The 57671-nt window shown below is 34.8% G+C and carries 55 protein-coding genes and 1 tRNA gene (2 of these 56 only partly in view); 34 read left to right on the forward strand and 22 right to left on the reverse strand.

Annotated features, from left to right (window positions below; translation table 11 throughout):
* The 4 genes from FGF67_RS03645 to FGF67_RS03660 all read right to left on the reverse strand — a co-directional run.
* Positions 1-268 carry the 5' portion of a DUF6876 family protein gene (locus tag FGF67_RS03645; protein ID WP_233243996.1) on the reverse strand. 158 nt of this gene lie to the left of the window's left edge, so the window shows 268 of its 426 coding nt (coding positions 1-268); it begins with the start codon at positions 266-268; the stop codon falls past the left edge of the window.
* 43 nt (positions 269-311) lie between these two features.
* Positions 312-650 (reverse strand): single-stranded DNA-binding protein, encoded by a 339-nt coding sequence (locus FGF67_RS03650; RefSeq protein WP_139695112.1) that lies wholly within the window; start codon positions 648-650, stop codon positions 312-314.
* Positions 651-1405: 755 nt separating this feature from the next.
* A complete protein-coding gene (locus tag FGF67_RS03655) occupies positions 1406-1969 on the reverse strand; it encodes a hypothetical protein (RefSeq protein WP_139695113.1) in 564 nt (187 codons plus the stop codon).
* A 95-nt stretch (positions 1970-2064) separates the two neighbouring features.
* Entirely contained in the window at positions 2065-3843 is a 1779-nt protein-coding gene (locus FGF67_RS03660; RefSeq protein ID WP_139695114.1) for a ParB/RepB/Spo0J family partition protein, read from the reverse strand.
* A 534-nt stretch (positions 3844-4377) separates the two neighbouring features.
* On the opposite strand from FGF67_RS03660, the gene FGF67_RS03665 reads away from it, so the two are divergent.
* Complete coding sequence (locus FGF67_RS03665; RefSeq protein ID WP_139695115.1) at positions 4378-5109, forward strand: SOS response-associated peptidase; 732 nt, start codon at positions 4378-4380, stop codon at positions 5107-5109.
* 97 nt (positions 5110-5206) lie between these two features.
* Here FGF67_RS03665 and FGF67_RS03670 read toward each other — a convergent pair whose 3' ends face one another.
* Together FGF67_RS03670 and FGF67_RS03675 are read right to left on the reverse strand one after the other, a co-directional pair.
* Positions 5207-6490 carry a site-specific integrase gene (locus tag FGF67_RS03670; RefSeq protein ID WP_139695116.1) on the reverse strand — a complete coding sequence of 428 codons (1284 nt, stop codon included), beginning with the start codon at positions 6488-6490 and terminating at the stop codon, positions 5207-5209.
* 226 nt (positions 6491-6716) lie between these two features.
* A tRNA-Pro gene (locus FGF67_RS03675) sits at positions 6717-6791 on the reverse strand.
* A gap of 239 nt (positions 6792-7030) precedes the next feature.
* Between FGF67_RS03675 and FGF67_RS03680 the strand changes: the two genes are divergently transcribed.
* The 7 genes from FGF67_RS03680 to scpA all read left to right on the forward strand — a co-directional run bounded on the left by FGF67_RS03680 (position 7031) and on the right by scpA (position 13691).
* On the forward strand, positions 7031-8158 hold the full coding sequence (locus FGF67_RS03680; protein ID WP_139695117.1) for a PQQ-dependent sugar dehydrogenase: 1128 nt from the start codon (positions 7031-7033) through the stop codon (positions 8156-8158).
* A 4-nt stretch (positions 8159-8162) separates the two neighbouring features.
* A complete protein-coding gene (locus FGF67_RS03685) occupies positions 8163-8561 on the forward strand; it encodes a c-type cytochrome (RefSeq protein WP_199240650.1) in 399 nt (132 codons plus the stop codon).
* A 69-nt stretch (positions 8562-8630) separates the two neighbouring features.
* Positions 8631-9236 (forward strand): uridine kinase, encoded by a 606-nt coding sequence (gene udk / locus FGF67_RS03690; protein ID WP_139695118.1) that lies wholly within the window; start codon positions 8631-8633, stop codon positions 9234-9236.
* A 1-nt stretch (position 9237) separates the two neighbouring features.
* On the forward strand, positions 9238-9561 hold the full coding sequence (locus FGF67_RS03695; RefSeq protein ID WP_139695119.1) for an FtsB family cell division protein: 324 nt from the start codon (positions 9238-9240) through the stop codon (positions 9559-9561).
* Entirely contained in the window at positions 9554-10909 is a 1356-nt protein-coding gene (locus FGF67_RS03700) for a methylmalonyl-CoA mutase subunit beta (protein WP_139695120.1), read from the forward strand. The genes FGF67_RS03695 and FGF67_RS03700 overlap by 8 nt, the downstream gene beginning before the upstream one ends.
* Positions 10899-11555, forward strand: coding sequence for a hypothetical protein (locus FGF67_RS03705; RefSeq protein WP_139695121.1), 657 nt, complete (start codon positions 10899-10901; stop codon positions 11553-11555). The genes FGF67_RS03700 and FGF67_RS03705 overlap by 11 nt, the downstream gene beginning before the upstream one ends.
* A gap of 18 nt (positions 11556-11573) precedes the next feature.
* Positions 11574-13691 carry a methylmalonyl-CoA mutase gene (gene scpA, locus FGF67_RS03710; RefSeq protein ID WP_139695122.1) on the forward strand — a complete coding sequence of 706 codons (2118 nt, stop codon included), beginning with the start codon at positions 11574-11576 and terminating at the stop codon, positions 13689-13691.
* Between the two features lie 67 nt (positions 13692-13758).
* On the opposite strand, the gene FGF67_RS03715 is transcribed toward scpA, so the two are convergent.
* Positions 13759-16527 carry a M16 family metallopeptidase gene (locus FGF67_RS03715; RefSeq protein WP_139695123.1) on the reverse strand — a complete coding sequence of 923 codons (2769 nt, stop codon included), beginning with the start codon at positions 16525-16527 and terminating at the stop codon, positions 13759-13761.
* 175 nt (positions 16528-16702) lie between these two features.
* On the opposite strand from FGF67_RS03715, the gene FGF67_RS03720 reads away from it, so the two are divergent.
* The 7 genes from FGF67_RS03720 (at position 16703) to FGF67_RS03750 (ending at position 22421) form a co-directional block, all read left to right on the forward strand.
* Positions 16703-17467, forward strand: coding sequence for a ParA family protein (locus tag FGF67_RS03720; protein ID WP_139695124.1), 765 nt, complete (start codon positions 16703-16705; stop codon positions 17465-17467).
* A gap of 3 nt (positions 17468-17470) precedes the next feature.
* The gene (locus FGF67_RS03725; protein ID WP_139695125.1) at positions 17471-18385 is read left to right on the forward strand and encodes a ParB/RepB/Spo0J family partition protein; all 915 of its coding nucleotides are present in this window, start codon (positions 17471-17473) and stop codon (positions 18383-18385) included.
* A complete protein-coding gene (locus tag FGF67_RS03730; RefSeq protein ID WP_139695265.1) occupies positions 18375-19013 on the forward strand; it encodes a DUF5683 domain-containing protein in 639 nt (212 codons plus the stop codon). The genes FGF67_RS03725 and FGF67_RS03730 overlap by 11 nt, the downstream gene beginning before the upstream one ends.
* Before the next feature lie 70 nt (positions 19014-19083).
* Positions 19084-19788: a 4-hydroxy-tetrahydrodipicolinate reductase gene (gene dapB, locus FGF67_RS03735; protein WP_139695126.1), complete on the forward strand. Its 705-nt coding sequence runs from the start codon at positions 19084-19086 to the stop codon at positions 19786-19788.
* A 67-nt stretch (positions 19789-19855) separates the two neighbouring features.
* Complete coding sequence (lepB, locus tag FGF67_RS03740) at positions 19856-21439, forward strand: signal peptidase I (protein ID WP_139695127.1); 1584 nt, start codon at positions 19856-19858, stop codon at positions 21437-21439.
* A gap of 50 nt (positions 21440-21489) precedes the next feature.
* Complete coding sequence (locus FGF67_RS03745; protein WP_139695128.1) at positions 21490-22113, forward strand: WbqC family protein; 624 nt, start codon at positions 21490-21492, stop codon at positions 22111-22113.
* The gene (locus FGF67_RS03750) at positions 22113-22421 is read left to right on the forward strand and encodes a DUF6122 family protein (protein WP_139695129.1); all 309 of its coding nucleotides are present in this window, start codon (positions 22113-22115) and stop codon (positions 22419-22421) included. Before FGF67_RS03745 ends, FGF67_RS03750 begins: the two co-directional genes overlap by 1 nt.
* Before the next feature lie 37 nt (positions 22422-22458).
* On the opposite strand, the gene FGF67_RS03755 is transcribed toward FGF67_RS03750, so the two are convergent.
* The 8 genes from FGF67_RS03755 to FGF67_RS03790 form a co-directional block, all read right to left on the reverse strand.
* Positions 22459-23484 (reverse strand): endonuclease/exonuclease/phosphatase family protein, encoded by a 1026-nt coding sequence (locus FGF67_RS03755; RefSeq protein ID WP_139695130.1) that lies wholly within the window; start codon positions 23482-23484, stop codon positions 22459-22461.
* 4 nt (positions 23485-23488) lie between these two features.
* Complete coding sequence (locus FGF67_RS03760; protein ID WP_139695131.1) at positions 23489-24337, reverse strand: rhomboid family intramembrane serine protease; 849 nt, start codon at positions 24335-24337, stop codon at positions 23489-23491.
* Entirely contained in the window at positions 24337-25158 is an 822-nt protein-coding gene (locus FGF67_RS03765) for a rhomboid family intramembrane serine protease (RefSeq protein WP_139695132.1), read from the reverse strand. Before FGF67_RS03765 ends, FGF67_RS03760 begins: the two co-directional genes overlap by 1 nt.
* Before the next feature lie 3 nt (positions 25159-25161).
* Entirely contained in the window at positions 25162-27012 is a 1851-nt protein-coding gene (mutL, locus tag FGF67_RS03770; RefSeq protein WP_139695133.1) for a DNA mismatch repair endonuclease MutL, read from the reverse strand.
* Between the two features lie 7 nt (positions 27013-27019).
* Entirely contained in the window at positions 27020-27307 is a 288-nt protein-coding gene (locus FGF67_RS03775; RefSeq protein ID WP_139695134.1) for a riboflavin synthase subunit beta, read from the reverse strand.
* A gap of 22 nt (positions 27308-27329) precedes the next feature.
* On the reverse strand, positions 27330-27587 hold the full coding sequence (locus FGF67_RS03780; protein ID WP_139695135.1) for a hypothetical protein: 258 nt from the start codon (positions 27585-27587) through the stop codon (positions 27330-27332).
* Positions 27588-27713: 126 nt separating this feature from the next.
* The gene (gene ribH / locus FGF67_RS03785) at positions 27714-28199 is read right to left on the reverse strand and encodes a 6,7-dimethyl-8-ribityllumazine synthase (protein WP_139695136.1); all 486 of its coding nucleotides are present in this window, start codon (positions 28197-28199) and stop codon (positions 27714-27716) included.
* A gap of 13 nt (positions 28200-28212) precedes the next feature.
* Positions 28213-28989 carry a tetratricopeptide repeat protein gene (locus FGF67_RS03790; RefSeq protein WP_139695137.1) on the reverse strand — a complete coding sequence of 259 codons (777 nt, stop codon included), beginning with the start codon at positions 28987-28989 and terminating at the stop codon, positions 28213-28215.
* 137 nt (positions 28990-29126) lie between these two features.
* Between FGF67_RS03790 and recF the strand changes: the two genes are divergently transcribed.
* The 4 genes from recF to FGF67_RS03810 all read left to right on the forward strand — a co-directional run bounded on the left by recF (position 29127) and on the right by FGF67_RS03810 (position 32119).
* Positions 29127-30206, forward strand: coding sequence for a DNA replication/repair protein RecF (recF, locus tag FGF67_RS03795; protein WP_139695138.1), 1080 nt, complete (start codon positions 29127-29129; stop codon positions 30204-30206).
* Between the two features lie 196 nt (positions 30207-30402).
* Positions 30403-31194, forward strand: a complete 792-nt coding sequence (locus tag FGF67_RS03800) for an alpha/beta hydrolase (RefSeq protein ID WP_139695139.1) — start codon at positions 30403-30405, stop codon at positions 31192-31194.
* Between the two features lie 340 nt (positions 31195-31534).
* Complete coding sequence (locus tag FGF67_RS03805) at positions 31535-31831, forward strand: DUF721 domain-containing protein (protein WP_139695140.1); 297 nt, start codon at positions 31535-31537, stop codon at positions 31829-31831.
* Between the two features lie 96 nt (positions 31832-31927).
* Positions 31928-32119 (forward strand): cold-shock protein, encoded by a 192-nt coding sequence (locus FGF67_RS03810; protein WP_139695141.1) that lies wholly within the window; start codon positions 31928-31930, stop codon positions 32117-32119.
* A 128-nt stretch (positions 32120-32247) separates the two neighbouring features.
* Here FGF67_RS03810 and FGF67_RS03815 read toward each other — a convergent pair whose 3' ends face one another.
* Positions 32248-32667 carry a nucleoside-diphosphate kinase gene (locus FGF67_RS03815; RefSeq protein ID WP_139695142.1) on the reverse strand — a complete coding sequence of 140 codons (420 nt, stop codon included), beginning with the start codon at positions 32665-32667 and terminating at the stop codon, positions 32248-32250.
* A gap of 165 nt (positions 32668-32832) precedes the next feature.
* On the opposite strand from FGF67_RS03815, the gene FGF67_RS03820 reads away from it, so the two are divergent.
* Genes FGF67_RS03820 through FGF67_RS03840 form a run of 5 tightly spaced genes read left to right on the forward strand, consistent with a single transcriptional unit; the run spans position 32833 to position 36947 of the window.
* Positions 32833-33852 (forward strand): DHH family phosphoesterase, encoded by a 1020-nt coding sequence (locus FGF67_RS03820; RefSeq protein WP_139695143.1) that lies wholly within the window; start codon positions 32833-32835, stop codon positions 33850-33852.
* Positions 33845-34387, forward strand: a complete 543-nt coding sequence (gene gldI / locus FGF67_RS03825; protein WP_139695144.1) for a gliding motility-associated peptidyl-prolyl isomerase GldI — start codon at positions 33845-33847, stop codon at positions 34385-34387. Before FGF67_RS03820 ends, gldI begins: the two co-directional genes overlap by 8 nt.
* Positions 34388-34389: 2 nt before the next feature.
* Complete coding sequence (locus FGF67_RS03830) at positions 34390-35517, forward strand: peptidylprolyl isomerase (protein ID WP_139695145.1); 1128 nt, start codon at positions 34390-34392, stop codon at positions 35515-35517.
* Positions 35518-35529: 12 nt separating this feature from the next.
* Complete coding sequence (lgt, locus tag FGF67_RS03835; protein WP_139695146.1) at positions 35530-36468, forward strand: prolipoprotein diacylglyceryl transferase; 939 nt, start codon at positions 35530-35532, stop codon at positions 36466-36468.
* A complete protein-coding gene (locus FGF67_RS03840; RefSeq protein WP_139695147.1) occupies positions 36465-36947 on the forward strand; it encodes a DUF192 domain-containing protein in 483 nt (160 codons plus the stop codon). The genes lgt and FGF67_RS03840 overlap by 4 nt, the downstream gene beginning before the upstream one ends.
* A gap of 183 nt (positions 36948-37130) precedes the next feature.
* Here the strand turns inward: FGF67_RS03840 and FGF67_RS03845 are convergent, their stop codons facing one another.
* A complete protein-coding gene (locus FGF67_RS03845; protein ID WP_139695148.1) occupies positions 37131-37493 on the reverse strand; it encodes a PKD domain-containing protein in 363 nt (120 codons plus the stop codon).
* A gap of 212 nt (positions 37494-37705) precedes the next feature.
* Here FGF67_RS03845 and FGF67_RS03850 point away from each other — a divergent pair, with 212 nt between their 5' ends.
* The 6 genes from FGF67_RS03850 (at position 37706) to FGF67_RS03875 (ending at position 45379) form a co-directional block, all read left to right on the forward strand.
* Positions 37706-38434, forward strand: a complete 729-nt coding sequence (locus tag FGF67_RS03850; protein WP_139695149.1) for a DUF2092 domain-containing protein — start codon at positions 37706-37708, stop codon at positions 38432-38434.
* A gap of 107 nt (positions 38435-38541) precedes the next feature.
* Positions 38542-39486, forward strand: coding sequence for a DUF6515 family protein (locus FGF67_RS03855; protein ID WP_233243998.1), 945 nt, complete (start codon positions 38542-38544; stop codon positions 39484-39486).
* 78 nt (positions 39487-39564) lie between these two features.
* Positions 39565-41715 carry a DUF748 domain-containing protein gene (locus FGF67_RS03860; RefSeq protein WP_139695151.1) on the forward strand — a complete coding sequence of 717 codons (2151 nt, stop codon included), beginning with the start codon at positions 39565-39567 and terminating at the stop codon, positions 41713-41715.
* Positions 41716-41846: 131 nt separating this feature from the next.
* Positions 41847-43388 carry an arylsulfatase gene (locus FGF67_RS03865; protein ID WP_139695152.1) on the forward strand — a complete coding sequence of 514 codons (1542 nt, stop codon included), beginning with the start codon at positions 41847-41849 and terminating at the stop codon, positions 43386-43388.
* Between the two features lie 52 nt (positions 43389-43440).
* The gene (locus tag FGF67_RS03870) at positions 43441-43818 is read left to right on the forward strand and encodes a hypothetical protein (RefSeq protein ID WP_139695153.1); all 378 of its coding nucleotides are present in this window, start codon (positions 43441-43443) and stop codon (positions 43816-43818) included.
* A 151-nt stretch (positions 43819-43969) separates the two neighbouring features.
* On the forward strand, positions 43970-45379 hold the full coding sequence (locus FGF67_RS03875) for a hypothetical protein (RefSeq protein ID WP_139695154.1): 1410 nt from the start codon (positions 43970-43972) through the stop codon (positions 45377-45379).
* A gap of 63 nt (positions 45380-45442) precedes the next feature.
* Here FGF67_RS03875 and secDF read toward each other — a convergent pair whose 3' ends face one another.
* From secDF to FGF67_RS03895, 4 genes are all read right to left on the reverse strand, one after another.
* The gene (gene secDF, locus FGF67_RS03880; protein ID WP_139695155.1) at positions 45443-48439 is read right to left on the reverse strand and encodes a protein translocase subunit SecDF; all 2997 of its coding nucleotides are present in this window, start codon (positions 48437-48439) and stop codon (positions 45443-45445) included.
* Positions 48440-48620: 181 nt separating this feature from the next.
* Positions 48621-49238, reverse strand: a complete 618-nt coding sequence (locus FGF67_RS03885) for a hypothetical protein (RefSeq protein ID WP_139695156.1) — start codon at positions 49236-49238, stop codon at positions 48621-48623.
* A 72-nt stretch (positions 49239-49310) separates the two neighbouring features.
* Positions 49311-50237 carry a malate dehydrogenase gene (gene mdh / locus FGF67_RS03890; protein WP_139695157.1) on the reverse strand — a complete coding sequence of 309 codons (927 nt, stop codon included), beginning with the start codon at positions 50235-50237 and terminating at the stop codon, positions 49311-49313.
* Between the two features lie 262 nt (positions 50238-50499).
* Positions 50500-51525, reverse strand: a complete 1026-nt coding sequence (locus FGF67_RS03895) for a DUF6588 family protein (protein ID WP_139695158.1) — start codon at positions 51523-51525, stop codon at positions 50500-50502.
* 208 nt (positions 51526-51733) lie between these two features.
* On the opposite strand from FGF67_RS03895, the gene FGF67_RS03900 reads away from it, so the two are divergent.
* A complete protein-coding gene (locus FGF67_RS03900) occupies positions 51734-52501 on the forward strand; it encodes a membrane metalloprotease (protein ID WP_139695159.1) in 768 nt (255 codons plus the stop codon).
* A 64-nt stretch (positions 52502-52565) separates the two neighbouring features.
* Here FGF67_RS03900 and gyrB read toward each other — a convergent pair whose 3' ends face one another.
* Positions 52566-54506 (reverse strand): DNA topoisomerase (ATP-hydrolyzing) subunit B, encoded by a 1941-nt coding sequence (gyrB, locus tag FGF67_RS03905; RefSeq protein WP_139695160.1) that lies wholly within the window; start codon positions 54504-54506, stop codon positions 52566-52568.
* Between the two features lie 411 nt (positions 54507-54917).
* Between gyrB and FGF67_RS03910 the strand changes: the two genes are divergently transcribed.
* The 3 genes from FGF67_RS03910 to FGF67_RS03920 form a co-directional block, all read left to right on the forward strand.
* Entirely contained in the window at positions 54918-56195 is a 1278-nt protein-coding gene (locus FGF67_RS03910) for a porin (protein WP_139695161.1), read from the forward strand.
* A gap of 243 nt (positions 56196-56438) precedes the next feature.
* Positions 56439-56705: an Asp-tRNA(Asn)/Glu-tRNA(Gln) amidotransferase subunit GatC gene (locus tag FGF67_RS03915; RefSeq protein ID WP_199240651.1), complete on the forward strand. Its 267-nt coding sequence runs from the start codon at positions 56439-56441 to the stop codon at positions 56703-56705.
* Between the two features lie 3 nt (positions 56706-56708).
* Positions 56709-57671 carry the 5' portion of an amidase family protein gene (locus FGF67_RS03920; protein WP_139695162.1) on the forward strand. The gene runs 438 nt beyond the window's last position, so 963 of the gene's 1401 nt are visible here — the first part of the coding sequence; it begins with the start codon at positions 56709-56711; its stop codon lies off the right edge, out of view.

Here is a 57671-nt window from a genome sequence, read left to right on the forward strand (position 1 = left end):
CCTCGGGCAACCTTTTAAAATCTATCGTAATCCAACCGCTTTTGTATTTCAGGCTCTTGGCTATTACCGAAGCATCTGTAATCAACCAATAACAGTCGGCAACATCGGCAAGGTATTTCAGCCCATCCGTAAAACGGGTCTTTAATATAGGGATGTGGTAGTACATTTCAGTTCCTGTGAAATGCTGTAATTGCTTTTCTATTTTATTGACTTGTGTGTCCATTGTGGTGTGTTTTAAAAAGTTATGGTTAAAAGGAGGATGCTCCATATCCTTTGGAACACCCTCTTTCTTAATTGCTGTAAGGGTTGGATTAACTGTTATTTCCTAATAACAATATTTCAGATACGATGACCTCGGTCACATAACGTTTATTACCGTCTTTATCATCATAGGCTCTTGTACTCAATTTACCCTCTATGGCTATTTCTTTGCCCTTAGTAACATACCTTTCAATTATGTCAGCCGTCTTGCCCCATGAAATAATGGTATGCCAATTGGTATCGGTCTGTTTTTCGCCCTGCCCGTTTTTGTAATGTCCATTGGTTGCCAATGACAGTCGGGCTACTTTTTTGCCGTTTTCCAAATTCGTAATGCTAGGCTCTTGTCCTACGTTTCCAATTAACTGTACTTTGTTTTTTAGTGTACTCATAATAAAAGATTTTTAAATGCCTACCTTTTGGCAAGCGGGTTAATGATTTCCCTTTTTGATTTATGGTTCCCGTTTTCAAGAGAATGCAACTAAATTTTAAGGGGTGTTTTGTATGATTTCTTGCGTGCATAGCACTAATGGAGAAAGTGGGTTTTGTCAAGACTTTTAGAAAATAAATCAGGAGTGTCTGCAACGTCGTTTTTACCGAAGGGCTAAAAACAAGGAAGTAGAAACCTTATTTTTATCTAAAACCTGTCTTGGTCTTGACAAGTTCTATAGGGCATTAGCAGGTTCTTTTAATCCCATTTACAAAGAAGCGTACGGGAAGTTAAGCGCGTGGAGTCAGTGGGATTAATTTAGAAATGCTTATGTACTGCCTGTTTTTCGATGATCCGAAAAACAACTAAAGGCTTTATCTATTACAAACCCCTTAAAATTTGCAAGTCAGCGATTCGGTTTTTAGGAATTTTCGAGAAAGCCCCAAGAAGGGCTTACCGTAAATTCTGTTAAGTAAATCGAAATGATGACTTTCCGATTATAAGTGGACTCCATTTCCAATTTTGGATAGAAATGAAGTGCTCCTTTCTTGCTTTGCGGAAAGGGCCAACGCAATGGAAAGACAACATTGGGGATGGTGTCCAAGACTTTTCAAGAGAAGCTCTTTTTCCGAAATGAAGAGCATCGGAATGAAGGGAAATGTGCTGAACGATTAATTAACATTGATTTCTACTTGAAACAAACATTCTAAAAACACCTTATTCCTCAAAGAGTTTTTCTTGAATTTTAACTGGTTTGTGTTTATCTATTCTTTTGACTTCCTTCAGTTTGGCCTTTAGCGCTTTTCTTCTTTTGTCATAAATCCAAATTCTTAGGTATTTTAACAAACCTTGTTCGTGATCTGAAAGTTTTTCGGGAATTATATCCAACATAGCCTCTTTCATTTCTTTCCTTTGATTTTGGTTATTGAATATTGTAGCATATTGGAACCCACACCAAGTGTAGATATTTACCCATTCAGAAGGCAAAGGTGCTTCAAAGGTTCGGGGCATCATATAAGCTACCACCTCTGTTATAGACGCCATCTTTTCCCTTTTAAGTTGGCATATCATACGACTTATGGTTATCTTACTTAATAGATCCTTTGGAATAGCATCCTGCCATGCAGATTTATAAACTATTATTGGGCTAGTAAGACTATCCATGAGTTCAAAGACCAAATCTTCCTGAGCCTTTTTACTATTGGTTGTTTTTATATTATTATTTAGGTTAAGCTCCACTTTAAAACCAAAATCGAACTGTATTGTTTTTATATTTTTCATGATGTAAGTGTTAAGATGAAACAATAATGAAATGAATGTGAGAGAAAAGAAAAGGGAGCTGAAATGTATTATCAACTCCCCTTTCACAACAAGAGCTAAGCGCTCAGTATCTTTACCTTTTTCTCAAGGGTGGAAATACGTTCCTTTAACCGTTGCTCTCTTTTTTCACGTTCTTCTAAATATCGTGCTTCGATTTTTTCCATGGCATTCTTATGGTACGAACGCATAGCATTATAAAACGATATATTAGTAAGGTTGTTGGTATGGTTGCTCTCTCCAAAATGAACCTGCTGGGTAAGAATCAGCCTTATCAGTTTGTGGAACATTTCCTTTTTAAAGTTTTTCTTGAACTGTTCGGCCAACTTTACCTTGCTCATATTTGATTTCTTACCAAACATTCCAGAAAAGTATTTTTGCTGGCTCGTATATCCAACATTGTTTTCATAAAGCGAAATTGTAAAGGCAATCATTTCATCCTCTGAAAGTGTCTTTTTGGTGTTGATATAATCTGTTTCTCTAATCATATCCACAACTTCCTCAAACTGCTTATTGTTTTCAATTTGCTGCTTTCGGATTTCACGCTCCTTAATTTTTTGTATTTGTTCTTTAGGAGTGCAATCTGCCATTTTACGTTCTGAAACTGGTATGACATGACTATCCGATGGTTTTGAAGCTGTTTCTAGTATACTTACATAGCAATCTTTATAGCAATATGTTTCCGGGTTAAACAGTATTCCTTTTACAAAGCCATTTTCACTTGTTAAACTGTATGCTTTGCATTCTTCCTCATAGTCTTTTTGTGCCGATTCTAGTTTGTCTTGTAAATTTTCATCTGTATAATTGTAGTAACGATACTGTTCTTTTAGACTTTCTAGTGTTGGTGCTTCTGGTTTCTCAATAAGTTCTAAATCATCTAATAAATAAACTTTCAAACCATGTTTTTCAAGTGTACTTAGTATGAGCTGATTGTTTTCTTCGTTTGCCCAATATTTTCGTACCTCAGGAATTAACAGGATGTTTTCCTTTTTCGCTTTTTCTATGAGACTCTTGAATACCTGTTGTTTCTTGGTTGTGTAGCAAACAGATTTTGTGCAAATCATTTTACCCGCCCCAAACAAATGCCCTTGATTGACAGCGTTAAATGGACAGATCACACAGGCTCCTGCCTTCGTCACAATGGTGTCATCTTCAATACTGAAGGGTGCACGCTCCAAATCAAAAGATTGTTCTTGAATTAAACGATCAATCAAATGCGCACTAAACTCCACTCCCATAGTTTCTAACATCATAGCTTGTTCTTGGGGTTCAAAAAGTCCGACTCTAACGCCTTGCTTTAATGACATTTTTCCTGAGCGTATAAATTGCTTGAATCCCTCAATTAATCCTGCTAATTTTAATCGCTGACGGATAAAATGATCACTTCTACCCAAGCGTTGTGCAATCTCAGCTGCCTCATATTTTTCATTGAGATAAGCAATGGCTTCAGCTTCTTCTGTGGGTTCTACATCTTGGCGTTGTAGGTTTTCTATAATTTGAACCTCCATAACCTCTTGTTTTGAATACGCCTTAACCATACAGGGTATATTTTTCAAGCCTGCTAGTTTACACGCTCGATAACGTCGCTCTCCCATGACAATGACATAATCATCATCTACCTGTCGGACAGTTATAGGCTGAAGTAGGCCATGAACTTTAATACTTTTCGCTAATTCAGCCAATAGTTGATCATCAAAGGTTTTTCTCGGCTGTAAAGGGTCTGGTTGAATCTTCTGAATTTCCAGAGATACAATCTCCATTTTTGAGGCATCCTTTTTCTCGGTTTTTGCAGCACTGCTTGGTGCATTCTTTTTGGTACGTTTTGCTCTTGTTGTCATAATACATAATTTTTAGATTAAACAATATTTGAGCATACACCAAACGGAAGATAAAATACCAACACAAAAGGAAACGGAATAAATAAGCAAAGGCTAAGGCTGGGGCTTTATGCCGTAGTCTTTATCAGGTGGTATTTTACGAGTTTAACTTTGGTTAATATTGTATGATAATTAACTATCTATATAAAATCGATTTTAATGTGAACGCGACAGGATTTGAACCTAATTCTTATCTCTTGTAATTATTGAAAATTTTTATAAAATTCTCTTGTATTTGTAGATCGATTTGTTAATCGCATTGGTTTATTTTCTAATTCCCTTCTAGTAAAAAGTCAAAAAACTAAAAAATGGCAAATCATATGAGCTTAATACCTTAACTATTTTTACGACAATAGCATCAGAAGAACCCTTACACTAGACAAACAACTGAAAGTATTCGTATTTAATTACTAATTTACAGCTTATTGAACCCAACATTCATGTAATCCACTATTTTGACACATTACCTTTATTTCTTTTTTGTAAATTACAAGCATGTGTTATTCAACGGCATTACGAAAAAAAAAAGAACAGATTGAGCAAAGTCTGTTAGCTAATTTTGATGCAGATTTTGAAATTCCATTAGAGTACTTACCGTATTATCATTTAAACGGGTTTACACATGGTAATTTGTACATTATTAAAATGGATGAACCTGAAAAAATTTATCCAGCTAGTTGGGGCTTAGTTCCTAATTGGGCATTACATAACCCCGAAGGATTTAGAAAAAAAAGCAACACACTTAACGCAAGGGCTGAGAATGTTTTTGAAAGAAACTCTTATAAAGATATTGCTGAGGATAAAAGATGTCTCATTTTAAGTGATGGCTTTTTTGAACCTCATCATGAAAATGGTGTTTCAATACCACATTTCTGCTATCAACCCTCTAAGGAATATCCTGAGGGAGATTTGTTTTTGTTTGCAGGGTTATACAATGAGTTAGATGATGAATTATATACTGCCACTATTATTACAGTAGGGGCAAATGCTTTTTTTGCTGAAGTTCACAATAAAAGAAAGCGCATGCCTTTGGTTCTGGCTGATGATTTGTTTGAAGATTGGCTCGATGATGGTATGAATCAACCGCAATTAAATGAGCTCATGGCATATGGTTTTACAAGTCAAGACTTTAAAGCTCATCCTGTGACTAGAGAAATATATAAAAAAGGTATTGATACTAATACACCTAGATTCATAGCACCAGTTGATAAGGGTACTTTGTTTTAACTTAGGTTTTTATTAAATCGATTTAAAAATCCTACCTCTGTGGCAGAACTTGTAAAAACATAACTGTCTGAGGTCAAAACCCTTCCCCGCTATAACATCATACGATACGCAAATGTCCTTTTTTTATCTCCTTATGTTTTGAATTCTTTTTTGATTTGGACTTCAATTTCAATCTTAACTTGTTCATATCCTGACTGATTTTCTTCTCTACTACTCGTGCGTATCGCTGCGTAGTTGATAATTTAGTGTGTCCTAGTAGTTTTGATACCGTTTCTATAGGCACTTGATTTAAAAGTGCTACCGTTGTTGCAAAGGTGTGTCTTGCAACATGGAATGTTATATTCTTTTCTACGCCACAGCTTTTAGCAATGACTTTAAGATATTTATTCATTTTTTGGTCACTATATACAGGTAGTAAAGCAAAATTATTTTGGTTATTTGGATAATTCACGTAGGTATCTAAAATTGCTTTAGCTTCATCTAATAGTGGAATCTTTGTTGCTATTCTCGACTTTTGTCGTCTCAAATTCAGCCATTGTTCCTCATCAATTCCAGTCACTATGTTTTGTACTGTAAGTTGCTTAACATCAATGTAAGATAGTCCTGTATAACAAGAAAATACAAATACATCTCTAACCAATCGCATGCCCGGTTTTTCAATTTCAAGGTTCTTAATGGCGTTTAACTCTTTTTGGTCTAAAAAAGGACAATCGTACGCTTCAAACTTTAGTTTATAGGAGGCAAATGGATGCACTTTTATCCAACCATGATTTGTAGCTAGGGTCATAAATTTCTGTAAACGCTCCATATGCTTCATAATTCCATTATTTTTTAATGGCTGCGATTTCACTAGTGGGGTGCAATTACGCAGGTAATTATCAAAGTTTACAATAAAGGAATAATCCACATTTGTTAATAGTAAATCCTCCGTTTTATAAACTTCTTTTATAAAACGATTTAGGTATTTTTCGGTTGCCGCATAATTTTTTGCCGTGCCTTTGGCTAATTTTTTTAATTCATGTTCTCTATGATATCGTACAATGTCGTTTAACGTTAACACCGCCTTGTCTTTACCTAAAAAACGTGATTTTACTGCCTTTGCAGAAATTACCCTGCCCTCCTCTATTAGTTGCTTATATGCGATTTTAATTTTTGCTTGAATATCATCAAGGGCATTATTGATGACTTTAGCATACTTAGTACGTGATTTTACACGAGCTCTTTCTAGATTCCAGTGCTCCTCTAAAACAGCTTCTTTGGTACTGATATCAACAGGCGAACTGTCAATCCATATGCGCGCGTAGATTGGGATAGTACCATCATTCTTGATGGACACTTTTTTTAACCAAAAATGAACATTTAATGTGTGTGTTGTTCTCATTACTTTCGTTTTAAATTGAAGAATCAGTTAAACGAAAGCCAAATCGCTCCGATGGTCAATTATCGTAGCATCCCAAATTTATGAAATTAATTCCTAAAATAATAGGACACGAAATAGGACACTAATTGATATGCTGTAATTTAGACATAAAAAAAATCAGCAAAAATGTATTTTACTGATTTTTAGTTTTTTAAGTGTCTTTTGTTTTATTTTGACACCCTATTTGTCGGGGTGGCAGGATTCGAACCTGCGACCTCCGCGTCCCAAACGCGGCGCGATAACCGGGCTACGCTACACCCCGATTTGGTTATCTGTAAGCGGATGCAAATATAGTTTTTTTATTCAATTGAAAACACATTTTACAAAAAAAATATTTTCAACAATGACCAACCTCATAATAAAAAGAATCTATCAAACCTTAAATTTTAAAAAGATGAAGTAACTTAAAAAAACAAATACTTAAAACTATAAAAAAGACAACACATGCGATGTCAATTTTATTATGTATTTTAATCTAACTTTAAATCAAAAGAAAAACTAATGAGAAAGTCTATCTCACTATTAACGTTAATTTTAATAACCTGTGCAACATGTGCCCAGCAAACAGAATCTGAAATAAAAGCTGAATCACCCGTTGATTTTCATTATACCACAGAGCTTATTGTTCCTGAATTAAATATTCCATGGGGTATGGCTTTCTTACCTGATAACAGCATCCTCATTACCGAAAAATCTGGAGAACTTATTCTCTTTAAAGACAACAAAAAAACAATTATTCAAAATCCTCCAAACGTTTATGTTAGAGGGCAAGGCGGACTTTTAGACATTGCATTACACCCGGATTATGAAAATACAGGCTGGATTTATATGTCTTATGCGTCTTCAGAAGATCATGAAGAAGGTGGCAATACAGCGTTAGCCAGAGCAAAATTAAATAATAATACCTTGGTCGATTTTGAAGTGTTGTACAAGGCTGAGCCGAATACAAAAAAAGGACAACATTGGGGCTCTAGAATTTCATTTGACAATGACGGACATATATACTTTTCTATTGGAGACCGCGGTAACAGAGACGAAAACCCTCAAGATATCACCAAAGATGGCGGTAAAATATACAGACTAAATGATGACGGATCTATCCCCTCAGACAACCCATTTATTAACACCCAAAATGCAAAAAAAGCCATTTACAGTTATGGCCATAGAAATCCCCAAGGCATGACAAAACACCCTGTTACTGGTGCTATTTACGTTAATGAACATGGCCCTAAAGGCGGTGATGAAATAAATATCATTGCCAAAGGTAAAAATTATGGTTGGCCCGTTATCTCTTATGGTATAAATTACAATGGTACGCCTTTTACAGACATCACAGAAAGAGAAGGTATGGAACAACCTCTTTTCTATTGGGTGCCTTCTATTGCTCCATGTGGTTTTGTTATTGTAAACTCAAATTTTTACCCCGAATGGAGAGGCAATTTTTTAGTGGGCTCTTTAAAATTTCAATATTTAGAACGTCTTGTAGTAGAAAACAATCAGGTGATTAAGCGTGAAAAACTATTTGAGCATATTGGTCGCGTAAGAAACATAAAACAGGCTCCTAATGGCTATCTTTACATGGCGGTTGAAGGCCAGGGTATATTCAAAATTATTCCAAATCAAAACTAAGACTATGAAATTATACTATACTCTAATTATCATTTTAACCGGTTTACCGTTAGCATTACAAGCCCAGTCACCTCTAGAAAAAAGTATAAAACGCGGAAGTGACCTCTATGAAGACTTCTGTGTATCCTGCCATATGTCTTATGGTCAAGGTATTCCCAATGTTTATCCCCCATTAGCCAAATCAGATTTCCTAATGCAAAATCGAAAAGCTAGCATCAAGGCTATTAAGTATGGTCAAACTGGAGAAATTGTGGTAAACAACAAGCCTTATATTGGCTACATGGCTCCACCGGGTCTTAGCGATGATGAAATTGCAGATGTTATGAATTATATCACCAATACATGGGGTAACAAAAACACAAAAATGATAACAGAGGAAGAAGTATCTCTTGTTGAAAAATAAACATGTTTTGGCCGTATTCATTTTTACATTTAATTACATTTGTAAAAAAGCACAATAAACTTCAATATCATGCTCATAATTGGAATAGCCGGTGGGACCGGCTGTGGAAAAACAACCGTGGTGAATAAAATACTCCATGAACTTCCTGAAGGCGAGGTTGGTATTATTTCACAAGATTCCTATTACAAAGACACCACACATTTATCATTTAACGAGCGTGTAAAAATCAATTTTGACCATCCTACATCAATTGATTTTGATTTACTTATTAATCATTTAGCTAAACTAAAAGCAGGACAATCGATTCACCAACCTGTATACTCCTTTGTAAAACATAACAGAACAGGCGATACTATTTTTACTCATCCTAGAAAGGTGATGATTGTTGAAGGTATTTTAATTTTAACCAATCCCAAACTACGTGATATGTTCGACATTAAAATATTTGTGCATGCTGATAGCGATGAACGATTAATAAGACGCTTAAAACGTGATATAGCAGAAAGAGGCAGAGATCTTAATGAAGTTTTAACACGCTATCAAAACACATTAAAACCTATGCACAATCAATTCATTGAGCCCACCAAAGAGTTTGCCGATATTATCATTCCTAATAATAAACATAACACCGTTGCTATTGACATTGTAAAAACCATCATAACAGACCGTTTATAACATGGATTTTAAGAACAATAAATACCTAAAACCCTTTAAAAGTATTTTTATACTTATATTAGTATTATTTGCTGTTTGGATGCTTTTTTTCGATACTAACTCATGGCTTATTCATCATGAATTAAACACTGAAATTGAGGAGCTTGAAAATGAAAAAGAGTACTACCAAAAAGAAATTGAAAAAGACAATAAAGACTTAAAGAAACTGAGCACCGAGGAAGGCTTAGAAAAATTTGCAAGAGAGACCTACTACATGAAGCGAGAAAATGAAGAGATTTTTATTATTGAATATGAAGACAGCTTAAAAGCAGAACAACATGACTAATGGTTTATTTGATGAATTCAACGCGATTTCAGCCAAACAATGGAAACAAAAAATTCAGTTTGATTTAAAAGGCGCTGATTACAATAAAACCCTTGTTTGGCAATCAGAAGAAGGGATTTCAGTAAAACCTTTTTATCATGCTGATGATTTCTCAAACGCACCTATTATATCAAAGCCTTATCATACATCTTTTAAAATTGCACAAACCATTTTTGTAGCTCATGCTGAAAAATCGAATGCCAAAGCACTTGATGCCTTATCGCGTGGTGCCGAATGCATTAAATTTATTATCCATTCAGAAACCATAGCTATAAATGTCCTTCTAAAAGATATTGACACCCAAAAAACGCCTGTTTATTTTGAGCTACAGTTTTTATCAGAATCTTTTATACAAAACCTTTTAAAATCAGTTCCAAAAGAAGGTATTTACGTTCAAAATGATATCATCTATAATTTATCTAAAAAAGGTAATTTCTTTACTAATTTAAAAAGTGATTTTTCCCTGTTTTCAAGTAGCGTTAATCAATCTAAAACAGTTGGTGTTGATGCTTCTTTGTATCAAAACGCGGGCGCAAATATAATCCAACAGTTAGCCTATGCGTTAGCACACGCTAATGAATATTTGAATCATTTAGCCCCCACCCATGACATTCAATTTAATTTCACTATCGCTATTGGTTCAAACTACTTCTTTGAAATCGCCAAATTAAAAGCATTGCGACTGCTTTGGGATACGCTAGCTTCAGAATATAAAGCGCCTAGTAGATGTCAAATCTTTGCTACACCAACAAAACGAAATAAAACCCTGTACGATTATAATAACAATATGCTTAGAACAACCTCCGAATGTATGAGCGCTATTTTGGGAGGTGCAGATATGGTTTCAAACTTAGCTTATGACGCTATTTATCATAAAGACAATGAATTTGGTGAACGCATGGCCAGAAATCAACTACTCTTATTAAAATATGAAAGCTATTTTGATAAAGTTACCAATCCGTCTGACGGTGCCTATTATATTGAGAGCATCACCAATCAATTAGCCGAAAAAGCCCTTGAATTGTTTAAAGATATTGAAAACCAAGGCGGTTTCTTAAAACAACTAAAATATGGTGTTATTCAAAGAAAGATTAAAGAAAGTGCGCATAAAGAGCAACAGCTTTTTAACCATGGAGAAAAAACTTTAATTGGATCAAACAAATATATAAACTCCAAAAACCACATGAAGAATGAGTTAGAACTCTATCCTTTTGTAAAAACAAATCCTAGAAAAACATTGATTCAACCCATAATTGCAAAAAGATTATCCGAACAATTAGAACAAAACCGATTAAAAAATGAACTTTAACAGGAACTCAAAAATTTATTTTATTGCTTTTTTATTTTCGCTTATCGTTTTTAGTTGTAAAACCGATTCGTCATTTTCTAATTTCAAATATCTTGACAAACCCCAAGTATTAAATTGCGAAGGATTAAATTCAAAACTATATAATGAAGCGCTTTATTGTTTTGAGGATGATATTTTGGCTTTTTATAGCAAAAATAATACTAAAGCCTCATTAGTTAATGCCTATTCTCAATTTGTAAGAATGGCGGTATACGGAAGTCTCAACTATGACAATATCGTTTCAAAACACACAAAAGAAGTATTTGAAGCTTTAAAAAGTGAAGCCGATTTATGGGATGCTAAAAACCCTAAAAGTCACCTAAATTACAATAGCACCATCATGAATTGTATAGCTAACAATATAAAAGATGACAACCTAAAAACCACTTTAAATGCGCTTATGTCAACCAACAGTATGAGCCCTAAATTGTTTGGCACGCCTGTTATGAATAAATACAGAAATGCCCTTAATGACAAGTATTTGGGCGCTTACATAGCGTTTGATTTGTATTTTGCCAAACTGTTTACAGTAGACTTTGCTAAAGTAAATTTTGACAAACCTGAACAAAAAGTTGATTTTAACAAAATACCTCAAGATTCAAAATAAGATAAACCGCTTCAAAGTTTGAGAAAAAATCTTCAACATATCACTGTAAAACAACTTTCAAAGCCAACCACTAGTAAGGTTGACATATTTGAAACAGCTGAAGGAATCTCGGTGAAATCCGTTTACACAGAAGCAGACCTTAAAGATGTTGACCACCTAAATTTTGCGGCTGGCATACCACCGTTTTTAAGAGGCCCATACAGCACCATGTATGTAAGGAAACCGTGGACTATAAGACAATACGCTGGTTTTAGCACGGCAGAAGAAAGCAATGCATTTTACAAAAGAAATTTAGCCGCTGGGCAAAAAGGCCTTTCGGTAGCTTTTGATTTAGCAACACATCGCGGTTATGACTCTGATCATGAGCGTGTGGTTGGTGATGTAGGCAAAGCTGGTGTAGCTATTGATACTGTAGAAGATATGAAACTGCTTTTTGACGGAATACCACTAGATAAAATGTCAGTTTCCATGACCATGAATGGCGCGGTACTTCCCATTATGGCATTCTACATTGTGGCTGCCGAAGAACAAGGCGTTTTACCAGCGCAACTCTCAGGCACCATTCAAAATGACATCTTAAAAGAGTTCATGGTACGTAATACGTACATTTATCCGCCTAAACCATCTATGAAGATTATTTCTGATATTTTTGAATACACCAGTAAGAACATGCCTAAGTTTAATAGCATAAGTATTTCTGGGTATCATATGCAGGAAGCAGGAGCCACTTGCGATATTGAATTGGCCTATACGCTTGCAGATGGTTTAGAATACATTAAAAAAGGACTTGAAGCTGGGCTGGACATTGACACCTTTGCTCCTAGGCTTTCTTTTTTCTGGGGTATAGGTATGAATCATTTTATGGAGATTGCCAAAATGCGTGCCGCTAGAATGCTGTGGGCTAAATTGGTAATGCCTTTTCAACCTAAAAATGAAAAATCGCTCGCCTTACGCACGCACTGCCAAACATCAGGATGGAGTTTAACTGAACAAGACCCTTTTAATAATGTGGCACGCACTACCATTGAAGCTGCCGCTGCGGTATTTGGAGGTACACAAAGCCTGCACACCAATGCCCTTGATGAAGCCATAGCCTTACCCACAGATTTTTCAGCTAGAATTGCCAGAAACACACAAATATATTTGCAAGAAGAAACAGAAATCACCAAAACGGTTGATCCGTGGGCTGGCAGTTTTTATATAGAAAAACTAACGCATGATATAGCCAATAAAGCTTGGATTCTTATTGAAGAAGTAGAAGCGCTTGGAGGCATGACAAAAGCTATTGAAGCTGGAGTTCCTAAAATGCGAATTGAAGAAGCGGCTGCCCGTAAACAAGCGCGCATAGATTCGGGGCAAGACATTATTGTTGGGCTTAACGCCTTTACCCTTGAAGAAGAAGCTCCTATTTCTATTTTAGAGGTTGATAATCAGGTTGTAAAAAAGACCCAGATTGAGCGTTTACAAAACGTTAAAGCCGAAAGAAATACAGAACAGGTTAAAACCGCTTTATCGCATTTAACGGAAGCTGCTCGCTCAGGACAAAATAATTTATTAGCTTTAGCTATTGAAGCTGCCAGACTAAGAGCAACACTCGGTGAGATTAGCGATGCTTTAGAAGTTGTTTTTGGCAGACATAAAGCACAAATAAAATCATTTTCAGGAGTGTATAGCAATGAAATAAAAAATGACGATACCTTTAAAAAAGCGCAAGAGTTAGCCGATATTTTTGCAGAACAAGAAGGCCGAAGACCCCGTATTATGATTGCAAAAATGGGACAAGATGGTCATGACCGCGGTGCTAAGGTTGTAGCCACAGGGTATGCTGATGTGGGTTTTGATGTAGATATAGGGCCGCTTTTTCAAACCCCTCAAGAAGCTGCAAAACAAGCGATTGAAAATGACGTTCATATTCTCGGCATATCCTCACAAGCTGGAGGACACAAAACCTTGGTTCCTCAGGTGATTGACGCACTAAAAAATTATGGTAGAGATGATATTATGGTTATTGTTGGTGGCGTCATTCCAAAGCAAGATTATCAGTTTTTATTTGATGCTGGAGCCATTGCCATATTTGGCCCTGGCACAAAAATAAGTGAAGCAGCCATTAAACTATTAAACATCTTAATAGATTAACAGCATAAAAAAAGCAAGCTAAACGTTGAAGGTTTAACTTGCTTTTTATTCTTAAATCAGAAGGGTATTAATCTACTTTTTTATCTTCAGTATTTATTTTATTTTCAACAAAATCGCCAGCATTAACCACCGTCCATTTATCAAAAAGTTTAAAGTACTTTTTTATCACCTTGTTTACATCGTCCACGGTTAGATTGGTAACTTTATTCTCTACTTCTTTTTGAAACATCATGTCTCGGTCATAGTACAGATTATTGTTTATAAGCGTAGACAACTCGTTATCTTTTGCCCTTGAAACCGCTTCCCCTTGAACCCAACTATTAACGGCAATCTTCAGTTCTTCCTCCGTAATGCCATCGTTTATAAATCGTTCTATTTCTTCTTTAAAGCCACGCTGTACCTTTAAAGCATTTTCTGGTGCATAAATGGCATACACCACAATAGCCGATCTTTTATCTTTCTCATCGGCATCAACGTTAACATAACCTCCCGCTCCATAACTAACACCATCTTGCTGTCTTAGTCTTGTGGTAATTCTGGAATTTAACACCCCTCCACCAAAAATAGAACTTGCTATCTGTAAAGCGCCATAATCATCATTATCTTGACTCCCTTCAAAAGCCATTACTCCAATACTTATAGCATTTTTCTTATCTGGTGTTTTTAAACTTTTGTTCACCTCATTGTTTGGTTTAAAAGGATTTGAGATTGACTCATAAGGCTTATCTACTCTAAAATCGGCAAACGCCTTCTCAAAATAGTCTTTCAGTTCTTCCTCATCAATATTTCCAATAGCCACTAACGAGGCGTTATTTGAAATTCCATAAAAATCATCATAATACTCTTTAATCCCATCTACGCTAACCGCTTTAATGTCTTCTATATCTTCTTCAATAGTTGACACATATAACGGATGTCCTTTTGGGTAATTTTGATTTAGTAACCTTAAATTTTTGCTGGCCAGAAACTGTGGTTCTGTTTTATTCTCTTCAATAGAGGCTAAATCTTGTGTTTTTAGTTTTTCTAGCTCTGCACTATCAAACTTAGGGTTTTTAAGCATCTCTGTCATGAGTGCAATTGTTTCTATCAAATCATCCTCTGTAGAACTTATACTCGCTACAATTCTTCCGTTTGATCCGGAAAAACGTATAGACGATTTAAGCTCACTCAATTTATCTTCAATCTCTTGTCTTGTATAGTTTTGAGTGCCTTTGTTTAACATTCTGGCTGTGAAACTGGCTAACTGACCTTTATTCATAAAGTCATCTACCTTTCCGTTTCTAATCACAAAAGAGAGGGTGACAGTTTTACCACGATTATCTTTTTTTATAAAGCCATATTCAATAGGTAAACCGTTTAACTCTCCAGTTTTTAGTCTGTTTTGAATATTTTCGTACGACACATCAAAAGCTTCCCCTGCATCTAAGCCTTCTTTTCCTTTATAACTTGTAACCAAAGCATCTAAACCTGCCGTATGTTCAATCTCAACGCGTGTTGGGGTTTTAGAAGGCACGAAATTTCCTATGGTTCTATTTGTGTTTATAAAATAGCGCTGCATCGCTGCATTTACTTTTTCAGCCGTCATGGCTTCAACGCGGTCTCTTGTAATAAAAGATAACCTCCAGTCTCCTGCCCCTATAAACTCACTCATAAAGGTTCCTAAATAACCCGAGTTTCTAAAAATTTGATCATACTTTTTCATCAATTTAGACTTAGCGCGTTTAACTTCTTCTTCAGTGACAGGATTTGCCTTTAAATCTTCTAGCACAGATTTCAAAGTTGCCTCTGCTTCTGCTAACGCCATGTCAGATGGCACATCTACATTGAAGTAAATAAAACCTGGCTCTTTGGTAAATGGCAAAAAAGACCATACACTTGAGGCTTTTTTGCCATCAATTAAGGCTTTATACAACCTTCCTGATGGTTGGCTGGTCAATATTTCTTCAGCCACAACAATAGCACTATAATCTTCATGAGAACCTGATGGTGTATGATATAACGCCGATACAATTTGTAAATCACCCACTCTACTCAAGGTAACTCGTTTCTCTCCATCTTGTGCTGGCTCAATGGTTGGCACATCACGGAGGGGTTGCTCAGGATTTTTTAAATCTTTAAATTTTTCTTCAATAAGATTTAAAACGTTTTGCGTTTCAAATTTTCCAGTTACCATTAAAACCGCATTGTCTGGCCTGTAATACTTCTTATAAAAAGCCTGCAAATTTTCAATAGGTACACGTTCTATATCTGAACGATTTCCAATGGTAGAATTCCCATAATTATGCCATAAAAAAGCTGCACTAATCACTTTATCCATTAACACCCCAGAAGGTGAGTTCTCCCCGCTTTCAAATTCATTTCTCACCACAGAAAACTCAGATTCTAAATCTTTTTTAGCGACGTAAGAGTTTAACATTCTGTCAGCCTCTAAATCTAAAGCCCACTCTAAGTTTTCTTTATTGGCATTAAATGTTTCAAAATAATTAGTTCTGTCATACCAAGTGGTTCCATTAGGTCGGGCTCCATGCTCTGTTAATTCCTTCGGGATATCGGGATGCGATGGTGTACCCTTAAACAGCATGTGTTCTAGCAGGTGAGCCATTCCCTTTTCACCGTAACCTTCATGCCTAGACCCCACTAAATACGTTATATTAACCGTTATGGTTTGTGCCGAATTATCAGGAAACAAAAGCACCTTAAGACCATTGTCTAGAACATATTGAGTTATCCCTTCAACCTGAGCTGTTTGCTTAATTTGTGATAAACCTGTATATGAAAAACCTACTAAAAAGCAGATTACTACACAGCATCTAAAAGCATCGATAAAAATTTTCATAGTGTAAAGTTTTCGTTTTTTTAAAAATAATGTTTTGAAAATAAACTGACTAACGCTTTTGTATTAAAATTCTATTAAAATAGCTTTGTTTAAAGAATTGAGTCAACTCAAAAAAATCAATTTTTATTCCTAATAATTAATTGTATTTTTGGCTCTAATAAAACCAAATCAATTAATGGGTAAAGTCATTGCAATTGCTAATCAAAAAGGTGGTGTAGGAAAAACAACAACATCTATAAATTTAGCGGCCTCGCTTGGGGTTTTAGAAAAAAAAGTTTTACTGATAGATGCTGACCCTCAAGCCAATGCAACTTCTGGTATAGGAATAGATGTTGAATCTGTTGAAACAGGAACGTATCAGCTACTTGAACATTCCAATTTAGCCCAAGAAGCCATTATTCATACAGACACACCTAATTTAGATATCATTCCAGCACATATAGATCTGGTAGCTATTGAAATTGAACTTGTTGATAAAGACGAGCGTGAATACATGCTGAAGAAGGCTTTATCAAGCATCAAGGATGAATATGACTATATTTTAATTGATTGTGCGCCTTCTTTAGGACTATTAACCCTTAATGCGCTTACCGCAGCAGATGCCGTTATTATACCCATTCAGTGTGAGTATTTTGCATTGGAAGGATTAGGCAAACTATTAAACACTATAAAGAGTGTTCAAAAAATACATAACCCTGATTTAGATATTGAAGGCTTACTTCTTACCATGTATGATTCTCGCTTACGTTTATCAAATCAAGTGGTTGAAGAGGTGCAGAAGCATTTTAATAATATGGTTTTTCAAACCATTATACAACGTAATGTACGTTTAAGTGAGGCACCTAGTTATGGAGAAACCATTATTAACTATGATGCTAGCAGTAAAGGAGCTAATAACTATTTGAGCTTGGCAAAAGAAATTATTACAAAAAACTCTTAAATTATGGCCAAGGCAACAAAAAAACAAGCTTTAGGCAGAGGCTTATCGGCATTACTTAAAGATCCAAGTAACGATATTCAATCGGCTCAAGATAAAAATGCGGATAAAGTAATTGGTAACATTGTTGAGCTCGATCTTGATACCATTGAGGTGAACCCGTTTCAACCTCGAACAAACTTTAGTGAAGAATCTTTGCAAGAATTAGCTTCCTCTATAAAAGAATTAGGCATTATTCAACCTATTACAGTTAGAAAAATAGGACTTAATAAATACCAATTAGTTTCTGGTGAACGTCGTTTTCGTGCTTCAAAACTTCTAGGATTAGAAAGCATAACAGCTTATGTAAGAATAGCCAATGACCAAGAGTCTTTAGAAATGGCCTTAGTTGAAAACATTCAACGCCAGGATTTAGACCCCATTGAAATTGCCCTGTCCTATCAGCGCTTAATTGACGAAATAAATTTAACCCAAGAACAAATGAGCGAACGTGTTGGAAAAAAGCGTTCAACCATTGCCAATTACTTAAGATTATTAAAATTAGACCCTATCATTCAAACAGGTATGCGTGATGGGTTTATTTCTATGGGACATGGACGTGCGCTTATTCCTATTGAAGATCAAAGCATTCAATTAGATATTTATGAGAAAATATTATCTAATAAATTATCTGTAAGAGAAACAGAACATTTAGTTCGTGGCTATAATACTTCAGATGAGGTACAACCCAATGAAGTAAAACATGAAAGTAACGAGGTTCCTAAATACATAAAAAAAGGAATTGCGGCATTTTCAGAATACTTTGGACACAAAATAGACGTTAAGGTCTCTAAGAATGGAAAAGGAAAAATTACCATTCCGTTTCATTCTGAAGAAGACTTTAATCGGATTAAAAAATTAGTTCAAGGTGATTCCAAATAACACATTAACAGCGGTATTTTTTACAATTCTTTGTTGTTTTTCTCTAATTGCTCAAAATGATGACACCAAAAAATCTGAGCAAAAAGTAATTCAAGAAACAGGAGAAACAAAACTAATAGCTGCTGATTCTATTTCCAAAGTTAGAAAACCTATTGATCCGTTAGCGCCTTCAAAAGCTGCATTTTACTCGGCGCTTTTACCAGGTTTAGGTCAAGCATACAATAAAAAGTATTGGAAAATCCCTATTGTTTGGGGCGCTATTGGAACGGGAATATATTTTTACACCAATAACAATAAAGAATATCATAGGTATAGAGATGCGTATAAACGTAGATTAGCTGGTTTTGAGGATGATGAATTCTATTTTGATGGTAACGGAAATAAATTAACCCAACCCCGGGTAACAACGGAAGGATTAGAACGCGGACAAAAATTTTACAGGAGAAATAAAGAAATATCATTACTGGTTACTTTAGGTCTCTATGCTTTAAATATTATTGACGCCAATGTTGATGCCCATTTAATGCAATATAATGTGGATAAGAACTTATCGCTTGCACCACATTATAAAATTGACGAATTTGATGCCTCAACCAGTCTTGGGCTAACCTTAAATTTTAAATTTTAGCATAAATCATTATACAATCTTTATTAAAAAGAAATTAAGGTGATTTAGCAACAATAAAAAACAGAAATCAATGAAAATAGCACTATTAGGATACGGAAAAATGGGAAAGACCATAGAACAAATTGCTCTAAAACGCGGGCATGATGTGGTATTAACTATTGACAAAGATGACACAGATTATGATATAACTGAGGCGGATGTTGCTATTGATTTTAGCATACCCACGGTAGCATTTAATAATATTTCAAATTGTTTGAATAATAATGTCCCTGTTATTTCAGGAACCACGGGTTGGCTTGATAGGTATAATGAAGCGGTGACCTTATGTAAAGAAAAAAAGGGTGCTTTTATTTATGCATCTAATTACAGTTTAGGCGTTAATATATTTTTTGAGTTGAATAAAACCCTGGCCAAAATGATGAGTGCATTGAAACAATACAACGTTTCTATGGAAGAAATTCATCATACACAAAAGTTAGATGCGCCTAGCGGAACAGCTATATCTTTAGCTCAAGATATTATTGAACAGCATGGAAGTTATTCAAATTGGAAATTAGATCAAGGCAACGAAACTACCATCCCAATTGTTGCTAAACGTATTGAAGATGTTCCAGGAACCCATACCGTTACTTATGAAAGTGAAGTAGACACCATTACTATTGAACATGTGGCACACACTAGACAAGGGTTTGCACTTGGCGCGGTAATTGCCGCAGAATGGATTGTAGGAAAACAAGGTGTTTTTACAATGAATGATGTGTTAAATATTGGTTAACAGCAACCTGTTGTGTAACAATACATTTACCTTTAACAACTTACTATCAAATTAAATATTTTAGATTATGACATTATCACAATGGTTTATTTTCATTTTGATTATTCAAGTAGTTCACGGCCTTGGGACTTGGAAACTCTATATTAAAGCTGGAAGACAAGCTTGGGAAGCCTTTGTACCTATTTACAATGGTTATGTTTTAATGAAAATAATTAACCGGCCTGTTTGGTGGGTAATCTTATTATTTCTGCCTATTGTTAATTTGATAATGTTCCCCGTAGTTTGGGTTGAAACCGCTAGAAGTTTTGGAAAAAATATGCCCATAGATACTGTTTTAGCCATTGCTTCACTAGGACTTTATAATTACTACTTAAATTATACAGCTGATGTAAGCTATGTTGAAAACCGAAGTTTACATCCCAAAACATCGGGTGGTGATTGGTTAAGTTCTATACTTTTTGCTATTGTGGCGGCTACTATTGTGCACACCTATTTTATGCAACCGTTTACTATACCGTCTTCATCTTTAGAAAAATCGTTATTGGTTGGAGACTTTTTATTTGTTAGTAAATTTCATTACGGCGCTAGAGTACCTATGACTACTATTGCTGCCCCTATGGTGCATGATACCATTCCTAAATTAGGAACTAAATCGTATTTATTTGATGACGACTATTCCAAAAGAAAAACATCATGGAAAAACAAGTTGCAATTACCCTATTTAAGATTTCCTGGTTTTGAAGACATTGAACGCAATGACATTGTAGTGTTCAATCAGCCTGCCGACACCTTATTGGATATGAACGACTTTCATCCAGACCGCAATTACTATAAACCCATTGATAAGAAAACAAACCTTGTAAAACGTTGTGTAGGTATTGCAGGCGATACGCTAGAGGTTAGAAATGGATTTGTTTATATAAATGGTAAGAAAAATGAATTACCAGACCGCGCCCATTTACAGTTTAGCTATTATGTGCAACCCAAAACAAATCGATTTAATCCTGTTTTTTTAAAGGAGCGCTATGATATCACCGATGGCTTTGGTATTATTAATAAACAAAACACTTACTATTTCTCGGCTATTTCTGATGAAGCTTTGGCTAAGTTTAAAAATCATCCCAATGTGGCCAGTATAACGCCTAATATTAAAACAAAGGGCGAAAGAGATCCAGGGATTTTTCCGCATCACCCTGATTATCCTTGGAACGTAGACTTTTTTGGTCCGCTTTATATTCCTGAAAAAGGAGCAACTATTGATATCAGTCTTGAAAACCTGCCACTTTATAAACGCGTAATCACAGAATACGAAGGTAATACCCTTCAGGTAAAAGGCAATCAAATACTAATAAACGGAAAGGTTACCAATGCGTATACTTTTAAACAAAATTACTATTGGATGATGGGTGATAACCGCCATAACTCCATTGATGCCAGAGCTTGGGGCTTTGTGCCTTTTGACCATGTGGTAGGTAAGCCTGTGTTTATTTGGATGAGTTGGGACGGCCTTAAAAACCCCAGATGGGAACGTTTCTTCACAACAGTAAGTGGTGAAGGAAAGGCTACCTCATTTTTCATCCCATTCTTGGTATTGCTTTTAGGTTATTATGGGTATTCTAAATGGAAAAAGCGAAAAAAGGAAAACGCTTAACCTTGTTCGTTTGCTGATGTAATCTGTTAGCCACTGAAAAACAAAGTTTGATGACCGTACTTGTTCACCCAACCTATTTTCCTAGCATCTCGACCTTTGTTGCTATTTCGCAGGCAAAACAGGTTATTTTTGAAACCGCCGATAACTTTGTAAAACAGACGTACAGAAACCGTTGCTATATTTATGGTGCCAATGGTAAAATGGCATTGAATGTTCCTGTAGTATATTCACAAAAAAATCGTCAGAAATACAAAGATGTTAAAATTTTTAATGATGAAAATTGGCAGAGCCGGCATTGGAAGTCCTTACTTTCCGCTTACCGAACCTCACCCTTTTTTGAATATTACGAGGATGAGTTGCAACCTTTATTTGTAAAAAAATTTGATACTATTTTAGACTTCAATTTGAAGTGTATTGAAACTATTTTGGACTGCCTGCAATTGGATATTGAGATAGCAACAACCCAAATTTTTGAAAAGACAGTTACTCATGCTGATGATTTCAGATCTCTAGTTCAAGCTAAAAAAGAAATCCCACAACACTTTGAGCATTACACACAAGTATTTGAAGCCAAGCATGGATTTATACCCAACTTAAGTATTTTAGACTTGCTTTGTAATGAAGGACCTAATACCTTGAATTATTTAGAATCGCAAAACCTACCTATCTTATAATGCTTCAAACTCTGGTTCATTACGGCTGTCATTTATTCATTCCTTTACTAGTAGCCTATGTCTTTTTTACATCGCATTGGAAAACGGCATTCATCATTATGCTATCTGGCTTGTGGATTGATATAGATCATGTACTTGCCACACCTATTTTTAATCCTGATAGGTGCAGTATCAATTTTCACCCCTTACACACCTATTACGCACTGCTTATCTATCTGCTTTTATGTTTGCCTAAAAAAACACGATTGTTTGGTCTTGGACTTGTAATCCATCTCATATCTGATACCGTTGATTGTGCTATGATGTGACATATATGACATGTTACGGTTAGGCTGTCAACATCAACTACTGCAACAAATTCAATGTCGCCATAATGGGATAATGATCAGAAAAATGCTCATTATAGCTTTTAAATCCGTTTACAGCAAAAGCTTCGTCAGCTAATACAAAGTCAATACGTACTGGAAAAAACTTAAAGTCATAACTTCTACCAAATCCATTCCCGGCTTCTTTGAACGTATCATTTAAATCGCCTTTAATTTTTCTATAAACGTATGAAAAGGCCGTATTATTAAAATCTCCACAAATAATCATTTTATAATGGCACGACGCTTTGTGCTTTAAAAACAATTCCGTTTGCGTTTGCTGCATTTTAAAACTAGAACTAATTCTATTGAATAAGCGTTCAGAATCTTCTTTTTTCAAATTCTCCATTTTAGCATCAATTTTCAGAGATTCTAAGTGTATATTATAAACACGCAGGGTATCAGAATTTGTAACAATATCAGCAAAAATGGCATTATTCGCTGTATTTGGAAACTCAATAGAGCCTGAGTTAATTATAGGAAATTGAGAAAATATAGCCTGCCCGTACTTTGTTTTCTTACCTGATAACTTTTCATACTTATATTTAAAGAACGACAAATCCACCTTTTCATGCGGGTGATATTCTTGAATACTTAAAATATCGGGGGATTCCTGTTTAATAAACTCTACAATTTTGGTTTCTGTATTAGCATCGGGAATCCAATCATATAAATCAAACAACCGAACATTGTAATTCATCACTTTGAAATTATTAGGATGCTCAGTCTGTTTTGACGACGTGAATTTATACAAAGACCCAAATGAAACATAACCGAGACATAGTACAACCAAAGAGAGTACAAACTGTTTTTTTAATCCTATTAACCAATAAATAAAAAACAGTGCATTAAGCAAAATAAGGAATGACACCCCTAAGTTTAAAACGGCTAATATGGAAAATGTTTTGGGAGGTAAAAACGGCAAAATAAAAGATAACAGAAGCAATAAAGCAACCACAATATTAATGGCGTATATCGCTTTATTTACCATGCTCAACTTTTTCATGCGTTTACTTGCCAGCTCTGAATAAAAACTCCTTTTCTTCCTCTGTTAAACTATCATAACCACTTTTACCAATCTTATCAAGTATAACGTCAATTTTCTTTTGATTGTTAAAGGCATTAAAATCAGATTTTGTATAGCCACCAACCTTACTCTTTCTTTTGTGAACTGTTTTTAAAGGGCCTTTTCTTGAAGATTTAAACAGCGTCATAAAACCATCTATAAAACGCTCAAAACCTTTACCTATATCCTGGCCTTTGGTTAACTGCTTCGCATATAGATACCCTAAAAGTCCTCCGCCTAAATGCGCCAAACTACCGCCAGCATTCCCTCCAAACAAGCCCATAATATCTAATATAATAATAGCTGCACCAATGTACCAAAGCTTTATACTGAAAGTAAAAAATCGTATTTCTTGACGAGGCATATAAGCGCATAAAAAAATTAAAAGCGCCCGTACTGCGGCCGAAGCACCAAGTAACCTAGAATACCCACCAAAAAAACTTGGAAATAACGTATAGGCCAACATAAACAACACGCCACCACTTATAGCGCCTAGAAAGTATACATTAAGTGCAAGTTTTGTGTTAAACAAACTCAAAAACATACGTCCTAAAAAATACAGCCATAGCATATTAAACAGGATATGCATAAAATCATAATGCAAAAAGGCATAGGTGATGAGTGTCCAAGGTTTTAAAATAAAATCAGAAAAATCACTGGGCAACTCCAACCAATGCGTATAAGACCTCAGCACAAAAGTGAGTAAAAAAATCGCTGTGTTTATCACAATGATCTTTTCTAGAACATTAAGATTAGAAAACTTATCCTTGATATCTTGAGCCAATGAATTCATTAATACCAGCGGTTTCTATTAAACTGATTTTTTTTCCAATACCACATAATAAAAAAGCCTGTTAACGCACCGCCTACGTGCGCCATATATGCTGTGTTACTTGGGCTAAAAAATGATTGCCCCGTTAAGCCTGAAATCAAATCTAAAATAATAATTCCTGGAATAAAATACTTGGCTTTAATAGGAATAGGCAAAAATATCAGCATGAGTTCGGCATTCGGATTCATCATCCCAAAAGCAGCCATTACCCCCATAATACATCCTGACGCACCAACCATAGTATTTCTGGCAATAACATTCATATCAAAAAGTGCTTTAAAATTACTTTGATTGATTGTATTGGCATCAAATCCATATTGATTTAAAAGTGGTTCCATTTGCTGTCCTAAAATCTCCCCCTTTATATACTGACCATCACTGGCATCAATAGAGATAATCTTTCTTAATAATTCACCATCCATATTAAGATTTGCAATGCCCTGATAAGCTTGATAAAAATCTACATAATAATACCCAACTTGCAGCAATACAGCCCCTAAACCAGCCGATATATATAAAAACAAAAAACGCTTGGATCCTAGTGCCCGTTCTACGGGTGTACCAAACATCCAAAGCGCGAACATATTAAAAAAAAGATGCATACCACCACCATGCATAAACATATGGGTGACGACTTGCCACGGTTGAAACGCTGTACTTTTTGGAAAATGCATAGCAAACCAATCATAAAACAAAACACCCTGCCCTATTGTTAATGTCCCGATAAACATGATTGCATTAATGATTATTAAATGTTTAACGGTTTCGGAAATTCGCATCATAATTTAAATAAATTTTTTATCTAATTCATCAACACTCATGGTGATAAATGTTGTTTTATTGGTAGGTGTAACATGGGGTTCTTTACAGGCAAATAGTTTATTTACTATATGCTCCTGCTCATCTTTTTTAAGCGCTTGTCCTGTTTTTATAGCTAAGCTTTTTGCCATAGATTTTGCCAATAAATCAGTAGCACTAAAATTAGTATCTGGTACTTCTTGTTCTACATCACTAATCAATTGTTCTAAAATTATAGAAACTTCACTTTCTGGAATCCCTACAGGGACACCAGTAACCGACACTAAATCGTCTTCTATAGCCGCAAACACAAAACCTGTATGCTCTAAATCTACCTTTAGATGTTTTACAATAGCAATATCTTTGGAAGAAAAATGAAGTTGCAGAGGAAATAATAACTGCTGACTAATGCCTTCTTTTGTGGTCATGGTCTTTAAAAACTCCTCATATAATACACGTTGGTGTGCGCGGTGTTGATCTATAAGCAACATCCCTGATTTAATAGCACTTACTATATACTTATTATGAATCTGATAGGTTGAATGTGATGGCTCTACAAGATTATCCACTTCAAAAACGGAAGCTGTTTGTTCTTCGCTCTCAAAGTGCACTTCACTAAAATCAACAACTGTATCATTACTTTTAGACTCTAAGCCCACGTACAAACTATCCCAGTTATTTGGTGTTGGCTTAAATGCTGTGGTTTGCTTACCAGAAAATTTCTTTTCTTCTTGAAACGGATTAAAATTGCTATCTACTTCAACCTTAGGGATACTCACACTATTATTTTTGTAGCTGTAAGGCGTATCTAGTTCAGGATCTCTATCAAAGTCTAAAACTGGCGCTATATTAAACTGTCCTAAACTATGTTTTACTGCCGAACGCAAAATAGCGTAGAGCGTATGTTCATCATCAAACTTAATTTCTGTTTTAGTAGGATGTATATTTATATCAATAGTTTGTGGATCAACCCATAAATTTAGAAAATAACTAGCATGGGTACCTGGCTTTAATAAGCCTTCAAAAGCCGATGAAATGGCATGATTTAAATAAGCACTTTTTATAAATCTGTTATTTACAAAAAAATACTGTTCACCTCTTGTTTTCTTAGCAAATTCGGGCTTTCCTACAAAACCTGATATTTTTATTACTTCGGTATCTTCTTCAACAGGAACTAACTTTTCATTAGTTTTGGTTCCAAATATATTTACAATACGTTGGCGATAGTTGCTTGCTGGCAAATTAAAACTTTCACTACCATTATTATACATGGCAAATGCAATATTAGGATGCGCAAGTGCCACCCTATGAAACTCATCAATTACATGACGTAATTCAACCGTATCAGACTTTAAGAAATTGCGTCTGGCCGGTATATTAAAAAATAAATTTTTCACAGAAACAGAAGTTCCTGTTGGGGTAACCACAATGTCATGTGATGCTACTTCACTGCCTTCAATGACAATGGCATTTCCAACTTCATCATCAACTTGTTTTGTTTTTAATTCAACATGAGCAATGGCGGCGATACTGGCTAGAGCTTCCCCTCTAAATCCCTTGGTATTTAACTGAAATAAGTCTTCGGCGTTTCTAATTTTTGAAGTCGCATGACGCTCAAAACTCAATCTGGCATCAGTGTGACTCATTCCTTTGCCGTTATCAATAACCTGAACAAGGGTCTTTCCGGCATCTTTTACTATAAGTTTGATAGAATCTGCTCCTGCATCAATGGCATTTTCAAGAAGTTCTTTAACCACAGAAGCTGGACGTTGTACAACTTCTCCTGCAGCAATTTGATTTGCAACGTGATCGGGTAAAAGCTGTATGATGTCTGCCATAAATTATTTAAGAAAAGAAAATAGATAAGTCGAAATCAATAATAAACAAAAATATCAAAACGAGAATTGCTATAATAATTAAAATACGTCTATTTGCTGCTCTATCTGGATTATTTTTAAAATCATCAAGAGCATCAATAAATTTACCTTTTAAACTTTTATTGGCTCCAACGGTTTTCCTATACCCATCAAATTTATGCTTTATTTCAAATGGACTTCCTTCTTTCCCATTGTTATCATAATAGCGTGGCGTATAATTAAATTTCTTGTTTTCGCGTCGTGTTAAAAGGCCCATGATTTCTAAGTTGTTTTTTTGATTACAAGTATTTCTTTTCTAATACATACATACCAATCAATAATAATACCAAAATAATCACTAATACTTTAATAGACATAGCCCCACGCACCTTGACTTTAGAGTCATGAGATCTTCGCCACCTAGATTTAAAATCTTTAGCTTCAGCACCTTCATTTGATTTAGTTTCTAATGAAGGTTCTTTTGAAAACCGTGGCTGATAATTAAACGTTTTATGTTTGCGTTGTTTAAACAAAACCTCGTAATGATTGTTCCTCAAAAGTACTTAAAATTAGAGAGAAATACTGATCTGGTATCCTAAAAAATGTTAACAACACCCCTAACACTGGGGTTAAAAATAACATCTTCAATACTAGAAAGCATGAAACGACAAAGACAAGTTGATTTAGCTATTTCTTCTAAGTTCAGCCATTTTTATTGCAGCAATGGCTGCTTCCGTACCTTTATTACCGTGTTTCCCGCCTGAGCGTTCTAACGCTTGTTTCATGGTATTGTCGGTTAACACACAAAATATTACAGGCACTTCATGCATCACATTCAAGTCTTTTATGCCTTGAGTAACACCTTCGCAGACAAAATCAAAATGCTTTGTTTCTCCTTGAATAACACTACCAATAGCAATAACCGCACTCACCATCTGCTCCTGCATTTTCTTGCACCCGTAAATAAGTTCAAAACTACCAGGCACATCCCATTTTACGATATTGTTTGGAGCCACACCATTATCTATAAGCGCCTCATAAGCACCTCTGTACAACCCTTCTGTAACCGTTTCATTCCATTCAGAAACAACAATCCCAAACCGAAATTTACTTGCGTTTGGGATTGTTGCCTTATCGTATTCTGATAAATTTTTATTTGCAGTAGCCATAAAAAAGCTATTTTTACTTATTTGCTAACACCTGAGCCTTACCTATAAACACTTCAACCTTTCCAGCTTCGGTAGAATTTGAATAATCTTCTTTTATTCTTTTAAAATAAGATAACGCTTTATCTGGCTGACCTAACTCAAGTGCTATAGTTCCTGCTTTAAATAGGTACATTGGGGTTGTATACTCATTATTACGCATTTCAGCAGCTTCCTCATAATACCCTAAAGCATCTTCTGGCTGATTCAATTGTACAAAAGCATCACCTATATTACCTTTTGCTAAAGGTGCTAAAATTTCGTCTTCACTTTTAAAATTGCTCAAATGTTCAACAGCACTCTTATAATCTTTTAATCTTAAATAAGCTGTTCCTGCGTAGTAACTAGCCAAATTTGCTGATGGTGTACCACTGTATTCTTCAATAATATCGAGCATTCCAAACTTACCTTCACCTCCATTTAAAGCCAAATTATACAACGAATCCTTTTGAGCAGTAGCTGCACTTACAGCTTCATCAAAGTATTTTTGTGCTTGAAACATATCATTCATAGCAGTGGCTTGCTTAGGCTGTGCAATAAACTCTTTATACCCCAAAGATCCTAATACAATAACAGCAACGAGACCAATAATAACAAAAATATACTTTTGGTTTTTTGCTACAAAATCCTCTGTTTTTGAAGCGGTTTCATCTAGCGTATTAAATACTTCGGCAGTTGTAGATCCTTCTTCAATATTATGCTCTTTCTCTACTTTAGTTTTTGGTTTATACCCTCTCTTATTATAAGTTGCCATTTATTTTTTCTAAATTATTGTCGCGCAAAAATATAATTTTTCTTCATAACTAAAAGCCTATTTATTTGATATTTTTCAATAATTTGCACTTCTTTTAATCCACAAAGCCGTATAGTCCAGCAAAAGTTACTTTTTGTATGATTTTAAAATCACTTTCTTTACTAAACTACAAAAACTTTGGCAGTAAGTCATTCATTTTCAATAGCAAAATAAATTGTATTGTTGGAAATAACGGCATAGGAAAAACCAATGTACTAGATGCCATTTATCATTTATCATTCGGAAAAAGTTATTTCAATCCGGTAGCGACCCAAAATATTAAGCATGATGAAGATTTTTTTGTCATTAATGGTAATTATGCTAAAGAAGAAAAAACAGAAAAAATAGCCATTAGTTTAAAAAGAGGCCAAAAAAAAGTAATAAAACGCAACGGTAAAGCCTACGATAAGTTTAGTGACCATATAGGTTTTTTACCATTAGTCATTGTATCTCCTGCAGATAGTGATTTAATTGTTGAAGGCAGCAGTACCCGAAGAAAATTTATTGATAGCGTTATTTCTCAAAGTGATAAAGATTATTTAATTCAACTTATTAATTACAACAAGGTACTAACACAACGTAATGCGCTTTTAAAGTATTTTGCTTTAAACCACACCTTTAACAAGGATACCTTAGATGTGTATAACAGTCAACTTGCTGAGTACGGCCATATTATTTTTGAAAAACGTGATGCTTTTTTAAAGACTTTTATTCCTATTTTTAAAAAACGCTACAAAGCGATTAGTAACGGCAACGAATCTGTAAATTTAATTTACACGAGTGATTTATACGAAGCTAATCTTGACACCCTTTTAAAAAACGTGATTAATAAAGATAAAGCCCTACAATATACTAGCGCCGGTATTCATAAGGACGACTTACAGTTCAACATTGAGGAACACCCCATTAAAAAATTTGGAAGTCAGGGGCAACAAAAGTCGTTTTTAATTGCTCTAAAATTAGCACAGTTTGATTTTATTAAAGCCCAAAGTGGTGAAAACCCTATTTTATTGCTTGATGATATTTTTGACAAACTAGACGAACACCGTGTAGCTCAAATTATAAAACTGGTTGATGATGAAAATTTCGGACAATTATTTATAAGTGACACCCATGCTGAGCGTACTGAGCATATAGTAAAGCAGGTACATCAAAGTTATGAGATTTTTAGGCTATAAAAGTTGGTATTGTATTAAATAAAACCATTTTTTTACCAATTTTTGAACGGTTATATTGTTTAGTTTACAGCTTGATAAAGAATTTCCGCTAACTTTGTTTATCGTTTGATACAAGTCATTAAAACAACATATAACATTAACGTATAGCATTAAAGTTGGCAAGCATGTAAGCAACCACATACAAATTGACAATATTATGAGTAAATTTGAACCAATATCCATTCAAATATTTCTAGCAATTTTATTAGTGGTAAACTTTGCACAGGCACAAAATGATTCCATAAAAAACACCTCTACTCTTTTGAGCAAAGTAGAAGTTTTTACACCTACAAAAGTTGCCTTACCTATTATCTATGAATCAACTAAAGGGCACACATTGATAATAGCTCTTCACGGTTATGGAGATACAGCGGAAAATTTTCAGGATTTGAGTAAACCCTTTACTGATGCTGGATTTATTTTTGCAACACCAGAAGCGCCATACGCTATAATGGGACAAAACGGAACCTTAGGATATGAATGGTTCTTATATGATTTTTCATCTTATATAATGTTAGAAAGACCAGCTTCTGAAATAGAAAAATCTGCTATGCGTTTGACAACTGAAAATCAAATGAATCAAGTGATGAACGATTTAAAAAAATCCTACAACATTGACAAAGTTTATTTTTTAGGTTTTTCACAAGGTGGCATAATTACATATTTATCTGGAATCCACCATCACAATAAAGTTGATGGAATGATTATATTCAGTTCGGTTGTTGATGAAGACTGGCTAGGGAGAGATGATATTAAAGAAGGAAAAGAAGTTAGAACTCTCATTATTCAAGGCAAGTCAGACAAAGCTGTTCCTATTAATTTTGCCGAAAATGGTAGAGACCTCTTGATAAAAAATGGCTATGATGTTACCTTCAAAAAATTTGACGGTGGACATACAGTACCAAATAATCTTTTAGGATTTGTTGTGAATTGGATAAACAAAGAATGAAACTATAAAAAATACGATTTACCAACAAAGTGTAAAAATAATTGCTTGGTTCTCGCCTATACAGGAAATCATACAGAATTTCTTCTGGTTCGTTCCATTTCTAGTAAGTTGGTTGCTTGCGCATGCAACTATCCTTTCTCATAAACGATAAACGAACCTCATAAAAAAATAAAAACCGTTCGATTAAAAACAGAAGTTAGTAAAAAAGGCCGCGTTAGGGATAGCAGTGATTAGCTTTTAGCGAGGCGCGCATCGAGCCAAAACTAGTAACGAATAGCCCGACCCTTGTGGTAACGCCCACTTAAATTTTATACTTTTACGTTTTTAATCACAATTTGAAATGGCCAAAAGACACAATGAACATATGAGCATCAGTGATGCTTTAAAAGAATTTATTGAAACCAATAAGCTTGAAAAAGGTCTGGACAAAGTGAACATTGCCAAAGCCTGGGAAAACTTAATGGGTAATGGTGTAAACAATTACACTACTTCCATAAAATTAGAGCGCGACACCCTTTATGTACAGTTAAGCTCTAGTGTTTTACGTGAAGAATTAAGCTATGGCAAACAAAAAATAATTAACATGCTAAATGAAGAGGTTGGCAAAGAAATAATTAAAAAACTGGTTTTAAGATAATTGACCTGAAAATTTAATTTTAAATTAATCTTCAAAAAAACAGATTGTATTGTTAATTACCTTACCTTTGGCGTTTTAATTATAATACAAATTACAATGAGTAAAGGTACCGTAAAATTCTTTAACGATTCAAAAGGTTTTGGATTCATTATTGAAGAGGACAACAACAAAGAACATTTCGTACACATTTCAGGATTAATCGATGAAATTCGTGAAGGCGATAATGTTGAATTCGATCTACAAGAAGGTAGAAAAGGATTAAACGCCGTAAACGTAAAAGTAGTCTAAACATATACTTTAACAATTACAACAAAGGCCTATCATTTTTTGATAGGCTTTTTTTGTACCCAATAAAAATAAACAAGCCCAATGCGATACGTCACAATGGGCTTGTTCAAAAGTATTAAATCTATATTTTAAAACTGTTCTCTTCCTGCAAAATGAAACGCGCCTTCAATAGCAGCATTCTCATCGCTGTCACTACCGTGAACAGCATTTTCACCGATAGAATCAGCATACATTTTTCTTATAGTACCTTCAGCGGCATCAGCAGGGTTTGTAGCTCCAATTAAGGTTCTAAAATCCTCAACTGCATTTTCTTTTTCTAAGATAGCCGCTACAATTGGTCCGCGTGTCATATATTCAACCAATTCTGGGAAAAACGGACGTTCTTTATGAATTGCGTAAAAAGTTTCCGCATCAGCAGTTGTCATTTGAGTCAATTTCATTGCTACAATCCTAAACCCAGAAGCTGAAATTTTTTCTAAAATTGCGCCTATGTGTCCTTTTTCAACAGCATCTGGCTTAAGCATGGTAAATGTTCTATTTGTCGCCATTTAAATAATTTTATGTATTCTAATTTTATTTTTATTAATCCGTTTTACAAACAATGTTCTGTATAAAACTGATATTTAGCTTTATGTGCTTTCGCGTGCAAATGTAAAGTATTTATTATTAATCGCAATTAATCTAAATTTAAAAAAATTGTATCTTCGCCATCTATGAAAAAACAAGACATTTCGAGCATTAAAAAGCTATTATCCACGCCGAAGAACATTGTAATTGTTGCGCATAAAAACCCTGATGGAGATGCTATTGGCTCTACACTAGGCTTGCAGCACTATCTCTTGAAAAAACAGCACCAAGTACAAATCATTGTTCCTAATGACTATCCTTCATTCTTAAAATGGGTTCCTGGAAACCAACGTATTTTAGTGTATGATTATCAAACAAAATCCTGCAACACCTTAATACAAGAAGCTGACATTATATTTACCTTAGATTTTAATGCCTTTCATAGAGCTGGTAACATGGAACATGCTTTACAACAAAGCACTGCTTTAAAGATAATGATTGACCATCATCAGGCGCCAGATGATTATGCTGCATATACCTATAGTGATGTCTCTATGAGTTCTACCTGCGAAATGGTTTATCATTTTATAAATCTGCTTGGTGATGATAATTTAGTAGATGTAGATATTGCAACGTGTTTATACTTAGGAATTATGACAGATACAGGCTCTTTTCGTTTCCCTTGTACCACAAGCACCACGCATCAGGTTGTGGCACACCTTATTGAACGAGGTGCTAACAATGCATTTATACACAATAGCGTTTATGATACCAATAGCTATGAAAGACTGCAGTTATTAGGTTGCGCGCTGTCTAATTTAAAAGTGATTCCCGAAGCAAGAACAGCCTACATCACCCTATCCCAAGAAGAATTAAATAGATTTAACTACAAAAAAGGTGATACAGAAGGCATGGTTAATTACGGCCTTTCGTTAGAAGGTATTGTGCTTGCTGCTATTTTTATAGAAGACCAACAGGAAGGCATCATTAAAATTTCATTACGATCAAAGGGTGATTTTTCTGTAAATGACATGTCTAGAATGCACTTTAACGGTGGTGGACATACAAATGCAGCTGGCGGCAGAAGTGAATTACCTCTTAAAGAGACTGTTGAAAAATTTATTAGTATATTGCCTAGTTATAACAAAGCCCTGATTAATGAATAAATTACTATTACTCGTCTTTGTTTTACTAGCGGTTAGCTGTAAAACACCCGAAGCAAGAAGACCTGTTTCTGTAAAAACAGGCTCCTTCATTGATGAATCTGTTAAGCGAAACAGACAACTCAATGCTAAAGAACAGACGGCCATTGAAAACCTATTGAAAAAAGAAAAAAAAGAATACATTGCTTCTGAAAATGGCTTTTTGTATTACTACAACAATAAAATAGAGTCTGACACCTTACAAACACCTCAATTTGGTGATATTGTGAATTATGATTATGATGTAAAATCATTGAATGGCACAGTCATTTACTCTAAAGATGAGTTGCGCATGCAAACCTACACCATTGATAAAGAAGAACTCTTTTCTGGCCTTAGAGAAGGTTTAAAACTCATGAAAACAGGAGAAACAGTTACTTTTTTATTCCCTTCTCAAAAAGCGTATGGCTATTACGGAGACGAAAATAAAATAGGCAGAAACACACCTCTAGTTTGTGAGGTCACTTTACATTCCATCACCCAAAACACCACAAAATAACAATGAACCTACTTAACAGTATCTTTAAGACTAGTCTCGTTTTCTTATTGATATTTTTGTCATCCTGTAAGGCGCAATACCCCGAATTAGAAGACGGCTTATATGCTGAGTTTATTACCAATAAAGGCACTATGGTTGCTAAACTAGAACAGAATAAAACCCCTATAACAGTGGCTAATTTTGTTTCGCTTGCCGAAGGTACAAACACGCTAGTAAAAAAAGAATACAAAAATAAAAAGTATTATAATGGCACCATTTTTCATCGGGTTATTGATGAGTTTATGATTCAAGGGGGAGACCCTACTGGTACAGGAAAGGGTAATCCTGGTTACAAATTTAAGGATGAAATTCACCCTAGCTTAAAACATGATAAGCCTGGCATTTTATCTATGGCTAACTCGGGCCCCAACTCAAATGGCAGCCAGTTTTTCATTACCGAAGTACCTAAACCACATTTAGATAACAGCTATAGTATTTTTGGAGAATTGGTTATTGGCCAAGATGTTCAAGACTCTATTTCAAATGTAAAAACAGATGATAGAGATAAACCTATTGATGACGTTGTTTTGGTAGAGCTTAATATCATTAGAAAAGGAAAAGCGGCAAAGAACTTTAACGCCAATAGTATTTTTGTTGCACATTTTGCAGAAGAAGAACGCCTTGAAAAAGAACAAGCCGCTAAGGCGCAAGCCATTATCACAGCCTCCAAAACCAAATTTGACAAGCAGAAGGCACAGGCCAGCTCATTAGAATCTGGACTTCAATATTACATTTCAAAAAAGGGTAATGGCGAAAAATTACCGCCTGATGCTACCGTACTGGTGCACTATGCCGTTTATTTTGACAACGGAAAACTATTAGAAACAAGTAAACTGGAAATAGCAGAAGTACTTGATGCAGTAAACGAAAAGAGAAAAGCAGCTAACAGATACCAACCAATAACAGCAGATATTGGCCCCAACGCAGGTATGATTCCTGGATTTAAAGAAGGGCTTCAACAGCTACATGTAGGAGACCAAGCCACTTTATTTATTCCGTATCATTTAGCCTACGGCGAGTCTGGAACACGGGGTATTCCCGGAAAAACAAATATTATTTTTGAAGTAGACATTTTAAAACTCATAAAGTAACACAAAATACTCATGACGACGCACCTTTTAAAATTTGATTGGAACCCCATAACAGGTATTGACTTGTTGGGTTTTTTTAAACTCCACTTCTATAGCTTAATGTGGGTTATTGCCTTTATTTTAGGGTGGTATATAATGAAACGTATTTTTACTAAAGAAAAGATTTCATTAGAATATCTTGATCCCTTATTTATATACACCGTTTTAGCCACCATGTTAGGCGCCAGATTGGGGCATGTTTTATTTTATCAATCTGAATTAATTACCGAAGATTTTTTCAGCATCTTTTTGCCCTTTAAATTTAAAGGAGGTTTTGAATTCACAGGATTTCAAGGTTTAGCCAGTCATGGTGCCGCCATAGGTATAATAATTGGGATGTATCTATACCGACGAAAATACCATTACAAATCTATTTTGTGGATATTAGATCGTGTTGTGATTCCTGTTGCTTCTGGTGCTATTTTCATAAGAATAGGCAATTTTATTAACTCTGAAATTATAGGTAAGCCATCGGGTGATTTTCCTTTAGGTGTTCGGTTTATTCAAGACCATTATTACAAAAGAGAGATCATGCAGCTTACGGGCATCAATGATGTGCAACAAGCTTACAATGCAGTAACAGAGAATCCGCAATTTCAAAATTTATTGGAAGTGGTTCCTTACCGCCACCCATCGCAACTTTATGAGTCTTTGTGTTATGTGTTTGTATTTTTAATTTTGTTGTATTTCTACACCAAAACAAACAAAAAAGATCAACCTGGTTTTTTATTTGGTTTATTCTTGGTGTTATTATGGACCATCCGGTTTTTTATTGAATTCACCAAAGAAGCCCAAAACGCAGAACGTGCTGACTGGGTTTTAAACACAGGACAGTGGTTAAGCATACCATTTATTCTACTTGGGCTTTATTTTATGTTTATGTACAAACCCAAATCGGTATCCAATAAATGATTAATCGTTTGGTGTTTAGTATGCTTTTGTTTGTTTCATTTGCAATGATAAGTTGTAAAGAGCAAAACAAACCTATACCACAAACTAAGGTATCTTTTAAAAAAGAAGGCGATCTTACCATTTATAAATCTGACAAAACGCAAGTTCATTTGGATATTGAAATAGCAGACACTGATTTTGATATACAAACAGGACTCATGTACCGAGATGGCATGAAAAAAAATCAAGGCATGCTATTTGTTTTTAACGATGAAAGTGAACGATTCTTTTATATGAAAAACACAAAGTTTCCTTTAGATTTAATCTATATCAATGCTGACAAACATATAGTGAGTTTTCAAAAAAATGCAAAACCTTTTGATGAATCTTCTTTACCTTCAAATGTACCAGCCCAATATGTACTTGAAATGAACGCTGGGTTAATAGACATTTGGAACCTTAAAGTTGGAGATTCTATAAGCTTCAAAAAGAACAACTAAAACACCCTGCTCGTTCAATAAACATTATGCTGGATAGGTTTTAGTTTAACGTAAGTTGAACATAACGTTTTGGATCTATTTCTGATTTTTTGAAATTTAAATGACTATGTCTGCTCGAAGTGACATCATTCATATTTAATGACATTAATGCCATAAATTTTAGATTCTCTTATCAAACTTGCGTTAGTTTATAGTAACTTTTTCCTTTTTTTCAGGAATACAATAGGCCTCACCATTTTCTTCTCTTGGCTTTACTTTTACTGTATATTCGCCTGTTGTGGCATACTCATGTGTTGCTGTATTTCCTGTAATAACTTCAACAGCGCCATCTCCAAAATCCCAAGTTATATTATTACCCATGGCATAATCCCCAGAATATGTTACGGTAAACATAACTAGTTTACTGTTAGTGGCATCAACTTCATGGCTAACATCAAAATTTAAACCAGAAAACAAACAATCAATCGTGTTCTTTGCATCATCTTTACTACATGATTCTATTAAGAATACTGTAAGCATCAATAAAACTAATTTCGCTTTTCTCATACTTTTTTCATTAAATATAAAAAATTAAAATCAACATTTTAAACACGTTTCGTGTTTATTTAAATCTTTCAAACCATGCAAAAGCATCTTAACATAAAAATAATCTCCCTCTTGATCAATTTTTACAGTTTTTTCTTATTTTCAATGTCTATATCAAAAATTAAATAACGTACATTTATCTTGCTATCAATACTTTATTAATCACTTCCGTTATGAAAAAACACATATTACTCCTTGCTCTGCTTTTATCCTATTTTGTTAGCCCTTCCCAAAACGATAAAAAAATGGATTCCACAGCCATTTTTATCCTTGACAGAATGAGTACCATTATTGGAGATTTAACTTCAGTAACTTTTGACCTGAATACCTCAATAGACAATTATGACGATTCTAAAAACATTGTAAAACACTATTTAAAAAGTACTGTTTCTTTTTCGGGGCCAGATAAACTTTTAACAAAAACGGAAGGAACAAAGGGAAAGTATGGTTTTTGGTATGATGGTGAATATCTAACCTATTACAACGTTGATGAAAACAACTACGTTACCCTTGAAGCACCCGATACAACCATTGAAATGATTGATGAAATGCACAAAAATTTCGACTTCAAATTTCCAGCAGCAGATTTCTTCTACCCCAGTTTTACTGACGATTTAATGGATATGTTTGATGAAATAAAATTTCTTGGTACTGTAAATCTATCAGACGAAATATGTTATCACATCATGGCTATTAATAAAGACATGACCGTTCAGTTTTGGATTTCAAACAAAACTTATTTATTGCCAAAACGCTTTGTCATTATGTATAAAAACGAAGAAAATATGCAATATGAAGCTTCGTTTGAAAATTGGTCTTTAAACCCCAATATACCCGATGCTGTTTTTAGTTTTATGGCACCTCCAACAGCCCAGTTAATCAGCATTTTAAAGCAATCTTAATTAAACACGATGTAATCTTTATCAGCATGAATTCACATAACAACCACATAAAAAATATAATAGGTCTCATTTTAGTTTGTATTTGCATAGCATTTCCCTCTGAACTAATGGCTCAGCGTATGAGGCCTTCTGGAGGAGCTAGAGGCGGCGGTTCTATTACAAGGCCAACACAAATGCCCAACAGAAGTAACAGACCTACTGCCAGACCTTCAACAACCAATAGAATGCCTAATAGGTCAATTAATGGCGGAGCTACTCATAATAAGAGTAGAGATTTTTCAAACAACAAGAATATTCCAAATAAAAGTACTAGGCCATCAACAATAAACAAACCCAATACTGGTCAATCAAAATTACCAGACAGAAGAACTTCAAAAGTAAAAGACAGAAGCACCAATAAAGCAGGTAACAAAATAGGCAACAACAATAGAATTGGTAATAAAAATGTAAACGTTAATATTGATAGAAGTAGAAACGTTAATATTAGAAACACAAGAGTTAGAGGAAGTTCAAGAGCCTATGTAAGGCCACCATACAGATATGGTGGTTATAGGTATTATTGTCACCTCCCCTACTTTTACTTTCCTTACAGACCATTTTATTGGGGTCCCTATTACCACCCATGGGGGTATTTTGTAACCAGTTTAGCCACTACCGCTATCATAGTAAACATTGTAAATGACAATGATAAATCTAACAATGAAGAGTATCATTATGAAAATGGCACCTATTATTTAAAAACAGAAAATGGGTTTGAAGCTGTACAGGCACCTGTTGGAGCACAAGTTCCTGACATCCCTAAAGATGCCGAAAAGGTTGAAGTTAACAACACTACCAATTACTACTACGGTGGCGCTTTTTATGAGCAGAATAAAGAGGGCTATATTGTGGTTCCTGCTACAGCGGGCACCATTGTTCCTGGACTTCCTGAAGGAGGCGAAGAAGTAAAAATAGGAGAAGTTACTTATGTTCAATTTGGAGAAACCTACTACCAACCTATTCAGGTAGATGGTAAAAATATGTATGAAATAGTCGATGTAAAAAAGGAATAAGTTTAGTACGTTACCATTCAAATCAAAACTCATGGTATCAAGAAATGTTTACCCTTTTTTCAAGTCCTTTTGAAAGTCATGAGGAAAAAGTCAAAACTAATTTTAGGAATCATACTTGCACTAATTATACTGGTGCTGATTGCCTTACCTTATGTGATAAAGAATTATGCTATCAACCATAGCAAAACGTTATTAGGACGCCAAATTGATATTGGCAAATTAAGATACAATTACTTTTCAAGCACATTACAGATTTATGATTTTAAAATGCTTGAACAAAATGAATCAGATGAATTTACCTCCTTTGATACACTCATTGTTAATCTAGAGCCCTTCAAACTGCTTTCAAACAACAAAGTAATTGAGCAATTTTATGTAAAGGGTCTCATGGTAAATATAATCATGAAAGATTCTACCTTTAATTTTGATGATCTTATTTCCTTTCACAGCATGCCAGAAGACACCTTGAATGCATCAAAGGAATCCTTTAAATACGCCATTTCAAATATTGAACTGAAAGATGTCGATTTTATTTTTAACGATCATAACGTAAAAAATGAGCTCTATATAAAAGACTTCTCGTTTAACATACCGCACATAAGCTGGAATCAGGAAGAAAAAAGCAATGCCGATTTTAAATTTAACTTTGACCGCGGCGGCTATTTTGAATCTACTTTAAATATTAACCCTATTACAGGTGATTTTGATGGTTCTTTTACCGTACATCAACTTTATCTTGATAATTTTTTAAATTACGTAAAACCCTATGCTCATGTTAACACGTTTGATGGTGTTGTTGATTCAAAAATTAATGTGCACGGAAACACCAAAAACGCCATAAATTCTATACTTTCTGGCACCATTAATGTCTCAGACTTTAAAATGACAGATTTTAATAATAAAGAATTTCTAGCCGCAAATTCCATAAAATCGAACATTGACAAAATTGATTATGCCAATCAGGAATATGTTTTGAACCGCATTGATATTAGCCACCTGTACACCTATTTTCAATTAGATTCTATTTCAAATAACTTTTTTAAAATTTTTAAAATTGACAAAGTGGTTGAAGCTGAAAATCCTGCAGATACAAGCAACACAGAAAATCTTTTATACACTATTAAAAACCTTTCTGTAAACAATAGTGTTTTAGATTACACCGATAATTTAACAGGAGCCCCTTTTAAATATCACTTGAGCAACATAGACATAGATTCAAAAGACATAAAAAGTACTGCAAACTGGTTAGATATTAATGCTACCATGCTATTAAATAATCGCGGTAACCTAAAGGCAAAATTGGGAATAAATCCACAAAATTATCTCAACTCCACACTCAACATCTCTATTGAAAAATTTCTACTACCCGATCTTAACTTATATACTAACTATTATATGGGGCATAGTATACTGCAAGGCGACATGTATTACTACTCACAGTCTAAGATTGTAGACGGAACTATTACGAGTGAAAATAAAATGCTTGTAAAAAATGCGTCTTTAGAAAACGTAAAAGGAGGCTTGTATGACTTACCCTTGAAGTTTGCTTTCTATCTATTAACAGATAAACATGGCGATGTTAACTTAGAAATACCTGTAAGAGGCAACTTAAATGACCCTAATTATAACATGCGAAAGATAATTTGGCAAACATTTAAAAATGTTATAGGTAAAACCGTTGCTGCACCCGTAAATTTCTTAGTTAATTTAGTTGGTGGTGACCCTAAAGAACTAGAAGAAATTGAGTTAACCTATACAGACACTATTCCATCAAATAAAAATTTCAGGCAACTAGACAAGCTCATTGCATTGGAGAACAAAAAACCTGAACTTCAAATAAGTTTAACCTATTATGTTGATAAGGCATTACAAAAACAAGCACTTGGTCAAAATCTAGCTGAAGCAACATATAGACTAAAAACGGGTGATGTGGATATAAAAGATGAAAAAAAATTTGAAGCCTTTATTTTTAAAGAAATTGACACAGACAGCTTACCATTAGATAAGGCCATTATACAATTCAGCACCCAAAAGAACTTAGACAGCTTTGCTGAAGTTAGAGACAACCTTATCATTAAAACAACTCAAGATTATTTAAAAGAACAATCATTTTCATCAAAAATCACTATAAAAAAGTCAACTATTGACGACCCAGAAAACACAGGGGCTTACCCAAAATTTCTGATTACTTATGGCATGAAAGGCGAAACCAATACGAAAGACCACTGACTTTCAATCACATATAACACAGCCTTAAATAAAACGCTTAACAATAAAATAATATAATGCTTTGTAATGGTATAAGAAAAATACTACCTTAGAAACATAGTTATAGTTATTAATCACTTAATCACATTGAAATGAAAAGAATCAGATTACTCGGAGCAATCATGGTATGTTGTTGTATGACATTCTCTGCCATGGCTCAAAAAAAACCCAATATTTTGGTCTTATGGGGGGATGATATTGGTCAATCAAACATCAGCGCCTATACCATGGGCATTACTGGTTACAAAACGCCTAATATTGATAGAATAGCCAAAGAAGGCGCTATATTTACCGATTACTATGCCGAACAAAGTTGTACTGCAGGCCGGTCATCTTTTATTTTAGGACAGAGTGTTTTTCGTACGGGCTTAAGTAAAGTAGGGATGCCTGGTGCCGAAGAAGGTATTAGCACAGAAGACCCAACCATTGCAGAGTTACTTCAACCGCTAGGCTATATTAGCGGACAGTTTGGAAAAAACCATCTGGGAGATCGTGATGAACACCTTCCAACCAATCATGGCTTTGATGAGTTTTATGGTAATCTTTATCATTTAAATGCAGAAGAAGAGCCTGAGCAAGCAGATTATCCAGACCCTAAAAAATATCCTAACTTTAGAAAAAGGTTTGGTCCAAGAGGTGTCATTCATTCTACAGCTGATGGCAAAGTGGAAGACACAGGACCTTTAACTAAAAAACGTATGGAAACTATTGATGACGAATCATCAAAAGCGGCTATGGATTGGATTAGGAAACAACACAAAGCTGGAAAACCATGGTTTTGCTGGTGGAATGGCACCCGTATGCATTTTAGAACACATGTAAAACCCGAACATAGAGGTATCTCTGGCCAAAATGAATATGGCGATGGTATGGTAGAACACGACATGCATATTGGCTTGTTCCTAGATTTATTAGACGAATTAGGCATTGCAGACAATACCATTGTCATGTATTCAACAGATAATGGTCCACACAAAAACACTTGGCCTGATGCTGGAATTAATCCGTTTAGAGGTGAAAAAAACACCAACTGGGAAGGTGGTTGGCGCGTACCTGCTATGGTGAAATGGCCTGGACAAATTCCTGAAGGTATGATTTCAAACGAAATTTTTTCAGGCATGGATTGGATGCCTACATTCTTAGCTGCCGCTGGAGACAATAAGATTAAAGACAAACTACTTAAAGGCTATAAAGCCAATGGTAAAACATTTAAAGTGCATCTAGACGGTTACAATATGCTACCTTATTTAACTGGTAAAGAAAAAGAAGGTAGACGTCATGAAATCTTCTATTTCTCAGATGATGGTGATTTAACCGCTTTACGTTACAATGATTGGAAATTAATCTTTATGGAACAAAGATCGCCAGGAACACTACAAGTTTGGGCTGAACCTTTTATTAAATTAAGATTACCTATGATATATAATTTAAGAAGAGACCCTTATGAGTTTTCTTCAATAACATCTAACACCTATTACGATTGGTTAATAAATCATGCCTTTATGCTTGTTCCTGCTCAAGCTTATGTTGCTAAATTCTTCGGTACTTTTAAAGATTACCCTCCAAGAATGAAAGCTGCAAGTTTTAGTTTAGACAAAGTTATGGAGAAATTATCAACACCTGGAAACAATTAACATAATTTAATAAAGGAGGCATGATGCCTCCTTTATTCTTAAAAAATACAATATGAAAAAAGTAATATTATTTACCATAGTTGCATTATGCGCTACGGCTTCCTCTTTAGTAGCCCAAACATTACCTTCAATAAAATCTTCTGAGTTAACTGAAACAGTTAAAAGTACCGATGTAAGTTCTAAACAAGAAGAGCAGATTAAACAAGCCTTAATGAAAGATGAAGAACTTCAAGAAAAAACGATAAACCATTTAAAATCTAATCCAGAAACTAAAGATGCTTTCATGAATTTGACAACAAAAAATTCTGGTGGACTTCAAGGTCTTATGTCATCTGTTTTAGGAGATAAATCATTAACACAAGCGGCTATTGATTACGTAAGTAAGAATCCTGACCTCTTGCAAAAAGCGTTGAAACTCGTTGGTCTGTAAAAGGTCTTCAAATGTAATTATCAAAAAGCACAAGCAAATTCCTTGTGCTTTTTTTAATATTCATAACCCAGAGTGCATCTTATTCTTCAAATAAATTTTGACACCATAGATTTAAAAGTTAAGTTTATAGTATTGATTATTCCTGCCTCCCATGATATTATTCAGAAATTGTTTTTTTCTTATATGCTTATTCCAAATATGGAAATGCCATTCACAAGAAGGCAACTACAAATTCAATAACTTTGGGAATCGCTCTATCCTTTTAGCAGGAAATGTTACAGGAAGTGTTTCTGATTTAGGGCTAACCTACTACAATCCTTCTTTTTTGGCAAATAGTGATGATTTAGGGTTTTCATTGAATGCCAAAGCTTATCAGTTAACCAATATAAAACTAAAAAACCCTTCAAATAAAGCACAATTAAGTAGTTCAAGTTTTGATAATGCTTCAACCATGGCTGGTGGTATTTTTAAATTGTTTAACAATCGGTTTGCGTATTCTTACTTAACTAAATCTAACTTTAATACAAACTTAAACTATACCACAAATTATTTAAATGATGCCATAAGGAATCAATTTCCTGACATTACGAAACACACAACAACCATTACACTAAATAGCAGAATAAAAGACGATTGGAGTGGTGCATCTTGGGCCTATAAAATAAACAAGCAACTCAATGTAGGTATTTCAACCTTTGTCTCAGTATACAGTTATAAGGCGCATTCTGGTGCTAGTCATATCTTTGAATCGAATAACGAAAATGTATCTTTTTATCAAAACGTGGTTGGTTTTAGTCAAAAATCATACGGCCTATTTGTTAAAATTGGGGCAAATTATAGATTTCCCAAATTTCATTTAGGCGTCAATATTAATGTCCCCTATATAGAAGTTTTGAAAGATGGATCCTTTAATTATTCTAAATTAATCTCTGGTGTAAGTTCTGATGATGATTTATATCTGTCAGGTGATTTTAAAGATGTAGACTCTAAACGAAAAGAACCACTAGGGGTTTCCTTAGGTATTGGTGTTCCTATACATAAAGGTAAACTGCACGTAAATATTGATTATGTAAGTAGTTTAAATTCATATAGCCGATTAAAAATTCCTGATATTGATTTAGGTCAAGGCACGTTAACACCAATTTATTTTGCTGAGGCTCGTAAAACAGTAGTTAATTTTGGTGCTGGCATTGAATACACCTTAAGTCAAAACTTAAATTTTTATGCTGGATTTTCTACAGATTTTAATGCTTTTAAGGAAAGTGCTAATATTTTTGATTTTTCAGCCAAAGAGAATAAAAATATTGAAATAGGTGAAGATTTTTATCACATGAGTTTGGGTATAGACTGGAAATTAAAATGGTTAAGTATTATTTCTGGGATTACCTATGCTGGAAGTTCTAACACATTTTTAAGTCCGTACGCCATCAACGTTACGCCTAGTGTTACTATTAATAACACGCCTGAAACACAATTTAACTATAGCCGCTGGCAATTTGTAATTGGCCTGGATATTCCACTTTTAAGTAAAAAAACAAATCAACTTTTAGAATCTTTGTAATACAAAAAAGCCTATCAATTTTTTATTGACAGGCTTTTTGTTTTATTGAAAAACAAGGAACTACTAGCTTTTCTTATGTTTCTTTTTGTCTAGTTTATTAATCGTTTCATACATAATTGGTGTGGCAATAAACAATGATGAATAGGTACCTACTATTACCCCAACAATTAAAGCAAACATAAACCCTCTAATAGAATCGCCACCAAAAATAAATATGGCTAAAAGTACCACTAAAGTCGTTAATGATGTATTCAAAGTTCTACTCAACGTACTGCTTAGTGACGTATTCACTACCTTATCAAAATTCCATGAAGTATGCTCGTTGAAGTACTCACGAATTCTATCAAAAACAACCACCGTATCATTCAACGAATAACCAATTACAGTTAATATGGCGGCAATAAAAGCTTGGTTAATTTCCATATTAAAAGGCATTAACTTATAGGTTAAAGAGAACACCCCTAATACAATTAATACATCATGGAAAACAGCAGCAACAGCACCCAATGAATATTGCCATTTTTTAAATCGGAATAAAATGTACAAAAACACAACAATTAACGATCCTAAAACAGCCCAAACAGAAGCTTGTTTAATATCATCAGCAATAGTTGGAGACACTTTATAGGTTTCTAATAACCCTACTTGCTTGTTTTCATCATTTAAATCGATGAATTCATCATAAGAAACACCTTCTAAATAAGGCACTAACGCATCGTATAATTTCTTTCTAATTTCCTCATCTACAGAAGTTCCAGACTCATTAACCTTATATTTTGTGGTAATCTTTAACTGATTAGCAGCTCCGAATGTTTTAGCGTCTGCACTTCCATAAACAGCAGCATCAGCTAACACACCTGTAATCTCTGAAGCAGATACATCTTGAGCAAAACGTACTTGGTAAGTTCTTCCCCCAACAAAATCTACACCTTGATCTAAGCCGTTAGTAAACAATGACCCTAAAGACAATACAATAAATGCACCTGAAACAATATAAGCTACCTTACGTTTTTTCAAGAACTCAATATTAATATTTCTGAATAGGTTTTTAGTAATTCCTGTAGAGAAATCTAGTTTACCTTTCTTATTGGTGTACCAGTCGATTAACAATCTTGTAATGAAGATCGCAGTAAACAATGAGGTTGCTATACCAATTAATAAGGTGGTTGCAAAACCTTTAATAGGCCCCGTACCAAATACAAATAGAATTAATGCCGTTAAACCTGTCGTGATATTAGCATCTAAAATAGAGGATAAGGCATTTCCAAAACCATCTTTAATAGCCTCTATCTGCCCTTTTCCTTTTGCAAGTTCCTCTCTAATACGTTCAAATATCAGTACATTCGCATCCACCGACATACCAATGGTCAATACGATACCAGCAATACCTGGTAAGGTTAACACCGCTCCTAATCCTGATAAAATTCCAAAGATTAAAAGAATGTTTAACAGCATAGCAATATCAGAGAATACGCCCGCTTTTCCATAGTAGAAAATCATCCAAAGTAACACTAACGCCAAAGCGATTAAGAATGACATGGTTCCACTTTCAATAGCCTCTTTCCCTAATGACGGCCCTACTACCTCACTTGAAATAATATCTGCCGATGCTGGTAATTTACCTGCTCTAAGTACGTTAGCTAAATCTATAGCTTCATTTAAGCTAAAATCACCAGAAATAGAAGAGCTTCCACCTGCAATTGGTCCTGAAGTAACACCTGGTGCAGAATACACTACGTTATCTAAAACAATAGCAATTTGACTTTGTTGGTTATAAGCCTTACCAGTCATTTCTTCCCAGATCTTAGCACCTTTTGCGTTCATTTGCATAGAAACTTCAGATTTACCCATTGGGTTAAATTGGTTTCTTGCATCTGTTACCACATCACCACTTAATGGTGGTACATTCTCTCTATTACCTACTAGGGCATATAAATCAACCAGTTCACTGTTTTTCTCTGGTTTCCCAAAAGCAAATTTTACGTAACGCTGTTCTGCTGGCAACAATGATCTTACTTCTGGAATGTTTAAATATTCTAGAACTTTTGTTTTATCTTTTATTTCAAATTTAGCAATAACAGGACCACCTGGATACCCTTGTCCTCTAATTAAATCGAAAATAGGATTTACTGTTTGTACCGAGGTAGAATCTGTTTCAGCATCCCCCAACAAGTCATCAATTTGAGCATCTTTTGCATCTTCTTCATCTTGTGGTTCTTGAGCACCTGCTTCTTTTTTTGCATCAACAACATCTTTCAACACCTCATTAGCCTGAGCCAAAAACGGAAAGAATTGCTCGCCTTTATAAGCATCCCAAAACTCTAATTGAGCTGTACTTTGTAACAAGCTAGTAGCACGCTCAACATCTTTCACACCAGGTAATTCTACTAGAATTCTTCCTGATGTTCCTAAACGTTGAATATTTGGAGAGGTTACACCAAATTCATCAATACGCTTACGTAGTACTTCAAAAGCTGAAACAATAGATTCATCAATCTTTCTTTCAATAACCAATTTAACCTCATCGTCTGTCATACTTCCGTCAATTTCCCCATCTAATTCTTTGGTATAAAATATATCTGGAGATGCTAACTTGGTATCGCCCTTTATAGCTTCAAAAGCGGTAAAGAAATCTTCGATATAGGTGTTTTGACCATTTCTTTGAAGCTCTGCGGCATCCTCTAAAGCTTTATTAAAAACAGGATCTGTGGTATTGTTTGCCAATCCTTTTAATAAATCTTCTACTGATACTTGAAGGATAACATTTATACCTCCTTTTAAATCAAGACCAAGATTCATGGCCTTTTGCTTCACCTCATTATACGTGAATTTGGCAATACCAATATTGAACACAGTATCTGTAGCAATAGATTGTAAATAATCTGCTTCTCTTTGGCTGCGTTTTGCATGGTAATTTTCTTCCGTTTCAGGAATTTCGTTTATAGCTATTTCCTGAGCTTCTTTTTCAATTTGACTGCCTTTAAATGTGAATGATAACTGATAAAGACTTACCAGACCAAACAAGACAGCAAATAGTTTAACTAGTCCTTTGTTTTGCATGTTATAATATTTTTAATCAAATTTTGAAAACGGGCAAATATAGAGTTTCAGCCCAAATTTGACAATTTTAAATAGTTTTTATGATTAGTGGTATAAGCTACAACTCATACCCTTATGAATACGTTGAAACGTTTGATTTAAGTCTGAATTTTAAATCAACTTTTCTCTCTTTTAGAATAAATTAACTATTAGGGCCTGCCCTAACTTCCGGAATACTATGTAAAGGTGTATCTAAAGCAATGGCTATGGTTTGCTGAACACGATAAGACACCTTAACTTGCTTGCTTAGGTGATTATGTACTAAACCGCTGGTGTTTAATTTTAAGCTAGGATCAAGGAAACGATCACTTTTATTATCTAATTGTAAAACAACACTACCATTAAAATCCCAACCCGAATAATCTCCAGGTTCAATCTCATAAATATCAAAATGGTATTGAAGAGATTCATCATGTGAAGGAATTTCACTTGATTTTTTGGGTGTTGATGCATCTGTTTCAACAGCTAAATACGGATTTTTAGCAAAAGCACGTTTTACACTAGTAACGTCAGATTCACTAAAGTAGCTAATCTTTAATTTTCCGTCATCAAGCGGCTTTATTTGAACATTAGTAACCCCAACCTCTTGAAGCTGCTCCTTTACTTCCCCTATGGTTTTTAAAGCCTCTTCTGAAGAAAGTTCAACATGAGCAAATTCTAAAACAATTTCTTGGTTAGGCGCAGGCGTTTGCTGTTGCGAAACAACACCAAATAAAGTAAGAACTAATACAAAAATACTAATACACCATCTTGCAATCATGCGCCAAATATAAAAAAATAAAGACTGTATTGCTACAGTCTTTATATAATTATCATATTTAACTTATCTAAATTACAATTCTAGCAATCCATTCGTTTTTGAAACACCTTCTGCACTGGCTTGCATGTGAGCTTTTTCGGCCTCACTTAAAGGTATATCTACTATCTTTTCAATACCGTTTCTACCTAAAACAACTGGCACTCCAATACAGATATCACTTAATCCGTACTCGCCATCTAACAGCGTAGAACATGGGTATATTTTCTTTTGGTCACAAGCAATAGCCTGAACTAAACCACTCACAGCAGCTCCTGGTGCATACCATGCTGATGTTCCTAATAGCTTGGTTAAGGTAGCACCTCCTACTTTAGTATCGGCAGCAACTTGCTCTAAACGCTCTTCGCTTAAAAATTCTGACACTTTTATACTGTTTCTTGTAGCATGACTAATTAACGGCACCATACCTGTATCACTATGTCCGCCAATAACCATTCCGTCAACATCACTAATTGGAGCTTCTAAAGCCTCTGCTAATCTATATTTAAAACGAGCAGAATCTAAAGCACCACCCATTCCTATTATTCTGTTTTTTGGTAATCCTGTTGCTTTGTGAGCCAAATATGTCATGGTATCCATTGGGTTACTAACCACAATTAAAATCATATTTGGAGAATGCTCTAATAAACTTGTTGAAACGGCCTTAACAATACCAGCGTTAATACCAATCAACTCTTCACGTGTCATACCTGGTTTACGAGGAATACCTGAAGTAATGACGCAAATATCACTTCCTGCTGTTTTGCTATAATCATTGGTAACCCCAGTGATTTTTGTATCAAATCCGTTTAATGAGGCACACTGCATTAAATCCATAGCCTTTCCTTCTGCATACCCTTCTTTGATATCTAATAATACCACTTCTGAAGCGAAATTTTTGATAGCAATGTACTCTGCACAACTTGCACCAACTGCTCCTGCTCCTACTACTGTTACTTTCATTTTTTTAATATTTATTATTTAGTAATTTGATTCGATATTCTACGCTGCAAATTTCAGCCTTTTTGCCCTTTTGTTTTATGATGATTATCATAAATACGCAACGCTGTTATCTAAGCACAAGGCATAAAAACAAACAAATGCGAATTTACGAATTAAAACCCTCTAAATAAAAAAGTACAGAATAAAAATCCCGTACTTTTTCAGAGTAAAATTCAATAAAAACTAAATAAAACTAAGAAATCAATTTTTTGAAACAGAAGGCTTATCTAAACCCAAAATTTATACCCACAGAAAAGGCGTTGTAGTCTGATAAGTGATATTCGGCATTAAGCCTAAAGAACCCTAATTTTAATTTGGTTCCTAAAGTACCTCTAACGGATGACACTTTACTTGATACTGAGAATGGATCATCAATAGGTTCTGATGGTAAAATACCATTATTTACGATGTATGTTCCTAATACATCAGACTTTGACTCACCCGAAATATACCCAATCCCTCCATAAAAATTTATAATGGGTAGCTTCGTTGAGGCTATAAATTGAAACAACCAGGTATCTGTATTGTTTTCTAAACGTTGATTTTGTCCATCTACACCCGATGATTCTGTTAAGTCATATCTGGCGTCTAAGGTAGTATATGCCACTAAGCCAGATAGTGCCACAGGAAGCACCTTATCTGCAGGCAACCACTTTGTAAACTCGGCTTGTAAAGCAGCACCAAACATACTGCCTTCTATATCATCAGCCTTAATTTTAGGCAAAAATCGCGCTTTAACTTCTAAGCCCTTACTTAAGCCTAAAGCGCCTTGAATAAATGCAGAAGGTACATAATCTAAATCTCCACCCACACCTGAAGGCAAAGTGATTCTATCTGATAAAAGTGAACTAGATTTTGACCGAACAATGATGTCTATATCAGGATTATTTTCTCCCAGTACGGTTGAAACCATTTTTGAATTCGCTCCATCCTCAAACTCAACGGTAAAATCATAATCGTCCTGATTATAGTCTGCAATATTCATTTGAAATGCTCTATGCTCGTTCTTTACAACGGCAGCATTGGTTATTATAGATATTTCAAAACCTCCAAGCGGTTTTACATCGGCTGTATTAAACCAGTTAGCATTCAAACTATGCACTACTCCATTTGTTCCAGGCTTTAAAAAATCATTACTAAATCGTTCCGCATTTTCAACACCAGCTCTAAGCAAGCCATTTAAACCTTCTTGTGCTTTTACTGTTAATATGCTAAAACAAAGTATAGCAAGTAAACTTATCTTTTTCATTTCATTTAAAATTTGGCACAACAAACATAAGAAAATATTACTTAAAAACGCATTTTATCGTATTTATTTATCTTTTTGTCGTTTAAAATAAACTTAACCTCTATATTTAACTCTGGTTTTGTCCGTTTTTAACAGTATAAAAACTTGTAAAAAAATTTATGCTAAATTTACCCCAAAAAGTTTAGCCTTGAACCCACGTTTCCCAAATATGAATTTCCGCCTTTTTTCAACCGCATTAATACTCTTATTTATCCATTCGTGTACTAATGACGAACCTCTTGATGATCACCTTACTGGTAGCATAAATAAAGTGCTTAATAGACAAAGTACAGGAAGTTCTGCCAACGACCTTCTGTCTGACAACTCTTTTACAAGTATGATCATAGAAATTGTATACGTAGAAGGCCTTGAACCCACACAGAATACCATTAATAACTTTGTAACTTTTTTAAACAATAGAACCTATAAACCTTCAGGGATAACAGTGAAGAAAAGAGTAATCCCTTCACCTGGCCAAGCAACTTATACCATAGAAGACATTGCCAATATTGAAAGAGAAGAACGCCAAGAATACAATCAGGGATCAAAAATTGCGGTTTGGGCTTTATTTATAGACGGAAAATCAGATAATGATGTTGGCAATGAAGTGGTTTTAGGAACCGCCTATTGGAATACGTCTTTTGTAATTTATGAAGAAACTGTTCAAGCATTAAGCAATAGTCCTTTTGAACCTGAACGCAGTGTTCTAGAAACTACGGTTATTAACCATGAATTTGGTCATATACTTGGCCTAACAAACTTAGGGTCAACCATGCAAACCAATCATGAAGATGTAGATCATCCTAAGCATTGTGATGAAAAAGATTGTTTAATGTATTGGGAATCTGAATCTTCAGTAGCCCTTACAGGAATGAGCACTATACCTCTACTTGACGCCCAGTGTTTGGCAGATTTAAAAGCCAATGGTGGCAAATAAATTTTTAAAATTACTCATAAAAAAACGGCTTAAAAGCCGTTTTTTTATGAGTATGAATACCTCATTAGGCATCAATATTAGCATAAATAGCATTCTTTTCAATGAAATCGCGTCGCGGTGGTACTTCATCACCCATAAGCATAGAAAAAATTCTATCGGCTTCTGTTCCGTTATCAATTTGAACCAACCTTAACGTTCTAAATTCAGGATTCATCGTGGTATCCCAAAGCTGCTCAGCATTCATTTCACCCAGACCTTTATAACGTTGAATATTCACGCTTCCTCCAAAAGATTCCGCAATCGCATCACGTTCTTTATCATTCCAAGCATATTGCTTTTTGTTACCTTTTTTCACTAAATATAATGGTGGCGTAGCAATGTACACATGCCCTTCCTCAATCAGCTCTTTCATATAACGGAAAAAGAATGTCAAAATCAGTGTTGCAATATGACTACCATCAATATCGGCATCACACATAATCACGATTTTATGGTAACGCAATTTTGATAAATTTAAAGCTTTACTGTCTTCCTCGGTCCCTATGGTAACTCCTAAAGCCGTGAAAATATTCTTAATCTCTTCGTTTTCAAAAACTTTATGTGTCATGGCTTTCTCTACATTTAGAATTTTACCACGTAATGGTAAAATAGCCTGAAATGCTCTATCTCTACCTTGTTTTGCCGTTCCGCCCGCCGAATCTCCCTCTACTAAGAACACTTCACATTTTGCAGGGTCTTGTTCTGAACAATCTGATAGTTTACCAGGCAAACCTCCAATGCTCATCACCGTTTTACGCTGCACCATTTCGCGTGCTTTTTGAGCTGCATGACGTGCTTGCGCCGCCAGAATAACCTTTTGCACTATGGTTTTTGCATCATCTGGATGTTCTTCTAAATAATCCGTTAGCATTTCTGACACCGCTTGACTAACTGAAGCTGACACCTCACGGTTACCTAACTTTGTTTTTGTTTGCCCTTCAAACTGAGGTTCAGCCACCTTTACTGATACAATAGCAGTTAACCCCTCACGGAAATCATCACCTGAAATATCAAATTTTAATTTATCTAACATACCCGACTCATCCGCATACTTTTTCAAGGTATGTGTTAATCCTCTTCGGAAACCCGATAAATGTGTTCCCCCTTCATGCGTATTGATATTATTTACATAGGAATGTAAATTTTCGGCATAAGAGGTATTATAAACCATGGCCACTTCAACTGGCACACCATTCTTTTCGCCTTCAAAGGCAATAACATCTTTCATTAAAGGCTCTCGTGTGGCATCTAAATACTTTATAAACTCTTTTAAGCCTTCTTCAGAATGAAATGTTTCGCCCTCAAAAGTACCATCTTCTTTTTGGGTTCTTCTATCAATTAAATGAACCGTAATACCTTTATTTAGATAAGCTAATTCACGCAACCTACTTGCTAAGGTGTCATAATTATACTCCAGTGTTTGTTGGAATATCTGTGGGTCTGGCTTAAAGGTTACAATAGTTCCATTTTTATCAGAATCTCCAACCACTTTTACAGGATAGAGCGGTTTTCCGCGTTCGTACTCTTGCTCCCAAATTTTTCCTTCACGATGCACTGTTGCCTTTAAATGCTCTGACAATGCATTTACACAACTTACACCAACACCATGCAATCCGCCTGATACCTTATAAGAATCTTTATCAAACTTACCTCCTGCTCCAATTTTGGTCATTACCACCTCAAGTGCCGAAACGCCTTCTTTTTTATGTAATCCTACCGGAATACCACGACCATCATCCTCTGTAGTAATCGAGTTATCTTCATTAATGGTAACGGTTATATTATTACAATGTCCTGCTAACGCTTCATCAATGGAGTTATCAACTACCTCATATACTAAATGGTGTAACCCGCGCACACCTACATCACCAATGTACATGGACGGACGCATGCGCACATGCTCCATACCCTCTAAAGCCTGAATACTATCAGCCGAATATTGTGGGGCTTTTTTTTCTTCGCTCATATTCTAAATTATCTTAAATTGAATTTGACTATTAATCATAAAAAAAGATGCCTTTTTAGCATCCTTTTGAACACAAACAAATATACGAAATATTACACCTAAAAGAAAGCTTTTTATCGACTCAACAAGAAAATTATCAACATTTGTTAATTATTTAAAAACGGCTTAAATCGCCTAAAAATAGCCTTAAATTACATTTTAGTAATTTTTAATGCATCAGCAAAACATAAAAACACAAAAGTGTCTCTAATCCTCTATTTTAAATTCTATTTTTACCTAAAATAACATCAAAATAGTTTTCAAACGTTATAGTTGATAACCCGAAAAAAATATATCTCCAAACATGATGTATGTCACTTTTTAAGGTTATAGTTAATAATATTTTTGCCCTATATTTTGAATGAAACAACAATGAAGAACAGAAAAAAAACAGTCTTAAACCTGTTAAATGTATTCCTTTTATTAGTTCCTATTTTTATATTGGCACAGGAGACAGAAAAACCATTTAAACCAACATTTAAATGGAATGCTACTGCTCAAATATGGCTACGGTATTCCGATTTAAATCAGGGCTCATTGGTTAACGGCGAACCCACATCTTCATTTACCGATGTTTCTATAAGACGAATTCGAATTCCTATTTCGGCACAAGTCACACCAAGAATATTTGCCTATGCTATTTTTGGAGGAAATAATTACAACCTTAAAAGCATGCAAAACCCTATTGAAGTTCTAGATTTTTATATGGAATATGCTTTTTCTAAGCACCTAGAGATAGGTCTTGGAAAATCAGGATGGCAGGGACTAAGCAGATGGAACGTGCGCTCTAGCAGCACACTCATGGGATTAGATTCGCCACTTTTTTCATTAAATACGGTTGAAAAAAATGATGACTTAGGCCGACAGTTTGGCCTATGGTTAAAAGGACAGGCAGGACATTTTGATTACCGACTCACCTTTAACCAACCTCGAATAATTACTAAAGCGCCTGCAAACGGTGTGGTTGATTTTGCTAACAACAGACCGCGCTGGAAGACATCATCATACATTAATTATCAATTCTTTGAAAACGAATCAAATAAGTCAGCCTATCAAACGGGTACCTACTTAGCAAACAAGAAAGTTTTCAATATTGGTGCTGGTTTTCAATATCAGGAAAATGCATTTAGCGATGGTGATTTCAACAATCCTAATACCACTTTTTACGACATGAAGCATTGGGCTATCGATTCATATTTAAACCTTCCTTTTGCAAATGAAGATGCTATTACAGCCTATCTTGGCTATTATAGTTTCGATTTTGGTAAAGATTACATTAGAAATGTTGGCGCTAACAACCCTACTAATGGTGTTACGGATCCTGATTTTAATGGTGCTGGCGTGGCATTCCCAATGATGGGAACAGGCCCTACCTGGTATACTCAATTTGGGTACGCCTTTAGAAAAACCAAACTTATTAACCACCAAGTTGTTATTCAACCTAATATTGCCATTCAACACTCCAATTATGATGCCTTGGAAGACAGCATGACAGTTTATGATTTTACGGTAAACTTTTTAGTAAATGGAAAACATGGCAACAAAATAAGTTTAGGCTATCAATTACGCCCTATTTTTGATGCGGACACCTTATTAGAGAAAGACAGAAAAGGTATGGCCGTTTTACAATATCAAATATCATTTAAATAGACTAAATATATATCAAAATATTTTTGAGTTTTTTAATAATTCTGCAATTATAGTTTAGCTCCAGCAAAAAATAGTGATAAGTCTATTTATTCTCTATATATTTGAAGCTGAATTACATCAGAATGATTAATAATAACAATAATAATTTCAATAATCCTAATTTTTAGGACGGGGAGGTTATTGTTAAAAAATATATAAAGCCTTCCGAATTCGGGAGGCTTTTTTTAATTAAAAATCCAGAGCATGAGTAAAATTATGACAGTAGACATTTTGTCGAGTATTAAAGGAGCACAGCCTTCAGAGACTGTAAACAAATTATTTCAGGTTATTAAAGCTGCTAATCCTACAGATAATAATTCTTTTAATAGCAGTCATAATTGTGTATCACTAAATAATTTAAGGGAAGATATCGTGATTGATAGTTCTGAAATAGAAAAACAAATCATTATTGAAAACTTTCCTAAAGAAAAAAACGGCTACTTAGTTGTTTCAAAAGTAATTGAAGAATAGTTTATGGACTCTCAAATAAGATCAATCCATCAACAGCTAGTGGATAAAAAAATTACGTGTACTGAGCTAGTACAAAGTAAACTTAGCAATTTAAAAGAAAACTCGCACAATACGGTAAATGCTTTACTGGATGATATAGCACTTAAATTAGCAGCCAAAGTAGATGCTAAAATTGCTAGCGGCGAAACTATTGGTTTACTTGAAGGCATTCCTTTTGGCATTAAAGATGTGTATATGCTTCAAGGTACATGTACAACGGCCAGTTCAGATTTACTTAAACATTATAAATCGCCATATACCGCTACTGCAATTCAGAAGCTTTTAGATGCTGGCGCTATTCCTTTAGTAAAAGAAAATTGCGATAGCTTTGGTCATGGATCTTCAAGTGAAAACACCATTTTTGGCCCTGTAAAAAATGCTATTAACCCAGAATTAGTTGGTGGCGGTTCTAGTGGTGGCTCTGCTGTAAATGTAGCTAAAGATTACACGGTATTTTCTATTGGTGGTGATACAGGAGGCTCCATTAGACAACCCGCAGGGTATAATCATGTGTATGGTTTAAAACCTACTTATGGCCGTATTTCTCGCTACGGATTGATGGCTTACGCCTCGTCTACAGACTGTGTAGGCCCTATAGCTAAATCTATTGAAGATATACTAATTGTTTTAAACACCATGAGTGGTTTAGATCCTAAAGATCAAACTACCTTTACTTCTGAAACTATTCAAGAAGATGCTATTCTGGATACCAAAAGCATTAAAACCGTAGGTTACTTCAAGAATTTTATTGACAGTGAAGCTCTTGATCCGAAGATTAAGGCCGATTTCTTGGCATGTATAGAAAAAATAAAAGCAAAAGGTATTTCGGTGAAGGTGTTAGACTTTTTTGAATCAGACACTCTGGTGTCTACCTATTACACCTTGGCTATGGCCGAAACTGCCTCTAACCTGTCTCGATTAGACGGA

Source organism: Allotamlana fucoidanivorans (assembly GCF_006265225.1).
In the GTDB taxonomy this organism is placed as follows: Bacteria; Bacteroidota; Bacteroidia; order Flavobacteriales; family Flavobacteriaceae; genus Allotamlana; species Allotamlana fucoidanivorans.

Excerpts from the sequence above, each read along its gene's own strand:
- FGF67_RS03875 (WP_139695154.1), top strand. The coding sequence starts at position 43,970 with ATGATATTATTCAGAAATTGTTTTTTTCTTATATGCTTATTCCAAATA.
- FGF67_RS03670 (WP_139695116.1), bottom strand. The coding sequence starts at position 6,490 with ATGAGAACAACACACACATTAAATGTTCATTTTTGGTTAAAAAAAGTG.
- FGF67_RS03840 (WP_139695147.1), top strand. The coding sequence starts at position 36,465 with ATGATTAATCGTTTGGTGTTTAGTATGCTTTTGTTTGTTTCATTTGCA.
- FGF67_RS03760 (WP_139695131.1), bottom strand. The coding sequence starts at position 24,337 with ATGAATTCATTGGCTCAAGATATCAAGGATAAGTTTTCTAATCTTAAT.
- lgt (WP_139695146.1), top strand. The coding sequence starts at position 35,530 with ATGACGACGCACCTTTTAAAATTTGATTGGAACCCCATAACAGGTATT.
- mutL (WP_139695133.1), bottom strand. The coding sequence starts at position 27,012 with ATGGCAGACATCATACAGCTTTTACCCGATCACGTTGCAAATCAAATT.
- FGF67_RS03845 (WP_139695148.1), bottom strand. The coding sequence starts at position 37,493 with ATGAGAAAAGCGAAATTAGTTTTATTGATGCTTACAGTATTCTTAATA.
- dapB (WP_139695126.1), top strand. The coding sequence starts at position 19,084 with ATGAAAATAGCACTATTAGGATACGGAAAAATGGGAAAGACCATAGAA.
- FGF67_RS03750 (WP_139695129.1), top strand. The coding sequence starts at position 22,113 with ATGCTTCAAACTCTGGTTCATTACGGCTGTCATTTATTCATTCCTTTA.
- mdh (WP_139695157.1), bottom strand. The coding sequence starts at position 50,237 with ATGAAAGTAACAGTAGTAGGAGCAGGAGCAGTTGGTGCAAGTTGTGCA.
- FGF67_RS03705 (WP_139695121.1), top strand. The coding sequence starts at position 10,899 with ATGAACTTTAACAGGAACTCAAAAATTTATTTTATTGCTTTTTTATTT.
- FGF67_RS03865 (WP_139695152.1), top strand. The coding sequence starts at position 41,847 with ATGAAAAGAATCAGATTACTCGGAGCAATCATGGTATGTTGTTGTATG.
- lepB (WP_139695127.1), top strand. The coding sequence starts at position 19,856 with ATGACATTATCACAATGGTTTATTTTCATTTTGATTATTCAAGTAGTT.
- FGF67_RS03685 (WP_199240650.1), top strand. The coding sequence starts at position 8,163 with ATGAAATTATACTATACTCTAATTATCATTTTAACCGGTTTACCGTTA.
- FGF67_RS03900 (WP_139695159.1), top strand. The coding sequence starts at position 51,734 with ATGAATTTCCGCCTTTTTTCAACCGCATTAATACTCTTATTTATCCAT.
- secDF (WP_139695155.1), bottom strand. The coding sequence starts at position 48,439 with ATGCAAAACAAAGGACTAGTTAAACTATTTGCTGTCTTGTTTGGTCTG.
- FGF67_RS03745 (WP_139695128.1), top strand. The coding sequence starts at position 21,490 with ATGACCGTACTTGTTCACCCAACCTATTTTCCTAGCATCTCGACCTTT.
- FGF67_RS03915 (WP_199240651.1), top strand. The coding sequence starts at position 56,439 with ATGAGTAAAATTATGACAGTAGACATTTTGTCGAGTATTAAAGGAGCA.
- udk (WP_139695118.1), top strand. The coding sequence starts at position 8,631 with ATGCTCATAATTGGAATAGCCGGTGGGACCGGCTGTGGAAAAACAACC.
- ribH (WP_139695136.1), bottom strand. The coding sequence starts at position 28,199 with ATGGCTACTGCAAATAAAAATTTATCAGAATACGATAAGGCAACAATC.
- FGF67_RS03910 (WP_139695161.1), top strand. The coding sequence starts at position 54,918 with ATGAAGAACAGAAAAAAAACAGTCTTAAACCTGTTAAATGTATTCCTT.
- FGF67_RS03860 (WP_139695151.1), top strand. The coding sequence starts at position 39,565 with ATGAGGAAAAAGTCAAAACTAATTTTAGGAATCATACTTGCACTAATT.
- FGF67_RS03715 (WP_139695123.1), bottom strand. The coding sequence starts at position 16,527 with ATGAAAATTTTTATCGATGCTTTTAGATGCTGTGTAGTAATCTGCTTT.
- FGF67_RS03805 (WP_139695140.1), top strand. The coding sequence starts at position 31,535 with ATGGCCAAAAGACACAATGAACATATGAGCATCAGTGATGCTTTAAAA.
- FGF67_RS03765 (WP_139695132.1), bottom strand. The coding sequence starts at position 25,158 with ATGATGCGAATTTCCGAAACCGTTAAACATTTAATAATCATTAATGCA.
- FGF67_RS03800 (WP_139695139.1), top strand. The coding sequence starts at position 30,403 with ATGAGTAAATTTGAACCAATATCCATTCAAATATTTCTAGCAATTTTA.
- FGF67_RS03655 (WP_139695113.1), bottom strand. The coding sequence starts at position 1,969 with ATGAAAAATATAAAAACAATACAGTTCGATTTTGGTTTTAAAGTGGAG.
- FGF67_RS03720 (WP_139695124.1), top strand. The coding sequence starts at position 16,703 with ATGGGTAAAGTCATTGCAATTGCTAATCAAAAAGGTGGTGTAGGAAAA.
- FGF67_RS03695 (WP_139695119.1), top strand. The coding sequence starts at position 9,238 with ATGGATTTTAAGAACAATAAATACCTAAAACCCTTTAAAAGTATTTTT.
- recF (WP_139695138.1), top strand. The coding sequence starts at position 29,127 with ATGATTTTAAAATCACTTTCTTTACTAAACTACAAAAACTTTGGCAGT.
- FGF67_RS03680 (WP_139695117.1), top strand. The coding sequence starts at position 7,031 with ATGAGAAAGTCTATCTCACTATTAACGTTAATTTTAATAACCTGTGCA.
- gyrB (WP_139695160.1), bottom strand. The coding sequence starts at position 54,506 with ATGAGCGAAGAAAAAAAAGCCCCACAATATTCGGCTGATAGTATTCAG.
- FGF67_RS03700 (WP_139695120.1), top strand. The coding sequence starts at position 9,554 with ATGACTAATGGTTTATTTGATGAATTCAACGCGATTTCAGCCAAACAA.
- FGF67_RS03660 (WP_139695114.1), bottom strand. The coding sequence starts at position 3,843 with ATGACAACAAGAGCAAAACGTACCAAAAAGAATGCACCAAGCAGTGCT.
- FGF67_RS03815 (WP_139695142.1), bottom strand. The coding sequence starts at position 32,667 with ATGGCGACAAATAGAACATTTACCATGCTTAAGCCAGATGCTGTTGAA.
- FGF67_RS03790 (WP_139695137.1), bottom strand. The coding sequence starts at position 28,989 with ATGGCAACTTATAATAAGAGAGGGTATAAACCAAAAACTAAAGTAGAG.
- FGF67_RS03725 (WP_139695125.1), top strand. The coding sequence starts at position 17,471 with ATGGCCAAGGCAACAAAAAAACAAGCTTTAGGCAGAGGCTTATCGGCA.
- FGF67_RS03885 (WP_139695156.1), bottom strand. The coding sequence starts at position 49,238 with ATGATTGCAAGATGGTGTATTAGTATTTTTGTATTAGTTCTTACTTTA.
- gldI (WP_139695144.1), top strand. The coding sequence starts at position 33,845 with ATGAATAAATTACTATTACTCGTCTTTGTTTTACTAGCGGTTAGCTGT.
- FGF67_RS03820 (WP_139695143.1), top strand. The coding sequence starts at position 32,833 with ATGAAAAAACAAGACATTTCGAGCATTAAAAAGCTATTATCCACGCCG.
- FGF67_RS03895 (WP_139695158.1), bottom strand. The coding sequence starts at position 51,525 with ATGAAAAAGATAAGTTTACTTGCTATACTTTGTTTTAGCATATTAACA.
- FGF67_RS03665 (WP_139695115.1), top strand. The coding sequence starts at position 4,378 with ATGTGTTATTCAACGGCATTACGAAAAAAAAAAGAACAGATTGAGCAA.
- FGF67_RS03650 (WP_139695112.1), bottom strand. The coding sequence starts at position 650 with ATGAGTACACTAAAAAACAAAGTACAGTTAATTGGAAACGTAGGACAA.
- FGF67_RS03810 (WP_139695141.1), top strand. The coding sequence starts at position 31,928 with ATGAGTAAAGGTACCGTAAAATTCTTTAACGATTCAAAAGGTTTTGGA.
- FGF67_RS03855 (WP_233243998.1), top strand. The coding sequence starts at position 38,542 with ATGGCTCAGCGTATGAGGCCTTCTGGAGGAGCTAGAGGCGGCGGTTCT.
- FGF67_RS03830 (WP_139695145.1), top strand. The coding sequence starts at position 34,390 with ATGAACCTACTTAACAGTATCTTTAAGACTAGTCTCGTTTTCTTATTG.
- FGF67_RS03755 (WP_139695130.1), bottom strand. The coding sequence starts at position 23,484 with ATGAAAAAGTTGAGCATGGTAAATAAAGCGATATACGCCATTAATATT.
- FGF67_RS03850 (WP_139695149.1), top strand. The coding sequence starts at position 37,706 with ATGAAAAAACACATATTACTCCTTGCTCTGCTTTTATCCTATTTTGTT.
- FGF67_RS03870 (WP_139695153.1), top strand. The coding sequence starts at position 43,441 with ATGAAAAAAGTAATATTATTTACCATAGTTGCATTATGCGCTACGGCT.
- FGF67_RS03775 (WP_139695134.1), bottom strand. The coding sequence starts at position 27,307 with ATGGGCCTTTTAACACGACGCGAAAACAAGAAATTTAATTATACGCCA.